We start from the raw sequence: 57,671 nt of genomic DNA, 5'->3' as shown, positions 1-57,671 counted from the left end.
TTGAACCTGGTGGAGTTAAAGTCTATCTTGGGGGAACTTCTTATATTTTAGAACAGCCCGAGTTTAATGATTTAGAAAAGGTTAAAAAGATGCTTAGACTGCTGGACCAGGAAGAAATGCTTAATAAAATTATAAACAGTATGTCTGGTTCTGATCTTGAAATTAAGATCGGCCAGGAAAATGAAGTTGAAGATATTAAAAACTGCTCACTGGTTGTTGCAACCTATTATATTTCAAATAGAGCAGTTGGGAAAATTGGCGTTATTGGTCCCACCCGTATGGAATATCCGCGTGTTATTTCATCGGTTGATGTAATTTCAGATATTTTAGGTAAATTAATTTCTAAAGCTAGTGGGTGATAATTATGGACAAAGAAAAAGAAAATATTGAAATGGAAACAGAAAAAGAGAAAACTGAAACAGCAGCCAAAAGGGCTCAGGAGAATGAAAATTCTCAGGTTGAAGAAAATGAGGAAGAGAAAGCTGAAGAAACTGAAGAGCTTAAAGGAGTTCAGATGGAGCTTTCTCGCGAAGAACTAATTGAAGAAGTAAAAGAAAAAAACGAAAAAATTGAAGAAATGGATGCTGAAATCGATGATCTTTTAAGTCGACTGCAGAGGCTGCAGGCAGACTTTGTTAATTATCGCAAAAGAAGTCAGCGAGAAAAGGCTGAAATGTCTGCCCGGGGTAAAATTAAACTCTGTGCCAGTTTGCTGCCTGTTATTGATAATTTTGAGCGGGCATTAAAATCAGAGGATAATAAAAATGAATTTTATCAGGGAGTTGAAATGATCTATAATCAGCTCTTAAAAACTTTTGCTGACCAGGGGATTGAAGAAATTCTGGCAGAAGGTGAAGAATTTAACCCGGAGTATCATGAGGCGATTATGCGAGTTGAAAGCGAAGAGTTTGAAGAAGGAACTGTGGTTGAAGTCGTTCAGAAAGGCTTCAGTCTTGATGATAGAGTAATTAGACCGGCAATGGTAAAAGTAGCTGGTTAAAATAAAGTTTTAAATTTTTAGATAAAATTTTAGCAAATTTAAATTTATATTAATCAAAAACTTAGATAACAATTTTATAAGGAGGAATATAAAATGGGTAAAGTAATTGGTATTGACTTAGGAACAACTAATTCCTGTGTGGCAGTAATGGAAGGTGGAGAACCAACCGTTATTCCAAATAAGGAAGGTGCTAGAACTACTCCTTCTGTAGTAGCATATTCTAAAAAAGGAGAAAGAATTGTTGGTGAGCATGCTAAGCGTCAGGCTGTAACTAACCCTGATCAGACAGTAGCATCCATTAAAAGACACATGGGTTCTGATTATAAAGTTAAATTGAATGATGAAGAATATAATCCTCAGCAGATTTCTGCAATGATTCTGCAGAAATTGAAAAGAGATGCTGAAGAGTATTTAGGCGAAGAAGTTGAGGAAGCTGTAATTACAGTTCCTGCATACTTCAGTGATGCTCAGCGTCAGGCAACAAAAGATGCCGGTAAAATTGCTGGTTTAAAAGTAGAAAGAATTATCAATGAGCCTACAGCTGCTTCTTTAGCTTATGGTTTAGATGATAAAGGTGAAGAAACTATCTTAGTTTATGACCTTGGTGGAGGTACCTTTGATGTTTCCATTCTTGATATTGGAGATGGAGTATTCGAAGTAATTGCTACAAATGGTAACAACCACCTTGGTGGAGATGACTTTGACCAGAGAATTATTGATTATCTGGCAGAAGAATTTGAAAATAGAACTGGAATTGATTTAAAGAAAGATAAAATGGCACTTCAGCGCTTAAAAGATGCTGCCGAAAAAGCTAAAATTGAGCTTTCCAGTGTAAAGCAGACTAATATTAATCTACCATTTATTACTCAGACTGATGAAGGACCTGAACACTTAGATATTGATCTAACAAGAGCTAAGTTTGAAAGTCTGATCAGTGATTTAATCGAGCAATCTATGGAGCCAGCTCGTAAAGCGTTAAAAGATGCTGGAATGGATAAATCTGATATAGATGAGGTTATTCTTGTTGGTGGATCTACCAGAATTCCTGCTGTTCAGGAAGCAGTTAAGGGACTAATCGGTAAAGATGCCCACAAAGGAATCAACCCTGATGAGGTTGTAGCTGTTGGTGCTGCAATTCAGGGTGGTATTTTAGCTGGGGATGTTGATGATGTAGTACTCTTAGATGTTACACCACTATCTCTCGGTATCGAAACACTTGGGGGAGTATTTACTAAATTAATTGATAGAAATACTACAATTCCTACTTCCAAGTCTAAGATATTCTCTACCGCGACTGATAATCAGTCAAGTGTAGATATCCATGTTCTGCAGGGTGAGAGAAAGATGGCTAAGGATAACAAGACCTTAGGCCGCTTCCAGTTAACTGATATTCCACCTGCACCACGTGGAGTACCTCAGATTGAAGTAGAGTTTGATATTGACAAAAATGGTATTGTGCATGTAGCTGCTAAAGATAAAGGTACAGGCAATGAGCAGAAAATCACCATTAAGTCAACAAGTGGTTTATCTGAAGAAGAGATTGATGAAATGGTAAAAGATGCCGAAGAGCATGCTGAAGAAGATAAAAAGCGAGTAGAAAAAATTGAAACTCGCAATGAAGCAGATGCTTTAGTTCATCAGACAGAAAAGACCTTAGATGAAGCTGGAGATAAGGTTGATGATTCAATCAAAGAAAAAGTAGAAGCTGCTAAGGATGAGCTTAAAGAAATTCTGCAGGATGAAGATGCTGAAATTGAAGCAATCAAAGAAAAAATGGAAGCATTAACTGATGAGCTAACTGAATTAAGTTCTGAACTATATTCACAGGCAGAAGGAGCTCAGGCTGGAGCAGGAGCTGCAGGAGCCGGTGCTCAAACAGGAGCAGGCCAGGCAGGTCCACAGCCAGAAGCTGGAGCTTCTCAAGCTGATGACAATACAGTAGATGTAGATTTTGAAGAAGTAGATGAAGACGAAGAAAAGTAAATTAGACAATTAATATATAACACAACTATAATTTGTAAGTAATGAGAAAGATGTGTCAGTTTAGGGAGAGGAGGCCTCTCCCTATAACTGTTTTCTCTTTCTTTTTAGAGAGGTGATTTTAAGATGGCAAAAAAAGATTATTACGAATTGCTCGGTGTTGACCGGGATGCCGATCAAAAAGAAATTAAGCGGGCTTATCGTAAGCTTGCCAAAAAATATCATCCTGATATGAATCAGGAAAAGGATACCTCAGAGAAGTTTAAAGAAATATCTGAGGCTTATGAGATATTAAGTGATCCGGACAAGAGAGCTCGTTATGATCAGTATGGTCATTCAGGTATTAATGATCAGGACTTCAATTTTGATGATTTTGCTCGCGGCGGTTTTGGTGGACTTGATGATCTTTTCAATATGTTTGGATTTGGCGGCGGCATGGGCGGCCGCAGACAGAATGGACCACGCCGGGGAGCAGATCTGCAGTATAGGCTGCAAATTTCTTTTGAAGAAGCTGCTTTTGGTGGTAAGAAAGAAATTAGAATTCCACGGGAAGAAGAGTGTGACCGCTGTGGTGGCAGTGGTGCTGAACCTGGAACAGATGTCAAAACCTGTCCGGAATGTAATGGTCAGGGCCAGGTGCGCAGCAGCCAGCAGACACCATTTGGACAGTTTACTCAGACAAGAGCCTGTCCAAAATGTGGTGGGGATGGTAAGATTATTGAAGAAGCCTGTCATAAGTGTAATGGTTCAGGCAAGGTTCGTAAACAGCGCAAATTAACTGTTAACATACCGGCTGGTGTAGATACTGGAACCAGACTCAGAATGTCCGGGGAAGGCCAGGCTGGAGAAAAAGGTGGACCTGCAGGTGACCTATATATTGTAATCGATGTCCAGGAGCATAAGATTTTTGACCGCAAAGGTGATGATCTCTACTGTGAGGTTCCAATAAGTTTTGTTCAGGCTACCCTTGGTGACAAGATTAAAGTTCCTACTTTAGAGGGGAAAGTTCAGTTTGACATTCCTGAAGGAACTCAGCCTGGTACAACTTTTAGACTTAAAAACAAAGGTATTCAGCATCTTAATGGATATGGTCGTGGTGATCAGTATATTAAGGTAAAAGTTATGATTCCAAAAGATTTAGATAATAAACAGAAAGAACTGCTGGCAGAATTTGCTGATATCAGCGGTGAAGAAATAAATCCAGAGCATAAAAGCTTTTTAAAAAAAATAAAAGACGCGATTAATATATAATAGCAAGGTAATTTAATTAATTGATAGAATGAAATTGCTAAACTTATAATTTGAGAGACTCTAAAATAGTGGAGTGAAAAAAATGCATAGATTTTTTATAGATCAGAGTACTGAAATTGACAGTAGAGTAATTATTTCTGGAAATGACTATAACCATCTAAAAAATTCCCTGCGCCTTAATCTAGGTGACAGGGTTATTCTTTCTGATGGTAGTGGTTTTGATATGGAAGCAGAAATAATTAACTTTAGTGATGATGGAGCAGAACTTAAAATATTGACTAAAGAAAAATCTAAAGTTGAGTCAGGAATTAAAGTCTGGCTGGCTCAGGGTTTACCCAAAAAGAGTAAAATGGATTTAATTGTAGAGAAAGCAACAGAAATTGGTTTTGCAGGTTTAATTCCTTTAGAAAGCAAGAGAACTATAGTAAAATATAATCATAAGAAAAAGGAGAAAAAACAGAGCCGCTGGCAGAGAGTTGCTGAAGCAGCAGCCAAACAGTCAGGTAGAGCTGTGATTCCAGAAATTAAAGATTTCTATAGTTCAGATAACCTTAAAAATTTAAAGGATAAATTTGACTATGTTTTAATCTTATGGGAAGATGAAAAAAGTTATTCAATTAAGAATTTTTTTAGAGATAATCCAGTTAGTCAGGAAGCAAATATTCTGGTGATTATTGGTCCGGAAGGCGGTTTTTCGGAAGCAGAAGTTGAGAAATTCAAAACTGAGCTAAAAGCAGAAGTTATTAGCCTGGGACCAAGAATTTTAAGAACAGAAACAGCAGGAATTACTGCATTGACAGCAATTTTATATGAGAAAGGTGAACTTGGTGATTAAAAATGATTAAAAAGGCAGCTTTTTATACTCTGGGTTGTAAAGTAAATCAGTATGAAACTGAAGCTGTAATTGATATATTTTTAGATAATGGCTATCAGATTGTAGATTTTTCCGAAATGGCAGATGTGTATATAGTTAACAGCTGTACTGTAACTAATGAGGCTGCTCGCAAAACGAGGCAGATTGCCCGGCGAGCTAAAAGAAGATCTCCAGATAGTCTGGTGGCAATTGTAGGCTGCTATACTCAGGCTTTTCCGGATGAAGTAAGTGAGATTGAAGAAATTGATTTTGTAATGGGCAGCAATAATAAAGCGGAAATATTGGACAAAGCAGAAGAGATGCTGGCCGGTAGAGATGTAGATGCTGAAATTAAGGAATATAAAGAACTTAGGGACTATGAGGAATTAAACTTAAAGCGGCTTTCTAACACCACCAGAGCTAACGTTAAAATTGAAGATGGCTGCAACCAGTTCTGCAGCTACTGTATTATCCCTTATGCGAGAGGACCTGTTCGCAGCCGCAAAAAAGAAGATGTGGTTGCAGAAATTAGAAAACTTTCTCAGCAGGGAGTAAAAGAAATTATTTTAACCGGAACCCATCTAGGGGCTTATGGAAGTGAAAATGGGAATTCTAAAGCCTTAACAGAATTAATGCAGAGTTTAACTGAAATTGAAAGTTTAAAAAGAGTTCGTTTGAGCTCAATCGAAGGCACCGAAATTGATCAGGGAATGATGGATTTAATTGCGGAAGAAGATATATTCTGTCCTCATTTACACCTTCCGCTGCAGAGTGGTAGTGATCAAATTCTGGATGCCATGCAGCGTCCCTATACTGCTGGAGAATTTAAAGAAACTGTGGCTGAACTCAGAAAAAGAATACCCGATCTGGCATTAACTACAGATGTAATAGTTGGTTTCCCCGGGGAAACAGAAGAAACATTTGCTCAAACTGTTGAAGCAGTAAAGGAAATTGGTTTTGCTAAAGTACATGTTTTTCCTTATTCAGCCAGGGAAGGTACACCTGCAGCAGAAATGGATCAGTTGAATGGGAATATTGTGACTGAGTACAGTAAAAAATTAAGGTTAATTAATGAAGCGTTAATGCTCGATTATCAAAAAGAATTTTTAGGAGAAAAGAGAGAGGTCCTAATAGAAGAGGTAAGAGATCATCAGACTGATTTATTAACAGGATATACTGATAACTATCTCAAGGTTTTAGTTGATGGACCTGATGAATTAAAAAATGAGCTGGTTGAAGTTAGGCTGGAAGAGTCTTTTGATTCTCATCATATCCTGGGAAAAATAATAGATTAGCAGGAATATTATTCTTTTAAGCGAATATAGTTAATAGTCACTTTTTCTAAAAAAATCTGAGATATTCTTTTAAAATTGAAATTAGAAAAAATAAAAGGAGGGATTTTTCTTGGCAGATTGTTTGTTCTGTAAGATTTCTTCAGGTGAGATGGATACTGATTTTGTTTATGAAGATGATCAGGTAGTAGTTTTTGAAGATATTAATCCTCAGGCACCTGTTCATTTATTAATTGTTCCTAAAAAACATATAGCTGATTTAAACCATTTAGAGGCAAGCGAAAATGATTTAATTGGTCATGTTTATCAGGTGGCCAAAAAAATGGCAGCAGAAAATGGAATTGATGATTCAGGTTACAGACTGGTTAGTAATTGTGGAGATGAAGGTGGTCAGACTGTTTATCATATTCACTTCCATTTATTAGGTGGTCGTGAACTGCAGTGGCCTCCAGGTTAAAAATGGGTTCTAAAAAATATAATCGTTTAATTGTAAAATAGATTGGAGATGTTAAAATGAGTGAATTAAAAGAACAGCTATTGGAAGATATGAAAAAAGCAATGAAGGCAAAGGATAAGGCCAGACTTTCGGTAATTAGAATGACCAGGTCAGAAATAAAAAATAAAGAGATTGAAACTGGCGAGGAATTAGATGATCAGGGTGTAACAGCTGTGATTGCAAAGCAGGTTAAACAAATCAAAGATTCACTTGCTGATTTTGAAAAGTCAGGGAAAGATGATGTTATGAAAAAACTGCATCAAGAAATTGAGATTCTCCAGGAATATTTACCTGAACAGATGTCAGAAGAAGAAGTTGACCAGCTTGTAGAAGAGGTTATTTCCGAAACAGGAGCAGAGAATATGTCTGATATGGGTCAGGTAATGGGTGCCATCATGCCTAAAATAAAAGGTAGAGCTGACGGCTCAATGGTTAGTGAAAAAGTTAAAGAAAAATTGAGCAGCTAAATATCAAATTAAAATAGAATTTAAAAGAAGGGGATTTCCCCTTCTTTATTCCTCTATACTGGAGGTTCAATTATGAAAAGAAAAATTTTAATTTTTTTAATATTAATGTTAACTTTTACTTTTTATAGCTCTGCTGCAGAAGCAGAAGTAATTCATATCCGACTTGATGGAGAAATTAACAGTGCAGAATATGCTTTTATAGATAAAAATCTGAGCCAGGCTGAAGCAGCAGGGGTAGATTTTGTGATCATAGAAATCAGCTCTCTTGGAGGCTATGTAGACCCTGCTTTAAAAATAAGAGATAGAATTTTAGAATCAGAAGTAGAGGTAATTACTTTTGTCAGCGGCAGAGCCTGGTCTGCTGCAGCCTTAATAGCTCTGGCGGGAGAAGAGTTATACATTTCTCCTTCAGCGAGTATTGGAGCTGCTGAGACAAGGCCTAATGAAGAGAAATATATTTCTGCTTTAAGAAAAGAATTTGCAGCTACAGCAGAGAGAAGAAACAAAAATCCTCAAATTGCAGAGGCAATGGTTGATGCTGCAGTAGAAATTGAAGGTCTGATAGCAAAAGATAAACTTTTAACTCTGACTGCAGCAGAGGCGCTGGAATATCAAATGGCAGATTTTAATGCCTCAAGTCTTGCTGATGTAGCAGCGATTAGAGAAGTTGATCTAAATGAAATTAGGACAGTAGAAAAGACTAATTTAGAAAAAATAATGGGTATTATCAGCAGTCCTTATATCAGTTCTCTGGTTTTAATTATTGCCTTTTCAGCTCTGATTTTTGAAGCGCTGACTCCCGGCTTTGCTCTGGGAGGAACTGTTGGAATTATAGCCTTACTGATATTTTTTGCCAGTCATATTTTTACCGGAGCAATTGGAACTGGGATTGTAGTTCTCTTTATCATTGGTGTGATTTTAATTCTGGCAGAAGTGTTTATAATTCCCGGATTTGGAATTGCAGGTATTAGTGGGATTGCAGCAGTTCTTGTTAGTTTGTTTTTTATTTTTCCCAATACTACAATTGCAATAAATGTGCTGCTGGCAGTAGTTTTATTTACAATGGTGATTGCAGTATTTATGTTTAAGAAGTTCGGCAGCAGCCGTTTTTGGAAGCGGATATCTTTAGAAAGTAGTTCCAAAAATTATTATTCTTCAAGCTCTAAAAAAGATTATTTAGACCAGGAAGCGAAAACTCTTTCCAAACTGCGTCCGGCAGGTACAATTGAGATTAATGGAAAAAGAATTGACGCAGTTAGTGAAGGTGCTTTTATAGAAAAAGATAAAAAAGTAAAGGTTATTTCTGTTTCAGGCTCAAGAGTTGTTGTTAGAGAAACATCAGAGGAGGAATAAATAATGGAAATATTTTCAATTTTAATTTTAGTTGCTTTAATATTATTTTTTGTTTTGTTTTTCTACTTTATCCCAATTGGTTTATGGATTTCGGCAACGGCTGCCGGAGTTAAGGTTGGCTTTTTCAATTTAATCGGAATGCGTTTAAGAAGAGTAGTACCTTCTTCAATTGTTGGACCGATGATTAAATCCCATAAGGCAGGTAAGGGTTTAAGCAGTGATCAACTAGAAGCTCATTACCTGGCAGGAGGAAATGTTGACCGAGTTGTTGATGCTTTAATTGCTGCTCAAAGAGCAGAGATTGACTTAACATTTGAGAGAGCTGCAGCAATTGATCTGGCAGGAAGAGATGTTTTAGAAGCAGTTAAAATGAGTGTTAATCCGAAAGTTATTCAGACTCCAATTGTCACTGCGGTAGCAATGGACGGTATTCAGGTGATGGCAACTGCTAGAGTAACAGTTAGAGCAAATATAGATCGTCTTGTAGGTGGAGCTGGAGAAGAAACAGTTCTGGCACGAGTTGGAGAGGGTATTGTCACAACAGTAGGTTCTGCAGAATCACATAAAAAAGTACTGGAAAATCCGGATTCGATTTCTAAAACAGTTTTAGATAAAGGACTGGATTCTGGAACTGCATTTGAAATTTTATCTATTGATATTGCTGATGTTGATGTTGGTAAAAACATTGGTGCTCAGCTGCAGACAGATCAGGCAGAAGCAGATAAAGAAATTGCTCAGGCTAAGGCTGAAGAAAGAAGAGCAATGGCAGTAGCTGAAGAGCAGGAAATGAAAGCTAGAGTCCAGGAAATGCGGGCTAAAGTTGTTGAAGCTGAGGCAGAAGTTCCACTGGCTATGTCCGAAGCTCTTAAAAAAGGTAATCTGGGCGTAATGGATTATATGAATCTTAAAAATGTGGAGTCAGATACAAAAATGAGAACCAGTATTTCCGAAGCTTCCGAAAATGAAAAAGATAAGCAGAATGAAAACTAATAGTTTAAACTGTCATCAATGCTGGAGGTGAAATATGGAAGATCTTATTTTTGTACTTCCTACATTAATAATATTCTTTTTCATTATTTTTCAGATATTAGCATTTTTCAAAAGGGGATTTGATTTTGTCAGGAAAAACTTTGATCTGACAATTGATCAGGCTGGTGAAGAAATTAAAAAGAAAGGCTCTCAAGCTGAAGAAAATTTTGATCAGAATGAGCTTGAAAATAGAATAGCTGAAGCTGAAAAGAAATCCCTGGCTGAAAGTAAGGAAAGAATTTTAAAGAGTTCGAGAACAAATTCAAAAAGAGATAATGCTAAAAATAAAAAAGATAAACTAATAAAGGGTAATCCTGATCAACAAGAACTCAGCAGTAAAAAAAGCAGCTCACTGGGGGAAATTTTTGCTCAGTACAATGAGGTGGAAAAGGCTGTTATTTATAAAGAAATCTTATCTAAACCAAAAGCTTTAAAAAAAGATTAAAATCAAATCTTCTTCAAAACTGTGGCCCCCCTCCGGCTGCAGTTTTTTCGCTAAATTTGTTTAAAGAAATAAATATGATATAATAAATAAGTAAAAGTATTAAGGAGGAGTTATAATTTGAGTCAAAAAGAGAGAAAAATTGAAATTAATGATTATCAGCTTGCCCAAAACTTTTTCGGTCATAATGATCGGAACTTAAGGCTTTTAGAAGATATACTTTCCTTAAAGCTCAGCGGCAGAGGTAATCAGATAAAAATAAAGAGTGATGGTGATCTTGAAAATCCTGTAAAGATAATAAAAAAATTATTATCATTGACAGATCAAAATGAGGAACTATCACCGCGAAAACTTAAATATGCAGCTGAGCTTTTAAAACGAAATCCGGCTGTTGATTTAAATAGAATTTATGATGAAGTTATATTAGAAAATTATAAAGGTCGGAAAATAAAAGCTAAGACGATGGGGCAAAAACTTTATTTGGAGTCAATAAAAAATAGAGATATTGTTTTTTCTATTGGTCCAGCTGGAACAGGTAAGACATATCTGGCAATGGTTATGGCGGTAAAAAGTCTTTTAAATAATGAAATCAACAGAATAGTATTGACCAGACCAGCAATTGAAGCAGGAGAAAATTTAGGCTTTTTACCTGGAGATATGCAGGAAAAGGTTGATCCTTACTTGAGACCTTTATATGATGCACTTTATGATATTTTGGGACCTGAAAAAGCTAAGTTATATCAGGAAAAAGATATTATAGAAGTTGCTCCCCTGGCTTATATGCGGGGAAGAACACTTGACGATTCTTTTGTGATTCTGGATGAAGCTCAAAATACCACTTTAGAGCAGATGAAAATGTTTTTAACCAGAATTGGATTTAATTCTAAGGCAGTAATTACAGGTGATATAACCCAAATCGATCTTCCCAGTAAAAAAAGATCCGGCCTGGCCACTGTTCAAAAAATATTAAAAGATATTAAGGGAATAGACTTTGTCTATTTAAGTAGACATGATGTGGTCAGACACGATCTGGTTAAAGAAATCATAAAAGCATATGAAAGTTATGAAAGTGGGAACTAAAAATGAAATTTATGAAAAAATTAAGAGTCAAACTCCGAAATTGGAGAAGAGAATATCTTGATTTTTCAACAAACACCTATAAAGTAATCTGGGCTGTGATCTTCTTTCTTCTGGTTGCTCTAATTTTGAATTTGGATTTAATTCCAAATCAGGTTGATTTAAGAGCAGGTCAGGTAAGTCAGAGCGATATTACAGCTCCCAGGACGATCACTTTTATTGATGAGGCTAGAACTTCTGAATTAAGACAGCGGGCAGCAGATACTGCGCCCAGGGTATATGAAGAAGACAGTACTGTGGAAGAGAATGTGCTAAAAAAAGTTGATAGTTTATTTGCAGCAGTAACTGCTGAAAGAAAGTTCTTTTATAATAATAAAATTTCTCTAACAGAAGAAAATGAAACTGAGCAGGGTCAAATCAATGAGGCAGTTAGTGAAGATTCTGCTGAGGAGGAAGAGAATAATTTAACAGACGCTGAAATTAAAAACTTTAGTCAGGCAGAAATTAATGAAATTGCTGATCTGACCAGTGCTGAAATTGATTATGAACTCAGTCAGGAAAGCCTTGGAGTCTTAATTACTCTTAACCAGGAAGAATTATCAGAAATTGAGGATCGGACACTTAATCTTTTAGAAAATAAGCTGGGCAGCAGGATTCTGCCATCAGATCTGGTATCTGCCCGTGAAGAACTGCGCCAAAGTGCAATGGAGATGGATATTTCGCGTGATCAAAGACTTGCTATCGCTGAAATTGCAGAAACAGTTATTGCAGCAAATATGTTTTTGAATCAGGAGGCTACTGCCAGCAGAAGGCAGGAAGCTATATCTGAAGTTGAAGCTGTAGAAAAAACTGTAAGACAGGGAGAAATTATCGTCCGCAAGGGTGATGTAGTTACAGAAGCTGATATTGAGATTTTAGAAAGACTGGGACTGCAGAAAGGCGGCATCAATTATTATAATATTGCCGGAAGAATTTTAATTAGCTTTATTCTGGTTCTTTTGCTTGGCTTTTATTTTTATAAATATCAGAAAGATGTCTGGAATGATAACAGCAGATTATTATTGATAGAATTATTAATTTTAACTGTGGTTTTCTTTGCAAAGATCATGACTTTTTTTCAGAATCCTTTTGTTGATTTTATGGTACCCACAGCTATGGCGTCAATACTGCTTACAGTTTTAATCAGCAGTGATACAGCTTTAATTACTACCTTATTTATCAGCTTATTAATTGCTCCAATTTATGATATGAATTTTAATATAGTTTTGACCTCTTTTCTGGCCGGCTTGATTGGTATTTTTAGTGTTACCAGGGTTAAAGAAAGAGGAGATATTATAAGAGCCGGTTTAAATGTTAGTTTTATTTTAATCTTTTTAATTGGTGGTCTTTCATTACTTCAGCAGAATCAGGATTGGACATACCTGCTCTGGTCAATCGGTGGTGGAATTGTTAACGGGCTATTAGTTGGGGTGCTTGCAAATGGTCTGCTGCCCTATCTTGAAGATTTATTTGATATGACAAGCTCGGTTAAACTGTTAGAGCTATCTAATCCCAGCCAGCCAATTTTAAAGCGGATGCTGGTTGAGGCTCCAGGAACCTATCACCACAGTGTTATAGTAGGAAATTTAGCTGAAACTGCTGCAGAAGATGTGGGGGCAGATTCTCTATTGGCCCGCGCAGCTGCCTATTATCATGATATTGGAAAATTGAAAAGACCCTACTTTTTTTCAGACAATCAATTTGGTGGAGAAAATCCTCATGATAAAACTTCCCCCAATTTGAGTGCCTTAATCATTAAATCCCATGTTAAAGATGGGGTAGAAATGGCAGAAGAAAATGGTCTGCCTTCAAAAATTATAGATATAATTAAACAGCATCATGGTACTAATCTGATTTCTTATTTTTATCAGCAGGCGCTTCAGGATAACAAACATGATGATATTGAAAAGAAAGATTTTCGTTATGATGGTCCTAAACCTCAGAGTAAGGAAGCAGCAATAATAATGCTTGCTGACATAACAGAGGCAGCAATTAGATCTAAAAACTTTAATAAAAACAATCATGATCGGATTGAAGGATTTGTTAGAGGCCTTGTTAAGGATAAATTAATAGAAAACCAGCTTGATCAGTCAAATCTAACTCTGAGTGACCTGGATACAATAGTAAAGAGCTTTGTTAAAGTTTTAACCGGTATTTATCATCAGCGTGTAGAATACCCGGATAAACTGCTGAAAGAGATGAAGGGTGGTAATAATAGTGATTAATGTAGATTTTAATAATCAACAGGATAAAGTTGAAATCAGCGAGGAAATGTTTGATCTTTTACGGGAAGTTATTATTACAGCTGCTGAACTGGAAGGTTATAGTGGTGGTGAAGTAAGTATTGCCTTTGTCAGTAATCAGCAGATCAAAGAGTTAAATCAAAAATACAGAGATAAAAATGAAGCTACAGATGTACTTTCATTTCCAATAGATGACGAGATGCTGGGAGATATAATAATTTCAGCAAATAGGGCTCTAGAGCAGTCTAAGGAATATGGACATTCTTTAAAGCGTGAACTCGCCTATTTAACTGTTCATGGAATGCTGCATCTTTTTGGCTATGATCATCACAGTGAGGAAGAAAAAAATGAAATGCGTCAGAAAGAAGAAAGAGTTTTAACCCAGCTTGGAATCAGCAGAGATTAGGTGTAAATAATGTGGATTTTAAAAACTATTGATAGTTTTAATCATGCAATTGCTGGTTTAATTCATGCTATTAGAACCCAGAGAAATATGCAGATTCACCTGACTGCTGCAATTTTAGTCCTGGCCTTCAGCCTTTTCTTTGATTTAAGCAGAATAGAGCTGGGGCTGGTTATAGTAGCTATTTCTCTTGTTATTTTTGCCGAGCTGATTAACACAGCTGTAGAAGTTATTATTGATATTTTAAGTCAGGAATATAATTTTAAAGCAAGAATTGCCAAAAACATTAGTGCGGCAGCAGTAGTTATTGCAGCCGGCAATGCAATTTTTATTGCTTATCTCGTTTTTATTACTAAAGCTCAGGAATTATCTTTAAATCTCATTTTTAATATCAGACATGAGCCACTGCATCTAATATTTATTACACTGTCTTTAATATTTATTCTGGTTATTGTTTTAAAATCTATTTTCAGCAGTGGTACTCCACTTAAGGGTGGTATTGTTAGTGGTCATGCAGCACTTGCAGCTTCCTCGGTGCTTATCATCTGGTTTTTAACCAGGAGCTTGATTGCTCTTTCTTTAGCTTCAGTACTTGCTTTTTTGACAGCACAGAGTCGGCTGGAGGCTGGTACCCATTCATTTAAGGAGATAGTACTGGGGACTTTACTAGGAAGTATAATTGCATTTATAATTTTTTATTATTTCAGTATTTAATAACTTTGATGACTGTGGAGGAATTAATAATGTATTTAGAATTATTATCTTTATTCATCTTGATATTTTTATCTGCCTTTTTTTCTGGTTCTGAGACAGCCTTTATGTCTGTTAACAGAATTAAGATTAAAGAAAAAGTTCAAAGAGGAGATGAGCATGCTGCAAAAGTAGATAAATTACTGCAGGATCAGACTAAACTATTAACAACTATTTTGATTGGTAATAATCTTGTTAATATTGCAGCTTCCTCCATAGCAACAGCGCTTTCGATAGAATTATTTGGAAGTAAAGGAGTTGGGATTGCGACCGGTGTAGTGACTTTATTAATTCTTATTTTTGGAGAAATAACTCCTAAGTCACTGGGTAATAATAGAGCAATTGATTATGCTAAAGCTGCAGCAGTTCCCCTTTATTATCTTGAAATAATTTTATCCCCTTTTATTTATCTTTTCACAAAAATAGTGAATCTTTTTGTGAAAGATAAAAGCCTGATTTCTTCCGCTTTTTTAAGTGAGGAAGAGATTAGACGTTTTGTTGATGTCAGTCAGCGAGAGGGTGTCATTAAAGAAACAGAGCAGGAAATGATTCAGAGTGTATTTGATTTTGATGATACTCTGGTAAAGGAGATTATGATCCCCAGAATTGATATGGTTTGTATCGAAAAAAATGCCAGTTTAAAAGAATTAATAAAAATGGGGGTTGAAAAAGGTCATTCCAGAATTCCAGTTTTTGAGGAATCCATTGATAATATTATTGGTTTGATTTACATTAAGGACCTCCTGGAATTACTGCTGGAGCAAAAAGATGATGTTGATATTGAAGAATTTGTTAAACCCATTTATTTTATTCCAGAAGGAAAACCAATCAATCAATTATTATCAGAAATGAAAGATAGAAAAGAACATATGGCAATTGTAGTAGATGAATATGGTGGTACTTCTGGTTTAATTACTATTGAAGATTTACTGGAGGAAATTGTTGGTGATATTCAGGATGAGTTTGACTTAGAAAAAAGTTATATTGAAGTTATTGATGACAACAAACTGCTGCTTGACGGTAGAGTTGATATCGAAGAGTTAAATAGATATTTAAAAGAGCCGCTGGCTGAAAGTGATGATTACGAAACGGTAAGTGGTCTGGTATTATATTATCTAAACCGCCTGCCGGTTCAGGGGGAAAAGCTGCAACTGGAAGATGTAACATTTGTTGTTGAAAGTATAATTGACAATAGAATTAGAAAAATAAAGCTGATAAGTGAAAAAGAATTAAAAATTGAAGATGATGAATAATTTTTGGGGTGAGAAGATGAAGTCAAAGGTATATTTTCTGCTGATTTTACTGCTCTCAGCACTGCTCATATTTACAGCCTGCAGTAGTGAAGAAGGAGAGCAGCCAAAGCAGAGTGAGGAAGAAGTCAGTCAGCAGGAAGATTTAAATCAAGAAGAGCTGGAAGAAGAAATCAAAAAGATTGAAGAAGAATATGAAGCCGAAACACCGGAGGAAGATGAGATAACAGAAAGCAATTATAATGCAGTTTCTCCATTTACCGGGCTGCCAATTAAGCAAAATTATTATAAAAGAGCAGTGGCTGTTTCAATTGAAAATTCACCTGCCGCCAGACCTCAAAGCGGTTTGAAAGAAGCTGAAATAGTCTATGAATTTATGCTGGAAGGTGGGATCACCAGATTTCTGGCAATTTTCTGGCCGGAGGTACCAGAAAAAATTGGACCAATTAGAAGTGCCAGACCTGCTCTGGTCAAAACTGCACAGTCATATGATGCAGTATTTTTACATGCTGGGGCCAGTCCTGATGGTTTTGCAATTTTAGCAGTAAATGATATTCTGCATCTGGATCAGCTTTATAAGAGCCAGTACTTCTGGCGCAGCAGTAAGAGAAGAGCTCCTCATAACCTTTATTCCGGAGAAGAACCTTTAAAAGACTATTTAGATAACCTGGAGGAAAAAGAATATCCGGAGCAGTTTAATTTTTTAACTGCTTCTGTAGTCAGCAACTTTGAAAAGGCTGAAAATATCAGTGTTGACTACTGGGGATCATATGAAGTTCTTTATGAATATAATAGACTGGAAAACAATTATTTAAGATATTTAAATAGCGGAGATAACCCGCATCTTGTAGAAAATGGAGAACAGCTTAAGGCTAAAAATATCATAGTCCAGTATGTCAAAACTTCTACTAAAGATAATCAAGATCGACAGGATATAGATATTAAATCAGGTGGAGAAATGAAATTGTTTAGAGATGGAATGGTTATTGAAGGCAGCTGGGAGAATAATGACAATCAAATAACTTATTTAAATGCTGCTGGTGAAGAAATTGAGATTAATCGGGGACAAACCTGGATTCAGGTGGTTCCAAATGGTACAGAAGTTACTTATTAATATAGAAAAGTTTTAAAAGCAATTTTGTGAGGTGTTAGTAATGAAAAAAGAAATTAAAGATAAAATGTTTAAAAAAGCTTTAGAAGTTCAAAAAAATGCCTATGTTCCTTATTCAGAATTCCCTCTGGGAGCAGCTATTTTGACTGAAGATGGTTCGATTTATACAGGGGTAAATATTGAAAATGCTGCCTATGGTTTAACTAACTGTGCAGAAAGATCTGCAATTTTTTCAGCTGTATCTGAGGGACACAGAAAAATTGAAGCAGTACTAATAGTTAGTTCTACCGAAGAACCTGTCCCTCCCTGTGGTTCCTGCCGTCAGGTAATTAATGAGTTTGCTGACGGAGAAATTGAGATTATTATGATGACAGAAAAAGGGAAAGAAATAACTATGACCAGTACAGAACTGCTTCCAGGAGCTTTTTCAGACAGTTCAATGGAGAAAAATAATGAGCTATAAATCAGGATTTGTAACAGTAATTGGCAGACCGAATGTTGGTAAATCGACCCTGATTAATAATTTAATAGGAGAAAAAATAAATATTATTTCTCCCAGACCCCAGACGACCCGTAATAGTATTAAAGCTATCTATTCAGAAGACGATGGGCAGATTATTTTTATTGATACACCGGGTATTCATGAACCTAGAAATGAACTGGATAAATACATGCAGGATGAAGCTTACAGCAGTCTTGACGGGATAGATGTGATAATTTTTATTCTTGACGGCAGTACTTACTGGGGTAAAAATGATCAATTAATTTATAATCAAATTAAAAATAGTGATCAGGAAATAATCTATGTGATGAATAAAATTGATAAAATATCAAATAAAGAATTGGTAAAAAGACAGCAGAAGTACAGTCAAAAAGTTGGTAAAGAAGTTATTCCAATTTCTGCTTTAAATAACAAAAATACAGATAATCTATTGAAAGAAATATTTTCAAAATTACCGGAAGGACCTCAGTATTACCCGGAAGATATGATAACTGATCAGATAGAAAGATTTGTTTTTGCAGAAATGATCAGGGAGAAGATTTTCTACCTAACCCGGGAAGAGGTTCCTTATGGGGTGGCTGTTTTAGTTGAAGAAGTTAAGGAAAGAAAAAATGATGATTATTATATTAGAGCCAATATTTATGTAGAAAAGAAATCACATAAGGGAATTATTATTGGCAAAAATGGTAAAATGTTAAAGAAAATTGGTCGGGCAGCCAGAAAAGAAATAGAAGATTTAATGCAGACCAAAGTTTATTTGGACCTCTGGGTTAAAGTCTTAAAGGACTGGCGCGAAAAAGATAGTCTGCTCAAAAGAATGGGTTATAAATAAATTTATTGCAGGACAATGACAAAGTTTGTAGAATATAAATATTGATAAAGCAAAAATATAAGAATTTAAGGAGTGGTTTTAAAAATGGCGATCAAACCTCGTGATATGGCTAAAATGATTGACCATACAAATTTGAATCCAACAGCAACTGTGGATGATATCAAAAAATTATGTGAGGAAGCAAAAGAGCACGAATTTGCATCAGTGTGTGTAAATCCTATATATGTTCCTTTGGCTGCAAAGTTACTTGAAGAAAGCTCAGTCAAAGTCTGTACAGTAGTCGGCTTTCCTTTGGGTGCAAACACTACAGAAGTTAAATCATATGAAACCAGAAATGCAATCAAAAACGGAGCTCAGGAAATCGATATGGTAATGAATATTGGAGCTTTTAAATCTGGTGCTTATGAGATATTTAAGGCTGATATTAAGGCGGTTGTAGATGCTACTAAAAAAGCAGGTGTGAGTTCGGATATCATTGTAAAAGTTATTCTGGAGACTTGTTTTCTGGATGAAGAAGAAATTGTTAAGGCCTGTGAAATTGCAAAAGAAGCAGGGGCTGACTTTGTCAAAACTTCAACTGGCTTTGGTGATTATGGAGCTCGAGTTGAAGATGTTAGTATTATGCGGAAAACAGTTGGTAGGGATGTTGGTGTTAAAGCCTCTGGTGGTATCAAAAACTTTGAGCAGGCTTTAGAAATGCTTGATGCAGGGGCCAATAGAATTGGTGCAAGCTCTGGGGTAACAATTGTAACAGATGATGAAGAATAAGCGGGAGTTGAATTAATTGGCAACTTTTGAGACAGAAGCAGTAGTCTTAAAACAATTTGATTTAGGTGAGTCAGATCGTCTGATTACCTTATACACTAGAGAAAGAGGTAAATTAAAGGCAGTTGCTAGAGGAGCCCGGAAGGGGAAAAAATCTCGTTCCGGACTTGTTTTACCCTTTAGCTATCATAATTTTACTTTATATCAGGGAAAATCACTGGCTAAAATAAATCATATCGAGTCGATAGCAATGAACTCTAAGTTGCGCGAAGACCTGGATTATATGGCTTATGCCAGTGTTGTTTCTGAATATGTAGAGCGGGCCGGCCTGGAAGATGAAGCTGATCAGGCTCTTTTTTCTCTTTTAGCCCTTATTTTAGAAAAGATGGCTCAGGCTCAAAAGTCAGAGCTTTTATTTTATCTGACTGTTTTTAAGGCTAAATTACTGCTTTTGCTGGGGGTTAAACCTGAAATTGAGAATTGTACTATCTGTGGAGAAAAAGTTGATCTCAAAAGTTCAACCCCACTCAGTGTTGAAGAGGGGGGCTCAATCTGTAAAAATTGTTTTAATAAAAAAGATTTTAAGTATACCCTTTTTAGCTTAAATGAAATGAGAGCTCTCTATAAAATAACTTTTGCTGAATTTTCTCAGCTTAAGTCTGCCCAATTTTCCGAAGAAATTATAGAAAAGCTCAATCAGCTGACAGAAAAATTTTTAGTCTATCATCTGGACTTAAGTCCTAAATCATTATCATTTCTGTATACAATCAGGAAAATGAATAGTTAATTCAATTTGAGCCTTGTCCTAAAGGATAAGGTTTTATTTTAGTGAAAATTATTAAAATGAGTACGAGAGGAAGTGTATTTATGAATTTCCAGGAAATTATTTTTTCGTTGGATAGATTTTGGAGTGACCAGGGATGTGTAATTGAACAACCATATGATATTGAGGTGGGGGCGGGAACAATGAGTCCTTCTACTTTTTTGCGCTCACTGGGAGGAGAAGCCTGGGATACTGCCTATGTTCAGCCCTGCCGCCGTCCTACAGATGGCCGTTATGGGGATAATCCATATCGTCTGCAGAGGTATTTTCAGTATCAGGTAATAATGAAACCTTCACCTGATGATATTCAGGAAATCTATTTAGATAGTCTGCGGGCACTGGGGATTGAACCTGAAAAACATGATATCCGTTTTGTAGAAGATAACTGGGAATCTCCAACTTTAGGCGCCTGGGGTCTGGGCTGGGAAGTCTGGCTTGATGGTATGGAAATAACTCAGTTTACTTATTTTCAGCAGGTAGGGGGATTTAAAGCTGACCCGGTGACTGTGGAAATTACTTATGGTTTAGAAAGAATAGCTATGTACTTACAGGAAGTTGAAAGTGTGTATGATTTGACCTGGGTTGAAGGAGTAAAATATCATGATATCTATCATCAAAATGAGGTAGAACAGTCTAAATATAATTTTGAGGTTGCAGATATTGATAATTTATTTGAACTTTTTGATATTTATGAAGCAGAAGCTGAGAATTCACTGGCAGCAGAGCTACCTTTAGCTGCTTATGATTATACTTTGAAATGTTCACATGCTTTTAATCTTTTAGATGCCAGAGGAGCAATCAGTGTAACTGAGAGAACTAGATTTATCAAGCGAGTTAGAAAACTGGCTCATGACTGTGCAGCCAGCTATTTAAACTCAGGAGAGCAGGAGTGATAATGATGGCAAAAAATTTAATTTTTGAAATAGGAACTGAAGAAATGCCGGCTGCTTCTATGCAGAGATTTAGAGAGGATTATTTAAAAACAGCAGCCGAAATTTTTGACAATAATAATCTGGAATATAACAAAATGGAAGTTTATTCTACTCCCAGAAGACTTGTGCTTGCAGTTGAGCAGCTGGCAGAAAAACAGGAAGATCAGCGGGAGATAGTTCGGGGTCCTGCAGTAAATATTGCCTTTGATGATAATGGTGAGCCTACTAAAGCTGGAGAAGGATTTGCTCGCGGACAGGGAGTTGCTGTAGATCAGTTGGTTAAAAAAGATGGCTATCTCTATGCTGAGAAAGTAGAAAAAGGAGAAGAAACAGCAGAAATTCTAACTGCTATCTTAAAGAAGATTGTTGATCAGGTTCCTCTGCCTAAAGCAATGCGCTGGGGCAGTGTTCAGATGGAATTTATCCGTCCTATCAAATGGCTTTTAGTCTTATTTGGTGAACAAAAACTTGATCTGGAAATTGCAGGTGTTAAAAGCTCCAATTATAGTATTGGGCACCGCTTTTTAAGTGAAGGTAAGGTAGAAGTTAATGCTGCTGAAGATTATTTTTCTGCCCTAAAATCTGCAGCTATTATTGTAAAGCAGGATAAAAGAGAAGAAATAATCAAAGAACAGATTTCAGATCTTAATTTATCTGCTGAGGCAGTGATTAAAGATTCTCTACTGGCTGAAGTAATTGATCTAATTGAATTTCCAACCGCTTTTAAAGGGACTTTTGCTGAAGAATATTTAGAACTGCCGGCTGAGGTTTTAATTACTGCTATGGAAAAACATCAGCGTTATTTTCCAGTAATGACAGAGGATAATAAACTGCAGGCAGAATTTATCGGAGTTCGAGATGGAGGTAATGAATATCTTGAAGAAGTAATTTCCGGAAATGAAATGGTCTTAAAAGGAAGACTCGATGATGCCCAATTTTTCTTTGCTGAAGACCAAAAATACGGATTTTTAAATAGAAGCGAAGATATTAAAAATATAGTTTTTCAAAAAGATATAGGCAGTGTTTATCAAAAAGTTGAAAAACTGCAGCAAATCACATCAAGACTGGCTGAACTATTAGATTATGATCAGTCTCAGCAAGAAATGGCGGTCAGAGCAGCTGAACTCTGCAAAAACGATCTGGCAACAGAGATGGTAAATGAATTTGCCAATCTTCAGGGATTAATGGGTAAAGAATATGCCCTTTTAGAAGGGGAAGAAAAAGAAACAGCAGAGGCTATTTTTGAACACTATTTACCCCGTTTTGCTGGTGATAAACTGCCAGAGACTAAGAGTGGTACTGTGCTTGCTGTGGCTGAAAAGTTATTTAATTTAAGCAGTCATTTTCTTCTGGGTAATATTCCCAGTGGTTCTCAGGATCCATTTGCTTTAAGAAGACAGGCTACAGGGCTTTTACGAATTGTTTTAGCAAATAAGCTGGCAGTTGACATCGAAGAAATTATTGAATTTTCAATGGAATTTGTTGCTATAAAGCCTGAGAATATTGAAGCTGCAGCTGCTGAGTTAAAAGAATTTATTAAACAGAGACTGGAAAATATGCTAGCAGAAGAAGAGGTCAGATATGATATTATTAATGCAGTAATTAAGATTAATGATCAAAATCTACTTGACCTTTATCAGCGGGCACATAAATTAATGGAATTTAGATCAGAGAATCCGGAATTATTTGTTGATTTAATTCGCGGTCTGGTTCGGGCTAAAAATATCAGTGAAAAAGCTGAAAATAAATTGGAGATAGATGCAGGATTATTAGTTGAAGATGAAGAAAAGGAACTATATAAAGCATTTAATCAGCGGCAAACAGAAATCAATAAGTTTTTTGCTTCTGGTGACTATCAAAAAGGTTTTTATTTGCTGGTTGAATTGAAAGAATATATTGATGCCTTCCTGGATAATGTAATGGTTATGGTTGATGACAGTGAACTTAAAAATAATCGACTGGCTTTATTAGCTCAAATTGCTGTCTTAATGTCAGAGGTAATGGATATTGAAGAAATAGCTCTAGACTAATAATTAAACCGGGGTGAAAATTATGAGTGAAACTAAGTTAATTGCATATGCAGTGTCAGATTCAACCGGTAAAACAGCTAAACACCTGATGGAATCAGCCATCGGACAATTTCCGGACTCTGAGGTACAAATAAAATCTTTTTCTTTTGTCCGTTCACTGGAGCGAATTGATGAGATTATTGAAAAGGCAAAAGCTGATAACGCAATAATTGCCTACACTTTTGTCAAAACTGAGATGAGAGAACATTTAAATGAACTTGCTGAAAAGAATAATTTAGACTATATTGATATGATGGACCAGCCTTTAAATATGGTAGAAAAGAGACTGGAAGTGGAGGCAAAAGAAGAATTTGCTCTCAAATATAAATTGGACGAAGAATACTTCAAAAGAATTGAAGCAATGGAGTTTACCCTTAGATTTGATGATTTAAATGAGTCAAAGGGGATTGCAGAAGCTGATATTGTTCTGGTTGGAGTATCCAGAACTTCAAAAACTCCTCTTTCTGTTCATCTCTCGTATCTGGGCTATAAAACTGCCAATGTACCGCTGGTTCCGGAAGTAGATGTTCATCCTTCAGTCCTGGAAAATAAAGATAATAAGGTTGTTGGGCTGACCATTGATCCTGAATTATTAAATGATATTCGGATTGAAAGATTAAAGAAAATGGGCCTAGGTGATGATGCAACCTATGCAGCTAAAGAAAGAATTAATCAGGAATTTGAATATTCTGATTCTATAATGGAAGAAATAGGCTGTCCGATAATTGATGTTACAGATAAAACTATCGAAGAAACTGCTGTAGAGGTGCTTTCTTATTTTAATGAATAGGAGCTGATATTATGTTTTCCAGAGTTGAACAGCTGGCATGGGAAAAAGAGAAACTTTCTGATTTTGCCTGTTTGAGTGCAGAAAGCAGGGGGCGGAAAAAAGCGGAAGCTGACTGTGATATTCGCACAATTTTTCAGCATGACAGAGACAGAATTATTCACTCGAAGGCTTTTAGACGGCTCAAACATAAAACTCAGGTTTTTATTGCCCCTGAGGGTGATCATTACCGCACTCGCCTGACTCACACTCTGGAAGTTTCGCAGATTGCTCGGACAATAGCCAGAGCACTTAAATTAAATGAAGATTTAGTAGAAGCTATTGCCCTGGGACATGACCTGGGGCATACTCCTTTTGGGCATGCTGGTGAGGCTGCTCTAACTGAGATTACTGGAGAGGAATTTAAACATAATCTGCAGAGTCTAAGGGTTGTTGATCTGATAGAAAAAAGGAGCAGCGGCAGCAGGGGTCTAAACTTAAGTATTGAGGTTAGAGATGGAATAGTTAATCATACAGGTGATACTAAACCTCTAACTTTAGAAGGACAGATTGTGAGAGTTGCTGACCGGGTAGCATATATTAACCATGATATTGATGATGCTTTAAGAGCGGGAATTATAGATGCTTCAGACCTGCCTCAGGACGCAATTTCTATCCTGGGCAGCACACATTCTGAAAGAATAGATGTGATGGTCAGAGATTTGATTAATTCCAGCTGGCAGCAGGCAGAAATAAAACGATCGGCTGAGATTAAAACTGCAACGGAAAAATTGAGAAGCTTTCTTTTTCAGAATGTTTATATTGGCTCTGAAGGTAAAAGTGAGGAAGGTAAGGCAAAAAGACTTTTAAAATTACTTTATGATTTTTTTATGGAGCATCTTGATTATATTCCTGATGAATATTTAGAGTTTGAAAAAAATCACAAACAGGCTGTAATTGATTATATCGCCGGGATGACTGATCGATATGCAATTAATCTTGGGCAAAAATATTTTATTCCAACACCATGGTTCGACAAAAATCGCTAATATTTGAGCTGATAATTCAAATAAATGCAGGATTAATAATCTTTTTGGAGAAATATAATTACAACGGTTAAATACTTTTCTAATTTGAAATAAAAATTAAGGTCAGGGTGGATAAATTGGCCAGATATTCTGATGAATTTATTAATGAACTAAAAGAAAATGTTGACTTAGTGGATTTAGTTTCTGATTATCTTGAATTAAAAAAATCAGGCAATAGATATAAGGGCTTATGTCCTTTTCACAGTGAAAAAACTCCGTCATTTTTTGTTAATCCTGATAATAATTTTTATCACTGCTTTGGCTGTGGAGCCGGTGGGGATTCAATAAATTTTGTGATGGAAATTGAAAATCTAACATTTGTTGAATCGGTTAAGATGCTTGCTGAAAGAAGTGGGATGGAACTCCCAGATCTCAGTAATGAGCAGAGACAGCTCTATCAGGAACGGGAACAGCTATTTTCTTTAAATAAGCTAGCAGCGCGCTTTTATAACTATCTTTTAACTGAAACTGAGATTGGAAAAGATGCCCTTAATTATTTAACAGATCGGGGTTTTAAAGAGCCAGAAATTGAAGAATTTAAACTCGGCTATGCTGCAGATGAATGGCAGCTTTTATTGAATTTTTTGCAGAAAAAAGGTTTCAGTATTGATCTGATAAAAAAAGCCGGTTTAATTAGTGAAGGAAAAAATAATTCTCACTATGATAAATTCAGAAACAGAGTTATGTTTCCAATCTTTAATAATCGCGGTGAAGTAATAGCTTTTGGGGGTAGAATTTTAGAAACTGAAACTAATTATGGCCCTAAATATCTAAATTCACCTGAAACGCCTATTTTTAGTAAGAAGAAAAATTTGTACGGACTGCATCTTGCTAAAGATTCGATTCGAGAGAAAAACAGCTGTATTATAATGGAAGGTTATACAGATGTAATTCAGGCCCATAAAAAAGGCTTTAAAAACTCGATTGCTTCTTTAGGTACTGCTTTTACTGAAGAACAGGCAAAATTGATCCACAGGTATGCTGAAAATGCCTATATTGCTTATGATGCAGATACAGCTGGAAATAAAGCGACCCTGAGAGGTCTTGACATACTCAGCAGTACTGGTATAAATGTTAAAGTAATTCAATTGGATGAAGGCAGTGATCCGGATCAACTCTTAAAAAATGAGGGTGAAGAGGTTTTTGATAAATTTATTTCTGAGGCTGTAAACTTAATAGATTTTAAAATTAATATGATTATTAAAAATAAAAATCTTGAAGATCCTGGAATCCGGAAAAAGATTTTGAGATCAATTGTAGAACTTTTAAGCGGGGTCAGTGACAATCTGGAAAGAGAAATATATATTGAGCGAGCTGCAGCTAAAACAGATTTTAAAGCTGAAGTTCTGGCCCGAGAAGTGGAAAAAGAATTTAAGAAAAATAAAAGCAGGAATTATCAAAGAAATAGAGAAAAACAAAATAAGCAAGCAGAAAAAGAATTTGACTTATACTCGCAATTATCATATTATCAAAAAGTTGAGGAAGAAATTCTGGCACATTTTATCAGTAATCCTGGTTTGAGAGAAGAAATTGCTGCCAGACTTTCTAAAGATGATTTTAATGGACGAACTGCTCAGCTGGCTGAATATTTATTTAAGGGTAGTGTGATCAGCAACTCAGTTAAAATTGATAAAATCAAAAATGACCTGGGAGACAAGCTGGTATCGTACTGGTCAGAAATTTTAGTTAAACAGGATAACTCTTTAACAAGGGAGCATATTTTAGAACTGGCTGACTATTTAAGTTCAAAAAGAATTGCCGGAAATAAAAAGAAGTTGTGCAGTTTACTCAGCAGAAAAGAATTAGGTTTAGATAAATTAAATCGAATTTTATTAACATTTTATAGTTTGAATTACAATTTTGAAAGGAGGGACTAAAGTGGCTGATAAAGATATGAGTCCTGCTAAAATAGATGAAGTTAAGGATCTTGTCAATCGTGGAAAAAAAGAAGGGGAACTAACTTATGAAGAAATTATGGATGCCCTGGAGGATATTGATTTAGATTCTGAAGATATAGAAAAAATCTATGATATATTTAGTGAAATGAATATAGAAATAGTTAATTCTAAATTAGAAGATGATGGGGACGAGGATGAAGACGATGAAAATAGTGGTCTTGATTTGAGTGTTCCTAAAGGTGTTGGCATAGATGACCCGGTTCGAATGTATTTAAAAGAGATTGGGAAAGTTGACCTTTTGACAGCAGATGAAGAGGTAGAACTTGCCAAAAGGATGGAACAGGGTGATGAATGGGCCAAACAGCAGCTGGTTGAAGCTAATCTGAGGCTGGTGGTAAGTATTGCTAAAAAATATGTTGGTCGCGGAATGCTTTTTCTTGATTTAATTCAAGAAGGTAATATGGGACTAATGAAGGCAGTAGAAAAATTTGATTACACCAAGGGTTATAAGTTTAGTACTTATGCCACCTGGTGGATCAGACAGGCAATTACCCGTTCTATAGCTGACCAGGCAAGAACAATTAGAGTGCCTGTGCATATGGTTGAAACCATTAATAAGCTGATTCGGGTATCAAGACAGCTTCTGCAGGAAAAGGGTAGAGAACCAAAGGCAGAGGAAATTGGTGAAGAAATGGATATTTCAGCTGAAAAGGTAAGAGAGATCATGAAAATTGCTCAGGAACCTGTTTCGCTTGAAACACCTATTGGAGAGGAAGAAGACAGTCACCTTGGTGATTTTATAGAAGATGAAGATTCTCCTGCTCCTGCTTCAGCAGCATCATATATACTGCTTAAAGAACAGTTAGATGGGGTTTTAGATACCCTTACTGATAGAGAAAAGCGGGTTCTGGAGCTCAGATTCGGAATTGAAGATGGTAGGCCCAGAACTTTAGAAGAAGTAGGCAAGGAGTTTGGAGTTACCAGAGAAAGAATCCGACAGATTGAGGCAAAAGCATTACGCAAATTAAGACATCCAAGCCGCAGTAAAAAACTGAAGGATTATCTGGAATAGAGAGTATAAATGGATAACTGGAAGTATTTATGAGATATTACAATATTATCATATATATTTCTGCAAAAAAATCTAAAATAACTCTTGACCTGGGCTGATTTCTATCATATAATTATTCTTGTCGTCACAAATAATAGATTTGTTTTATTAGCGGGCCCATAGCTCAGCTGGTCAGAGCAACCGGCTCATAACCGGTTGGTCCCAGGTTCGAATCCTGGTGGGCCCACCAAGAATATTCAAACCCTGTTCTTTACTTAAAGAGCGGGGTTTTTTGTTTTATAAAAATCAAATAATATTATTTTAAAGTACTTTTAATTAGAGGAGGTCAATTATGGCAAAGGTAGCAGAAGTGGTTCAGTTAATGGGAGAACTTGCTCCAGCTAGACTGGCAGAAGACTGGGATAATGTAGGTCTGCAGGTTGGTGATCTAAGTCAGGAAGTAGAAAATGTACTGCTGGCACTTGACTTTAATCAGCAAGTTTTAGCTGAGGCTGTTGAAAAAGACTGTCAGCTGATCATTACTCACCATCCTTTTATTTTTAATGGGATCAAGTCAGTGGATGCTCAGAATGAAAGTGGTAAGTTGATTTATAAACTGATTAAAAATAATATCTCGTTATTTTCAGCTCATACCAATCTGGATATTGCTGATGATGGTTTAAATGATTATCTGATTGAAAAACTGGATGTAGAAAATATATCTATTTTAAAAACAACAGACAGTCAAAATTATCATAAGCTGGTTACTTTTATTCCTGAAGATGGTTTTGAGGAGGTGCGGGATGCTCTTTATGCTAAAGGAGCTGGTGAGTATAAAAATTACAGTCACAGCGGCTTTTATCAGTCGGGGAATGGCACTTTTAAACCATTAGAAAATTCTGATCCCTATCTCGGGCGAAAGAACAGTTTTAATCAGGTAAAAGAATACAGATTTGAAACTATAGTAGCTCCAGAAAACTTAGATAAAGTAATTAATGCTCTGCTCAAAGTGCACCCTTACGAAGAACCAGCCTGGGATCTCTATCAGCTGGAAAACTTAAAAAATAAGCAGGGAATTGGAAGAATAGCTGATCTAAAAGAAGAAACTGAACTTGAGACTTTAATTGCTAAAGCTAAAGAAATTTATCAATTAGAACAGCTTAAAGTTGTGAAGTCAAAAAATAAGATTAAAAGGGTTGCTCTCTGCAGTGGCAGTGGAGCTGATTTTATAAAAGATGCTTACTATCAGGGTGCAGATCTATATTTAACCGGAGATGTTAAGTTTCATGAAGCCCAGACAGCAGAAGAGCTGGGACTTGCTCTGATTGATTTTGGTCACTACGGCAGCGAAAAATTTGTCAGAGAGTTGTTATTTGAAAAATTAAAGACTGCGGCTTCAACAAAGTTAATAAAGGATCTTAATTTTGTTAAATCAGAAGTTAATACTGATCCCTGGAATTATCAGTAATCACTATTACTGCAGTCTTTTTAACTTGAGTGAATCGCTTGACATATTATATAACTGGTGGTATACTTTATATGGTAAAAAAATAAGTTAACCAGATGATCGCATCTTTTTAAGATGAGGAAAGTCCGAGCTCCACAGGATAGGATGCCGGGTAACACCCGGTGGAGGTAACTCCCAGGCTAGTGCCACAGAAATATACCGCTTTTAATGAAAGGGTTTTCTTTGAAAACTCTTCTGAAAGAGTAAGGGTGAAAAGGTAAGGTAAGAGCTTACCGGGTTTCAGGTAACTGGAATGCCAGGTAAACCCCATCCGGAGTAAGTCCAAATAGGGAGAATATAAAAGTGATCCGCTTTTCTCCGGGTAAGGACGCTTGAGGGTTCAGGCAACTGTTCCCCTAGATAGATGATCATCTGATACAGAACTCGGCTTACAGGTTAGCTTATTTTTTTGTCTACTATATTTTTAATTTTTATAAAAATCAAAAAAGGGGTGTTTGGATGGAGAAAGCAGTAATCGATGTAATAGATTTTATTGATGCGGCAGTAAACAAAACAGAACAATTTAATGATTATTCTCCTGAAATGAGTAATAAAGTGCTGGATAATCGAATTATGACACTCGAAGGTTACATAAGATATATTGAACGGGAAACGATGCCCAGGCTGGAAAGTCTGGTAGAAAAGCTTGAGGAGGTTAATAATGGTTGATCAGATATATTATAAAATACAGTACCCTCTCAAAAAAGCTATAGATTTAATGAAGGATTTAGACAGCCATGATTTAGATGCACTTGGTGAGGGTTTAAGTGATTATGATCGAGAAAAAATTGCTGATTTTATTGAGACCTGGAATAATGGCGGTAAAGAGAAACTAACAGCATTAATCAGTGATTTAAGAGCACATCAATAAGTATTATTTTTAAACCATAGCTTAAAGGCTGTGGTTTTATTATTTAATAGACTATAACTATTAGTAAAAAAGTATTTAAACAGATAAAATACCCAAATACTTTAATAATACCTATATACTTTATAATAATACTTATAATCTCTTCAAATTATTGGCTCTTCACCCTAAGATATATATTAGAGGTGAGCCGAATGCAAAAAGAACTTATTGGTAAAAAAATTAAAGAATATCGCAAAACAAATAACCTAACCCAGGAAGGTTTGGGCGAGAAAGCCGGCCTGCATTATACATATATTGGACAGGTTGAACGCGGAGAGAAAGAACCATCATTAAAATCACTGATAAATATTGCGGAAGCTCTTGGTGTAGGTGTAGATAAATTATTGATAAATTATGATTTGAGTTCGGAAGCCAGTATTAAAATTTCTAACATAACTGATTTGCTTTTAAATAGAGATGAGAAAGAATTAGAAATGATATATATCCTGCTCAAAGATTTGACAAATATTTTAGAGGAACATGATATTGAAAAACAGCCGTAATTATGGTACAATAAACTGCAAACTGATTAAAGAAGTGTAATTTGATTTAAGGAGGGTTATTATATGGCCGGACATTCCAAGTGGGCTAATATAAAGCATAAAAAGCAAAAAGAAGATAAGAGAAGAGGTAAATTATTTTCAAAGTTAAGTCGTAAAATAGCTGTAGCTGCCAGAGAGGGTGGTGGAGATCCTGAGATGAATGCAGATCTCAGAATGGCTATTCAGAAGGCTAAAGATAATAATATGCCTAATGATAATATTGAGAGAGCAATTAAGCGTGGTACAGGAAATTTAGAGGGAATGACTTACGAGTCATTTGTGTATGAAGGATATGGGCCTGGTGGAGTTGCTTTATATCTTGATATTATGACTGACAACAGAAATAGAACCGCATCAGAAGTTCGCCACATTTTAGATAAAAATGGGGGTAATCTTGGTTCTAATGGCTGTGTTGCCTGGATGTTTCAGCGTAAAGGGGAACTGGTAATTGATCTCAATGAATTTGAAGTTGGAGAAGAAGATCTTTTATTAGAGGCTTTAGAAGCAGGAGCAGAAGATTTAGATTATGGTGAGGGAGAAGCAGTGATTTATACTGATCCATCTAATTATGAATCTGCCAGAGAGGCTTTAGAAGAGGCTGGTTATGAATTTGAATCTGCCGACCTTGCTATGATCCCTGATAATACGGTTACTCTTGATAAAAGTGATGCCAAGAAAATGATGAGATTAATGGATCAGCTTGAAGATCACGATGATATTCAGGATGTTTATTCAAATTTTGAGATTCCAGAAGAGGTTAGAGCTGAAATTGAAGCTGAGGAAGATTAATTAAATTTAATCTAATTTTAATTATTTTGTTATAAAATAGATGTAGATTTTAATAAGGGCACTGTGCAGCAGTGTCTTTATTTTTTTGTTTTAATATCTTTTCTGACTGTGATATAATAGACTCAAACATTAGTTTGAATGGGGTGTGGGATTTGCGAATTTTAGGTATTGACCCGGGTCTAGCTACTATTGGTTATGCCGTAGTAGATAAAGAAACAAATCATTTTGATGTTTTGGAATACGGAGTAATTAAAACATCAGCAGATAAAAAAGATACAAAAAGACTTGAAATTATTCATTATAATATTGAGGAACTGATAAAAGAATTTAAACCGGAGGAAATGGCCGTAGAAGAATTATTTTTTAATAAAAATGTAAAAACAGCTATTGCTGTTGGACAGGCGCGGGGGGTTATCCTGCTGGCCGGTTCACAGGCAGGCTTAAAAGTGGCTGAATATACTCCACTGCAGATTAAACAGGCTGTAGTGGGTTATGGTCGAGCAGATAAAAATCAGGTTCAGCAGATGGTTAAGTCTTTATTAAATCTGGCTGAGCTACCGCGGCCGGATGATGCGGCTGATGCTCTGGCAGTGTCTATCTGTCACGGTCATGTTTTTAGTGCTCATTCTGGATGGGAGGAAAGACTATGATTGGCTATTTAGAAGGTGAAGTAATTTATACTGAAGCTGGAAAGATTATTTTAGAAATTAATGGTGTGGGATATGAATTAGAACTTGCTGGTTTTAAAAAACAGCCTTCAGTTGGCGAAGAAATAGAAGTTTACACCTATACATATGTAAGAGAAGATGCTTTAAAATTGTTTGCTTTTCCGGAGAGGATGGGTAAAGATTTATTTGAAATTCTAATTACTGTTAATGGTATAGGTCCCAGTGCTGGTTTAAATATTATTAATACTATGCCTGCTTCCAGATTTATTTCTGCAATTATGCAGAAAAATGAAGAAGTATTAAAAGAAATTTCAGGAATAGGACCTAAGACTGCTCAGCGCCTAATTCTTGAACTTCAGGGTAAACTTGAAGATTTCGCCTATCTTCAAAATCTTAATGACAGGAAAGAAGAAGTAAATAATATTGATGAGGACAGACAGGATGTAGTTGATGCTTTAACAGCCCTGGGCTATAAAATATCGGAGATAAATAGAGCTTTAAGAGAAGTTGAATTTGAAGCTCAGCAAAATGTTTCAGAAAAAATAAGATTGGTTTTAAGTCATCTTGGTAAGGAGAGATAATAATGGAAAATGGAAGAAGGATTGTTTCTCCCAAAAAGAAAAAAAGTGATAATTCTCCAGCTGATAATCAGCCTGCTGCTTCAGCTGATAATTCAGTCGATAAAGGACTGCGTCCTCTTACTTTAAAAGAATATGTAGGGCAGAAGAAGTCAAAAGAAAAATTGAAGATATTTATTCAGGCTGCACGTGATCGAAAAGAAGCACTTGATCATGTGATGTTATATGGTCCCCCAGGGCTTGGGAAAACTACTCTGGCTAATATAATAGCAAATGAATTGAATGTAAATATTCATCAAACTTCAGGGCCGGCAATAGAAAGGCCGGGAGATCTGGCTTCGATTCTAACCAATCTGCAGCCGAGTGATGTCTTATTTATTGATGAGATTCACCGCTTAAATAAAATGGTAGAGGAAGTTTTATATCCAGCAATGGAAGATTACTGTCTGGATATAATTATTGGTAAAGGTCCAAGTGCTCGTTCTGTCAGGCTTGATCTGGCTCCTTTTACTCTGGTAGGTGCTACCACAAAAGCTGGACGCCTCAGTTCACCTTTAAGAGACAGATTTGGAGTAATTAATCGACTGGAATTTTATGACCAAAATGAGCTGCAGGAAATTGTGAGCAGATCAGCTGAAATTTTGGGTGTAGAAATTGTTGAGCATGGAGCTCTGGAGATAGCACGCCGTTCGCGCGGGACTCCTAGAATAGCTAATCGCCTCTTAAAAAGAGTAAGAGATTTTGCAGAAGTAAAAGCAGATGGTATAATAAACAGGGAAGTTGTGGATGATGCTTTAAAACTTCTGGAGATTGATGAGCTGGGACTGGACAGAATTGATCATAAATTGTTAAAGACAATTATGCTTAAATTCAGTGGTGGACCGGTGGGTCTAAATACTCTGGCGGCTGCAATCAGCGAAGAAACTGAGACAATTGAAGATGTTTATGAGCCTTATTTACTGCAGCTTGGATTTTTAGAGCGGACACCCCGCGGCAGAGTTGCAACCACAAAGGCCTATCAGCATCTAAATATTAAGCAGAAAAGTGATTAATTATTTGATCAAGTTAAATAATTTTGGAGGTTTTTTTTAATGAAAGTAGAAGAATTTGATTATCATCTTCCGGAAGAGTTGATAGCTCAAAAACCTCTTCCTGAGCGAGATGAATCTAGATTAATGGTTTTAAATCCCCAGCAGGATACTATTAAAGAAAATATCTTTAAAAATTTAAAAGAGTACCTGGAGCCCGGGGATATGATTATTATGAACAACAGCAGGGTTATACCCGCCAGGTTATATGGAGCAAAAATTCCAACAGGGACAGAGATTGAACTTTTATTATTAAATGAGCTGGCTGAAGGTCGCTGGGAAGTTCTGGTCCGCCCTGGAAGAAGAGCAAAAAAGGGTGTGAAAATCAATTTTGAAGATATTTTAGAAGCTGAAGTTGTTGAATACACTGACTTCGGCGGCAGAATAGTAGAATTCAGCTGGGATCAGCAGAATTATGATTTTGAAGAAATTTTAAATCAGCTTGGGGAAATGCCCCTGCCGCCATATATTAATGAGAAGCTGGATGATCCTGAAAGATACCAGACAGTATACAGTCAGAAGAAGGGCTCAGCAGCAGCTCCAACCGCCGGCCTGCACTTTACAGATCGCTTATTAACAGAGCTGCAGGAATATGGTGTTATACTGGACTATATTACCCTTCACGTTGGACTGGGAACATTTAGACCGGTAAAAAGTGAAGATATTGAAGATCATGAAATGCATGAAGAATATGCGGAAATTTCTGCAGAGACAGCAGCTAAAATAAAAGAGGTCAAAGCAAATGGCAATAAGGTTGTTGCAGTTGGAACAACAGTTACCAGAACTTTAGAATCTGCTGCTCAGGAAGGCGATTTAAGTGAATATAAGGGCTGGACAGATATTTTTATCTATCCCGGCTATGAATTTAAAGTAATTGACTCTTTAATTACAAATTTTCATCTCCCTAAATCTACTTTACTGATGCTTGTTTCTGCAATGGCCGGCAAAGAATTTATCTTAAAAGCCTATAGAAAAGCTGTGGAAGATGAATTTAGATTCTTTAGTCTGGGAGATGCAATGATGATTTTAAACAGGAAGGAAGATTAGTTTGTTTGATTTTAAATTATTTAAAGAGAACAAAAAATCACAGGCAAGACTGGGTGAGATAACTACTGACCATGGTAAAATTGAAACTCCTATTTTTATGCCTGTAGGAACTCAGGCAACCGTTAAAGCGATGTCATCCAGAGAATTAAAAGAGATTGGCTCTCAGATTATACTGGGAAATACCTATCATTTATATTTGAGACCGGGTGATGAGTTAATAGCTAAAGCTGGAGGACTGCATCAGTTTATGAACTGGGATCGCCCAATTTTAACTGATAGTGGTGGATTTCAGGTTTTTTCACTTGCTAATTTACGTGAGATAGAGGAAGAAGGAGTTTATTTTCAATCTCATCTGGATGGATCAAAACATTTTATTTCTCCAGAAAAATCGATGCAGATTCAGCAGAATCTAGGTTCTGATATTGTGATGGCTTTTGATGAGTGCCCACCATATCCTGCTGAAAGAAAATATGTAGAAAACTCTCTCAATCGAACTCTGCGCTGGGCTGAAAGATGTAAAGAAGAAATGAAAGGTGCAGAAGGACAGGCACTGTTTGGAATTATTCAGGGTGGGGTTTATCCTGAGTTAAGAAAACAGAGTGTTGAGGAAACAGTTAAATTTGATTTTCCTGGTTATTCTATCGGGGGCTTAAGTGTTGGTGAACCTAAAGAAGAGATGTATAAAATGCTTGACCACACTACTCCATTGATGCCCAAAGATAAACCACGTTACTTAATGGGCGTTGGAACACCTGAGGATTTGATTGAAGGGATTTATCATGGAATAGATATGTTTGACTGTGTGATGCCGACCAGAATTGCCCGTCATGGTCAGATTTTTACTCATCAGGGAAGAAAAACAATTAGAAATGCAACCTTTAAAGAAGATTTTTCTCCTCTTGATTCTGAATGCGACTGTCATGTCTGCCAGAATTACAGCCGCGGATATGTCAGACATCTGCTGAAGCGTAATGAAATATTAGGAGTCAGGTTAACAACCTACCATAATCTCTATTTTATGCTGAAGCTTTCAGAAGAAATTAGAAAAGCTATCAAAAATGATAACTTTATTAATTTCAGAGAGGAATTTTATAATAAATATGAATTAAAATAAAATATTTTAATTCTTTTTGAAATAATATTTCGCTTTTAGCAGGAATATTATAATTATTGTTGAAATAGTTATGAGAGAAAAAAATTAATTAGGAGAGGATAGTTAATGGAATATTTATATGCAATTTTACCATGGGTCTTAATTTTTGGTATTTTTTGGTTCTTTTTAATCAGACCTCAACAAAAACAGAAAAAAGAACATCAGAACATGCTGGATAATCTTAGTATTGGTGATAAGATAGTTACAATTGGCGGCATCAAAGGCAAAATCATCAAAATTAAAGACAGTAATGTTCGAGTAAGAGTTTCTTCAAATGTTGATATTGACTTTGTTAAAAATGCTGTTTCTCGAGTTGAAGAAAAGAGCAGCAGCAAAAATGATGAGGATACTGAAGAGACTAAAAAAGATAAGGAATAGTCGCTTTAGTAAAGAACTGGGGGAAATGATGTGAAAAACGCAGTTAAAGAGTTTTTGCAATCTTTAGTAATAGCAGGTATACTGGCTTTCTTTATAATTACATTTGTGGCCCAGTCATTTGTAGTAGATGGAAGGTCAATGGCTAATACTCTTCAGGATGGAGAAAGACTTTTTGTAAATAAATTTATTTACAGATTTAATTCACCTGAGAGGGGAGATATAGTTGTTTTTTCTCCCAAGGGAGCACCCGATCAAAAATATATAAAAAGAGTTGTCGGGGTACCTGGTGATACTGTATATATTAAAGATGGTGTTACTTATGTTAATGGGGAAGCACTTGAAGAAAATTATCTGCCAGAAAAAATGCTTGGAGATTTTGGTCCTTATGAGGTTCCAGAAGAAAGTGTTTTTGTTCTTGGGGATAATAGAAATCACAGTGCTGACAGCAGATTCGAAAGCATTGTAGGTTTTGTTGACTATGATGATATATCAGGCAGGGCTTTCTGGGTTTACTGGCCGCTGACTGAGATGAGGGTTATCGATCATCAGAATTATGATTTATCATTTGAAAATTAATTGCTTATTGTTAGGAGGACATTTATTTAATGAGGTATAAACAAAAAAGACGAATTAAATTAATTATTATTTTAGCTATAATGGCCTTTGCTGCATTTTTATATTTTCAGCACGGCATTAATTTAGGACTTGATCTACAGGGGGGAGCCCACATAGTTTTACAGGCTCAGCCTACAGAAGAAAGAGAAATAAATGACACTGTTATGACTGGAATTCAGAGTGTGATTGAAAGACGGGTTAACCAGCTTGGTTTAAGTGAACCTCTGATTCAGAGGCAGGGCAGTGATAGAATAATTGTTGAACTGCCGGCAGTTGACAGTCCAAATGAGGCCATAGAAACAATTGGCCGAACTGCAATGCTGACCTTTCAGAATTCAGCTGGTGAGGTTTTAATGACAGGTGAAGCTGTGCAGGATGCAAGAGCTGATCATGATCAGTATGGTAGACCCGTAATCGCTTTTACTCTAACCGATGAAGGCTCTGGTCAATTCGCTGATATAACACGCCAGTATATAGGGGAAAAAATAAGTATTAACCTTGATAATGAGCAGCTAACAAATCCAACTGTTCAGGCTGTAATCGAAGAAAGGGGACAGATTACAGGTTATGAAACAATTCAGGAAGCTGAAGAAGATGCTATTTTAATCAGAGAGGGTGCACTTCCAGTGCCGGTTGATGTTATTGAAACTAGAACTGTTGGACCTACTCTGGGAGAAATCTCTATTCAAAAAAGTATTAGGGCTGGTTTATTAGGTCTTTTATTAGTTGCTATTTATATGGTTTTTTATTACAGATTTCCTGGTGTTTTAGCTGCTGTTATACTTGCAATTTACGGCTTAATCCTGATGGGAACAATGGCAGGTCTGCAGGCAACTCTAACTTTACCTGGTATTGCTGGTTTAATCCTTTCTATTGGTATGGCTGTTGATGCAAATATTATTATTTTCGAGCGAATAAAAGATGAACTAAAGTCTGGTAAGACGCTTAGAGCAGCAATTGATGCAGGTTTTAAAAGAGCTTATACTACTATAGTTGATGCTAATGTGACAACTGTAATGACTGCTCTTATTCTGGCCTATTTTACCAGTGGTACAGTTAGAGGTTTTGCTGTGACACTTGGTATAGGTATTATTGTCAGTATGTTTACTGCTTTCTTTGTAACCAGAAATGTAATTGATATTTTTGCAGGCAGTAAATTATTACGTGAAAATAAATCTTTTGGGGTCAGAAAGGGGTAATAAAGTGGATATTTTAGGAAAACGAAAAATTTGGTATACAATTTCGCTTACTGTAATTGCAATTGGTTTATTGTTTTTGCTGATTAATGGATTAAATTTAGGTATCGACTTTAATGGTGGTACTTTAATGGAATTCAGTTTTGAAAATAGCGTTAGTTCAGAAGAAGTAAGAGGAGTTTTAGAGAGGGTTGAAATAGCTGAAGATAGTAAAATTCAGCAGTCTGAATCTGCTGGAGAACATGGAATTATTATCAGAGCTAAGACTTTAGAGTCGGAAGAGATTGTTACAATTGATAATGCAATCAGAGATGAATTTGAATCTGCTGAAATGCTGAGAACAGAGATGGTTGGTCCAACCATTGGTAGAGAATTAAGAATCAATGCTCTGCTGGCTATGATTGCAGCTTCTATTGCGATAGTTGCTTATATTAGTTTCCGCTTTGAGTTCAGATTTGCAGCTGTTTCTATTATAACTCTGATGCATGATGTTTTAATAACAATTGGTATTTTTGCTATCCTGGGTCGAGAGGTCAACACGCCTTTTGTAGCTGCACTTTTAACTATTTTTGGTTATTCTATTAATGATACAATTGTAATCTTTGATAGAATTAGAGAGAATATGAAGTTATTACACAAAGTTCCCTTTATAGAACAGGCCAACTCAGCAGTTGTAGATACACTGCCCAGATCAATTAATACTTCAGTAACCACATTAATTGCTATTTTAGCTATCTATTTCTTTGGAGGAGCTTCAATTCAGACATTTATGCTGGCTCTCTTTATTGGAATGTTTGCTGGTACTTATTCCTCAATTTTTGTGGCCAGTCCGCTTTTAGTAACCTGGCAGGAAAGAATCAGTAAATAAAAATTAGAACTAGAAAAGTTTTTAGATCATAACCCCTCCTTTCTTACTGGAGGGGTTTCTATCTTTAAAAAAGGCTGTGATAAAATGGATATGAACTTACCCAAACACTACAGGCATTTTCAGCGTTACAGTGAAATTGCACAGATTCTTGTTAAAAACGGGCTTGGTTTTATTATTTCTCAGCTAGACTTAAATAAATATCTACCATTTAGAAAAAGAATCAGTACTACAGAAAGACCTACAGGAAAAATGCTGGCTGTTAAAATCAGAGAAGTTCTGCAGGAGTTAGGTCCTGCCTATATAAAATTAGGTCAGCTTTTGAGCACCAGAGCGGATATTTTTCCACCAGTTTTTATAGCAGAAATGAGAAAGCTTCAGGATAAAGTTCCACCTGAAGATTATGAGCTGATAGAAGATTTTTTAAAAAAAGAACTGGGAGATAAATTTGAAGAGGAAATAATAAAAATCGAAAAAGAAGCTGTTGGTGCCGCTTCAATTGCCCAAACCCATAAAATTGTTTTAAAAAATGAAAAAGAAGCAATTATGAAAGTTAAAAGGCCGGGAATTGACAGAAAAATTAGTGTGGATGTAGAAATAATGGAGAACCTTGCTCGCTTAGCTGAAGAGAGAGATTTATTTAATTCTGTTATCAGACCGGTAGAGATTATTCAGGAATTTAAACGCACAATAAAAGATGAACTTAATTTTAAAGGTGAAATGGCAAACATAATCCGTTTTCGCAGTGATTTTGCTGATGATCCATATATTACAGCCCCTGAAGTTTATTCTGAACTGTCAACAGTTAATCTTTTGATTATGGAAGAAATAAAGGGAGTTAAACTAAGGGAAGTAGACCAGAGTCACCCTCATAATAAATTCATTGCTGAACTTGGGGCAAAGGCTTTAATGAGGCAGGTATTAATTAATGGCTTTTTCCATGCTGATCCACATCCAGGAAATATATTTATAACTGGTGAAAAAACTATTGCTTATGTTGATTTTGGTATGGTCGGAAGAATTACTGAAGAAGATAGAGATCTAATGGCTCTGCTCTTTTATGCATTGATTAATAAAAAAATTAATGTTTTAATGGATGTAATTTTAATTTTGGGAAATAAACCTGATAATTTTAATCGCCGCAGATTTCAGCTTGATATGGAAAAAATTCTGGACAGATATTATGGCAGTGATTTATCAAATATTGAAACAAAATCTGTTTTTGAAGATCTGCAGTATTTTATCTACGAACATCAGATTAGAATGCCTCAGGATTTCTTCTTATTATTTAGAGCTATTGCAGTGAGTGAAGGAGTTGGTCAGGACCTTGATCCTGATTTTAATGTGGTAGAAGTTGGACGGGATTTTATTTCTGATATTTTAGATGACAGAATGCAGGTTAATAAAATTGCTGCAAGGCTTGGTTCGGAAATCTGGAAATTTGGCAGAAAAAAATATGAACTAAATAATCAACTTAAATCTTTTTTAGATAAATTAGTCAAAGATGATTTTACAATTAATTTTAGACATACAAACCTGGAAAATCTTATTTCCCGGCTTGATATCATTTCTAATCGACTTTCAATGAGTTTGATTATTGCTTCTTTAATTATTGGCTCAACCTTGCTTATTCAAACAAATATGGAACCTCGTATATTTAATATCCCACTGCTTGGTTTTATCGGTTATTCATTTGCTGGGATTTTGGGCTTGCTGCTTGTAATATCAATTTTTCGCTCAGGTAAATATTAAACTAACTTTAGAATATAATGGTGATAATAGATGGATAAATTATGGAAAATAATTAGCTACAGACAGGATAAAAACCAAAATTTTATAGATCAGCTGCTTGCTGAGCGCGGCATAAAATCTCAACAGGAAAAAGAAATATATTTAAACCCTAAACTTGAATATTTAAGTGACCCATTTTTACTGCCAGATATGAAAAAAGCTGTAGAAAGAATTAAAAGAGCTGTAGTAAATAAAGAAAAAATTTTAGTTTATGGAGATTATGATGTAGATGGTATTACTTCAACTGCAGTTTTATATAGATTTTTCAAGAAAGCATTTGGAATCGAAATTGATTATTTTCTACCTGACAGGATTGAAGATGGTTATGGGTTGAATATTCAGGCTCTGGAAAAAATTGCTGCAGCAGAGGTTGATTTGATTATAACAGTTGACTGTGGGATTACAGCTTTTGAGGAAGCTGAGTATTTAAAAGCAGAGGGCATTGATTTAATTATTACTGATCATCACACTCCCTCCGAAAAAAAGCCTGCAGCAGAGGCGGTGATTAATCACCATCTTGTTCAAGAGGATGATTATTTTGCTGCAGAAATAGCAGGTGTAGGTACAGCTTTTAAATTAGCTCAGGCTTTAAATTCCAAAATAGTTAGGCAGATGGTTAAAGAACTACTGCCGATTGTGGCTCTGGGTACTGTAGCAGATATTGCCCCGCTCAAAAATGAAAACAGAATACTGGTAAAAAACGGCCTGGAATTAATCGGTCAGGACGAGGTTTTGGGATTAAAAACTTTAATAGCTGAACTAAAACTTGATAAAAACAATATTACTGCTGGACAAATTGGTTATATAATTGCACCACCTTTAAATGCTGCTGGTAGAATTCATGATGCAGAAGAGGCACTGAGCTTATTGATTTCAGAAGATGAAGCAGAGTTAAAAGAAATTGCCAAAAAATTAGTCAAAATAAATAAAAAACGGCAGCAGGAAGAAGAAAAAATTTATCAGTCTGCCGAAGAAAAGATTTTAAATCTTGATTTAGAAAGAGAAAGAGCAATTATCCTTGCTGATAAGGACTGGCATTCTGGAATAATTGGTATTGTTGCTTCCAGGCTGCTTGAAAAGTATAATCTCCCGGTTATTTTGTTTGCTGTTGATCAAGAAAATAATACTGCCAAAGGGTCCGCCCGCAGTATTTCAGCCCTTAATATTTATCAGGCACTTAAATACTGCAGCTCTGAAATATTAAATTTTGGGGGCCATACAGCAGCCGCCGGTTTGAGCATTGATATAAATAGAATTTCTAAATTTAAAAAGCTATTTAGTCAGTATCTAAATCAGAACCTCAGCCAGGAGGACTTTCTTAAACAGGAAAAAATAGATATTGACCTTGAAGTTTCAGAACTTAACAAAGATCTTATTAATCAACTGGATAAATTTCGCCCATATGGAATTGCTAATCCAGCTCCAAAATTTTTATTTCAAAATTTAAAAAGTCGCGGCTGTTATCAGATGGGTAAAGAAGATAAGCATCTAAAAATTTATTTAGAAAACAATATTCAGGCAGTTGCATTTAATTTTGGAGATCAGGCAGAAAAAATAGCAGCTTCTAATTTTGATTTGATTGGACAGGCGGAGATTAATCGCTGGCGGGGAAAAGAAAATTTGCAGCTTAAAGTAAATGATTACAGGTCTGTAAATGATATTTCTACTGCTTTAGTTTTTGAAAAAGCTAATTATTCTTTTTACGATTATCGAAATACTGCAGACAAGAAAAATAATCTAAAAAAACTACTGTTTAATAAGGTGATTAAAAAAGCAGCAGTTTATGTCAGCAGCAAAAAAGAAAAAGAGGTTCTAAAAGAAAAATACCCCGAACATTATTTTTTCAGCAGTGAACTGAATACTAAATCAAATTTTTCTCATCTGATTTTTTATTCACTACCATTTTCTTTAGCTCAGTTTCATGATCTTCTGGCTGAATTCAAAAAAAATATTCCAGAACAGACTAGCAGACTAATATTACTTTTTTCAGAAGCAGATATTAAATTTAATCAGAAAATAATTAGCTATCTAAACAAAAAAGAATTGGCAGCTAATAATGAAAATCAATTGGACTTTAAAGGCTCAGTACGATATAATAAATTATCCAGGCGAATGGAAAATTTTATGACATTTAAAAACTTAGTTTTTAAAGAAAATCTATTTGACCTGATAGCAAATGTATCTAATTTTAAGGAGGATAAAAATGAATCTTAGTGACAAAATAAGAAACATTCCTGATTTCCCAAAAGAAGGGATTTTATTTAAAGATATTACTCCATTATTACGGGATAGGGAAGCACTTAAAGAAGCCATAGTTAAAATGGCAGATATGTTTAGAGATTATGATATTGATTATGTGGTAGGAATTGAAGCCAGAGGATTTCTTGTAGGAACACCTTTAGCGATTGAACTTGATCGGGGTTTTGTTCCAATTCGAAAACCCGGTAAGCTTCCGCATGATGTACTCAAAAAATCTTATGAGTTAGAATATGGCAAAAATGAAATTGAAATACATAGAGATGCAGTAACTGAAGGGGATAAGGTTTTAATTGTGGATGATCTGCTGGCCACAGGTGGAACTACTCTTGCTGCTACCGAAATGATAGAAGAATTAGGTGGAGAGGTAGTTGGTTGTGCATTCTTATTAGAGCTTGAAGCTCTGACAGGTAGAGAAGTTCTGAAAGACTATGAAGTTAAATCATTACTAATTGAGTAATTAATTATTTGATTTTTGGGTAATTGAAGGAGTATAAATATAGATGGAACTAGATATCTTATTAGATAAAATAAAATCTTATATGGATGAACCAGATCTGGAGATGGTAAAGAAAGCCTATCAGTATGCCGAAAGAGCACATCAGGAGCAGTTTAGAGTTTCTGGTGAACCTTTTGTTGAGCACCCACTTGGTGTGGCTATTATTCTTGCTGATCTAGAGCTTGACATTGTTTCAATTGTAGCTTCTTTACTGCATGATGTTGTTGAGGATACCGGGATCAGCAGTGAAGAAATTGAAAGAGAATTTGGATCTGAGGTAGCACATATTGTGGATGGAGTCACAAAGCTGACCAGAATGCAGTTTAAAACTAAAGAAGATCAGCAGGCAGAGAGTCTGCGTAAAATGTTTGTAGCTATGGCAGAGGATATTCGGGTCGTGTTGATAAAACTTGCTGACAGATTGCACAATATGAGAACTTTAAATTATCTAAAAAAAGAAAAAAGAAAAGAAAAATCCAGAGAAACTTTAGAAATTTATGCTCCTCTTGCCCACCGTCTGGGAATGTCTAAGATTAAGTGGGAGTTAGAAGACTTATCTTTTAGATACTTAAAACCTGATATGTATTATGAGGTTTCACATAAAGTTCAGGCAAATCGCAAACAGAGAGAAAAGGATATAAAAGAGGCCATTGAAAAGTTAAAATCAACATTAAAAGAACATGATATTGAAGCAGAAATTTATGGTCGCCCCAAGCATTTATACAGTATTTATAACAAAATGAAGCGCAAAGAAGTAGAGTTTGATGAAATTTATGATTTAACTGCCGTCAGAGTCCTGGTAGGTAGTGTTAAAGAATGTTATGAAGTGATGGGGATTATTCATGAAATCTGGAAACCAATGCCGGGACGATTCAAAGATTACATTGCTATGCCTAAGTCAAATATGTATCAATCACTGCATACAACTGTAATTGCCCCTAATGGGGATCCACTCGAAGTTCAGATTAGAACTTATGAAATGCATAAAACTGCTGAATATGGTATTGCCGCTCACTGGCGATATAAAGAAGGTAAGGTGGGCGATGAAAAATTTGAAGAAAAATTATCCTGGTTGAGGCGACTGCTTGAATGGCAGAAAGATCTGCAGGAACCACAGGAATTTATGGAAACTTTAAAAATTGATCTATTTGAGGATGAAGTTTTTGTCTTTACCCCGGAAGGTGATGTTGTTTCACTGCCTAAAGGAGGAACACCTGTTGATTTTGCCTACCATATTCATACCGAAGTTGGCCACCGCTGTGTGGGAGCTAAGGTGAATGGTAAAATAGTTCCTTTAGAATACAAGTTAAAAAACAGTGATATTGTTGAGATACTAACTTCTAAAAAGAGTAATGGGCCATCTCGAGACTGGTTAAAATTTGTTAAGACTTCTAAAGCTAGAAGTAAAATTAAACACTGGTTTAAAAAGCAGCGTCGAGATGAAATCATTGAAAAAGGTAATCGAATTCTGGATGAGCATCTGGAAAAATATAATATCGAACTCAGCGAAAAAGATAAAGAAAAAGAGCTAAAAGAGATTACAAAAGAGCTGGGGCGAAAAGATGTTGATGATTTATTAGAAGAGTTGGGATACAGTAATATTAGTCCCAAACAGGTGGTCAGTAAATTTAACGATTATGAAGAAGAGAAAGATTTCGAGAAAAAACACAGCCCTCAAAGGAAAACGGAATCAGTAGATAAAGGTGTTTCGGTAAAGGGAATGGAAGATATGCTGGTTAGGATGGCAAAATGCTGTAATCCTGTTCCTGGTGATGATATAGTCGGTTATATTACCAGAGGTCGAGGAGTTTCGGTTCACAGAGAAGACTGTAAAAATTTAAAAAATCTTGAAGAAAGTGAACCAGAAAGAATAATTGAGGTCAGCTGGGAACAGGGTCGGACAGAATCCTACCAGGTTGATCTCAGGATTGATGCTGTAAATAAGAGTGCTCTGCTTAATGATATAACCCATATCATTAAAGAAGAAAAGATTAATCTGCTGTCTGTTATGGCCAGAACCAGTGAGCATAATCGGGCAGTTATAAATCTGTCACTGGAATTAAGCTCTACAGAGCATATGTACGATATAATGAAAAAGATTGAATCTATTTCAGGTGTGCTTAATGTAAGTCGAGCCAAACCTGCTTAATGGGGAGTGAATTAGATGCGAGCTGTTGTTCAGCGTGTTAAAAGAGCTAAAGTAGAAGTGGATTCTGAAATAACCGGAGAAATCGACTCCGGTTTATTAGTGTTTTTAGGAATTGGAAAAGAAGATGGGCGTCAGGATGCTGACTATCTGCTGGAAAAAATAATTAATTTAAGGATTTTTGAGGATGAAGAAGAGAAATTAAATTTATCTGCTGCTGATCTAAATAAAGATATAATGCTGGTCTCACAGTTTACTCTTTTTGGTGACTGCAGACAGGGGAGAAGACCAAGTTTTTTTGAAGCAGCCCCACCTGCAGAAGCTGAAAAATTATATAATTATTTTGTTAAAGAAGCAGAAAAGTCCAGCCTGAAAATTGAAACAGGCGAGTTTCAGGCGATGATGGATGTCAGTTTAATTAATGATGGTCCGGTTACAATTCTGGTGGACAGTAAAAAGAAGTTTTGATAGTTAAAATGGGGGAAAATATGAATTTAAAAGAATTTACTGTTGGTGAGCTTATGGTAAAATCATATATTATTTCTCAGGCTGGCAAAGCCGTGATAATTGATCCAGGTGCTGAAGGTAAAAGATTATATAATTATCTGAAAGAAAATGAGCTGGAGCTTAAATATATAATCAACACCCACGGTCATTTTGATCATATTGCAGCAAACGAATTTTTAAAAGAAAAGACAGGGGCTGAGATACTGGCTCAGGCCAGAGCTGATTTAAAATTTTCTGACCCGCAGTTAAATCTTTCCAGTCTCTTTACAAGGCAGGCAATCACTGCACCTTTATTGGACAGAGCAGTTGCTGATGGTGAGGAGATTGATTTTGAATCACTGACTTTGAAATTTATCACTACTCCCGGTCACAGTGAAGATGGAATTTCTATTTATATTCCGGAAGAAAATATTCTTTTTTCTGGTGACTGTATTTTTGCAAATGGAATTGGTAGAACTGATCTACAGGACAGTGATTATAGTGAACTTGAGAAATCAATCAAAGATAAAATTTTTCAGCTGCCGGAAAATTGCACTTTTTATCCCGGTCATGGTCCGAGCAGTAATTTAACCAATTTTAAAAAAAGTGTCTGGCCAGCAATCAGCTGAGGTTTGACATCTAAATTTTAATAGGTTAAAATTAAAAAGGATTAAAATAATTTTATAGATAATTTTTATTTTATAAAAAATATATATTTAAGAGAGGGGAGTGTAAGGTTTTGTTTGATACTTTACGCGATAATAGTAGAATTATTGTTTATATAGTTGTAATTGCTTTTGTTATTTCTGGTGGATTTATGGGCTATGGTGCCTATTTAAATAATCAGGGTGGAGGCGGACAGGCTCCCAATCAAAACCCATCTGTAATTGCAGAAGTTAACGGGATGGAAATTTCTCAACAGGAATATTTCTCGCTGTTACAGCAGCAGGCGCCACAATCTAATTTGAGCAGCAGCCAGATTATACCATTTAGGTATAATGTTCTGAATGCTTTAATTGAAAGAAAGCTGCTGATGGCTCAAGCAGAAGTTTTAGATATTGATGTTGAAGCTTCTGAAGCTGAGATAGATGAAAATTATAATAATATTTTAGAACAGAACGAAATGACTGAAAACGAATTGTCAGAAGCTCTGGCTGAACAGGGTTATACAATTGGTGATTTACGAGAAGATATAAAAGCAAGTATTGAGGACAGCAAAACGATAACTCAAACAATTGATCAGGGTATTGGCGAAATTGAGGTAAGCGAAGAAGAAATTGAAGAACTTTACCAGCAGCGATATCCTGAACCAGAAGCAGCTGAAGAAGATGCTGCTGAAGAGGCAGAGTCAGAAGAGGAAAATACTGAAGCTGAAAACACTGAAACTGAAAGACCAGCAATGGCAGAAGTTAAAGATGATCTTGAACAGGAAATAAGATCACAAAAAAGAAATGAAGCTATTAACAGCTGGCTGGCAGAATTAAAAGAAGGTGCTGAAATTACTGTTAATGATCCTGTTTTAAGTGCCTATCATGCGTTAGAAAATGAAAATTATGAACAGGCAGCAGAAGAATTCTCTGCTTTTGTTGAAGAGGAAGAAACAGATCCGATTTTCTACAGCTATTTAGCTCAGGCATATGAGGGCCAGAATAATCTTGAAAGAGCAAAAGAAGTTTATAATAGTGCAGTAGAGTCTTATCCTGAAAATACTGACTTGAGATTTAATTATGCTCAGTTCCTTGCTGATCAGGAAAATAATGAAGAGGCCATAGCACAGCTTGATGAAATTTCAGCTGCTGCAGAAGATGATTTTATGACCTATTATCAGCTCTTTATGATGTACAGTCGTTTAGGTGCTGAGGAAAAGGCACAGTCAGCGATGGAAGAAGTTCAGCGAATTAGTGAGAATATGCAAACTCAATCTGCTCCGGCTGCCGACCAGGAAGCTGTAGAAGATATTCAGGAAGAAGCTGAGGATATGGAAGAAGAAATTGAAGTTGAGTCACCAGTTGAAACTGAAGCTAACAATTAATAATTTATTTAAATAAAATTAAAGATTAAATCTCTTAAAGTAAACTATTAAATCTATCAGCTCTGATTATTAGTAATCCTGGCTGATAGATTTTCTAAAACTAAATGAATAAACAGTAGGTGAAATAAAAATGAAGTTTAATGCTCCAAGAGGAACTAATGATATTCTGCCGCCAGATACTTTAAAGTGGCAGTATATTGAGAAGAAAACACATGAAATTTTTTCGAATTATAATTATCAGGAAATTAGAACTCCTATTTTTGAATATACAGAACTTTTTCAGCGCGGTATTGGTGAAGTAACTGATATTGTTGAAAAGGAAATGTATACTTTTGAGGATAAAGGAGGTAGAAGTATCACTCTCAGACCTGAGGGTACTGCTTCTGTAATCAGATCATTTTTAGAAAATAAAATTTACGGACAGGCTCAACCGACTAAATATTACTATATTGGGCCGATGTTTAGATATGAAAGACCCCAGTCAGGTAGATTTAGACAGTTTCATCAGCTGGGAGTTGAGGCAATAGCTTCCAATGATCCTGCTCTTGATGCAGAAATAATTTCTTTAGGAATGCGTCTGCTTCAGGATTTTGGTCTTAATGACCTGGAACTTCATTTAAATAGTGTTGGTTGTGGAGAATGCCGTCCGACTTATGTAGATAAATTAAAAAAATATTTAAATGAAAATAAAGAACAATTATGTGATAACTGTAAGAGCAGAATTGATAGGAATCCACTGCGGGTTCTGGACTGCAAAAATGATAGCTGTCAGTCTGTAATTAAAGATGCACCAAAGATTACTGATAATCTCTGTGAAAGCTGCGCTGATCATTTTAATGATGTTCAGGAATACCTTGATATTTTGAACTTGGATTATATTATTAATCCACTTTTAGTCAGGGGCCTTGATTACTATACAAATACTGCATTTGAAATAAAAGACAATGCGCTGGGAGCACAGGATACTGTCTTTGGTGGAGGCCGCTACAATGGTCTGGCTGAAGAAATTGGCAGTAGAGATCTGCCTGGTATTGGTTTTGCCCTTGGAATTGAGAGACTGCTGCTTTCTTTAGAGGCAAAAGATATCGAGCTGCCTGTAGAATCAGGTGTTGATCTTTACATAACAGTAATTGGAGAGCAGGCTAAAAAAGAATCATTTAAACTTCTTGATCAGCTGAGAAATAAAGGTTTTATAACTGAAATCGATTATTTGGGACGAAGTGTCGGCTCTCAAATGAAGTCAGCTGACCGAATGAATGCTGAGTATACAATAATTATTGGCGAAAATGAACTTAATAATAACTCTGCTACAATTAGAAATATGAAAAGTGGAGATGAAAAAGAAATTCAATTAAGCAACTTATTAGAGGAAATGAAGCAGCTAGTAGATAAGGAGGATATTTAAGATGGGTGAAACAATTAAAGATTTAAAGAGAACCCACCTCTGTGGAGAAGTTAGTAAAAAAGACAATCAAGACAGAGTAACAATCATGGGGTGGGTACAAAAGCGAAGAGATCACGGTGGTGTTATTTTTACTGATATTAGAGACCGCTCGGGAATTGTTCAGGTGGTTTTTAATCCTGATTCTGGTAAAGAACTATTTGAAAAAGCTGATACTCTTCGTTCGGAATATGTAGTTGCAATTACTGGAGAAGTTGAACCGAGACCGGAGGGGAATATTAATCCGGATCTTCCAACTGGTGAAATTGAAATCAAGGCGGAGGAATTAAGAGTTTTAGATAAAGCAGAGACTCCTCCAATTCAAATTGAGGACAATATTGATACTGGTGAAGATGTAAGGTTAAAATATAGATATTTAGATTTAAGAAGGCCTAAAATGACAAAACTGATGGGACTGAGACATAAAATAACTAAAAGCACCAGAGATTTTCTGGATCAAAATGGTTTCTGGGAAATTGAAACTCCAATCTTAACCAAGAGTTCTCCAGAGGGAGCCAGAGACTATCTGGTTCCAAGTAGAGTTAATCCCGGTCAGTTTTTTGCTCTACCACAGTCTCCTCAGATATTTAAACAGTTATTGATGGTTTCTGGAATGGAAAGATATTTTCAGATAGCTCGCTGTTTTAGAGATGAAGATTTAAGAGCAAACCGCCAGCCAGAATTTACTCAGATTGATATGGAGATGTCTTTTGTTAATCAGGAAGAAGTTATGGAGATTACTGAGGGATTAATGAAAGAATTGTTTGCTGTTGGTGATATTGAAGTTCCTGAAAAAATTAAAAGAATGTCCTACCAGGAAGCAATGGACCGTTTTGGTTCTGATAAGCCCGATCTTCGTTTTGGTATGGAGCTTAAGGATTTATCTGAGGTAGTTAAAGATAGTGATTTTAATATTTTCAGTGGAACTGTTAGTAAAGGTGGCCAGGTAAAGGGTATAAACTTTAAAGGAGGAGCTGATTCTCCTCGAAGTACCATTGATGCTTTTGAAGACTATGTAAAAATGTTTAAAGCAAAGGGTCTGGCCTGGATGGCTTTAAGAGAGGATGAACTAAAATCTCCAATTGCTAAATTCCTTTCCGAATCAGAAATTGAAGGAATTAAAAAAGCTATGGAAGCAGAACAGGGAGACTTATTATTAATTGTTGCCGATAAACCAGCGGTAGTAGCTGCAGCTTTAGGTAATCTCCGCCTTAAGATTGCTAAAGACAATAATTTAATTCCTGATGAAGTTTACGAATTTGTCTGGATTGTGGACTTTCCTTTATTTGAATATGATGAAGAGGAAGACCGCCTAACTGCAATTCATCATCCATTTACAGCACCACTGGAAGAGGATATAGAAAAGTTAGATACTGATCCCGCATCTGTAAAATCAAAAGCCTATGACCTTGTTTTAAATGGTGAAGAACTGGGTGGAGGAAGTATTAGAATTAATAATCACAAACTGCAGGAAAAGGTATTTTCTGCTCTGTCCATCAGCAAAGAGGAGCAGCAGGAAAAGTTTGGTTATATGCTTGATGCTTTTGATTATGGTACACCTCCTCATGGTGGAATTGCCTTTGGACTTGATCGTCTAATGATGATTGTGGGGCGTACTGATTCAATTAGAGATGTAATTGCTTTCCCTAAAACTCAGAGAGCAACATCTCCTCTGACAAATGCACCTTCAAAAGTCGACAAAAAACAGCTGCAGGAACTTGGAATTTCCATCCGTTCTTAGTGACATTACAGGGATTTTTTGCTTGCAGATTTTGATGAGATATGTTAATATTATTTATAGAAAAGTAAATACCATCTGCCGTGTTCGATAATGATTAAACATTTTGACCAACACTTAGACATAGGGAGCCTGAGCTCTACCTGCGGCGTAGAAGCCTTAAATGGACCTATAAACCAGGTAGGAGGGCACCCACTTGGCAGACAGGGATCAAAATTCCAAATCAACCGGCACGGCGGATGGACTTTTAGCTAACCTTTAAAGGTTAGCTTTTTTCGTATCTAAAGTATTTTAATCTGCTGTTAAAAGCTGGACTGAATTCAATTTTTGAACCAGGTTAATACTTTGCAGAAATATTAAATTTCTGCTATTATAGGACTAGAATTTAATAATAAAATTGGGGTGAATTTTATGCAGAAAAAAGAAGAGCTAAGAAAAAAATACTTAAAAGAGAGATCAGAAATTCCACAAAACAAAATCAGCAGTTGGAGTCAAAAAATAAACAAACAGTTTTTAAAACTTCCACAATTAGAAACTGCAAAAAAAGTAATGGCTTATGCTTCAATGCGAAAAGAGATAGAAACATTCGATTTAATGGAAGAATTATTAGATCAGGGATATCTCTTATATCTTCCTTATACTAGAAAAGATAAAATTGATCTGGGAACTGCTCAGATTAATGATCTTGATTCAGAATTAAAAGAAGGTGTTTATGGAGTTCAGGAACCAGTAGCTCGAATTCGCGGTGAAGAGGTTCCAGAAGATCTTGATGTAATAGTTGTTCCCGGTGCCTGTTTTACCCCAGAAGGTTACAGGATAGGTTATGGTGGAGGCTATTACGATAGTTTCTTAAGTAAACATGCAAATGGTGCTCTTAAAGTTGGCTTTTGCTATGACAGGTTTATTGTTGATTCAATTCCAGTTGAAGAACATGATGTTCCAGTTGATTTAATAGTTACAGAAAAGGAAGTTATCCGTATAAAACAGTAGAGGTGAGAGTGTGAACCTTTTTGATAATCAAAATAACCAGGAAAACAATAATGACCGTCCACTGGCCTACAGGATGCGCCCCCGCAGTCTGGAAGAATTTTATGGTCAGGAAGAAATTGTCGGAGAAAATAAACTTTTAAGCAGAGCTATTAAAGCCGATCGGCTGCAGTCTCTAATTTTTTATGGACCGCCCGGTACTGGCAAAACTAGTCTGGCTCAAGTGATAGCAAACCAGACCGAAGCTGAATTTGTTAAATTAAATGCAGTTACATCTGGAGTCAAAGATATTCGCGAAGTAATTAAAAAGGCAAAATCTAACCGTAATTTATATAATAAAAAGACCATTCTTTTTATTGATGAAATTCATCGTTTTAATAAATCTCAACAGGATGCTTTACTGCCTTCAGTAGAAAATGGTACAGTTATTATGATTGGTGCTACAACAGAAAATCCATATTTTGAAGTTAATTCACCACTTTTATCCAGGTCCAGAATTTTTAGATTAGAAAAATTAAATAGTGATCAGGTATATTCGATATTAAAAAAAGCTCTTGCAGATCAGGATAGAGGATTGGGTAAACTTAAGGTTGAGATTTCAGATAAAGATCTTAATTTTATTGCTGAACTTGCTGATGGTGATGCCAGAGTGGCTTTAAACACTCTGGAACTTGCTGTTTTGACTACCCCTGCTGATAAAGACGGACTAATTAAACTTGATCAGGAAATAATTGAGGAGTCAATGCAGAAAAAAATACTTAACTATGATCGCTCAGGTGATAACCACTATGATATAATCTCTGCTTTTATTAAAAGTATGCGCGGCTCAGATCCTGATGCGGCCATTTACTGGCTTGCTCGAATGATTGTCAGTGGAGAAGATCCTAAGTTTATTGCCCGCAGAGTTGTAATCCATGCCGCAGAAGATGTGGGAATGGCAGATCCAACTGCACTCATTATAGCAGAGTCTGCAGCCAGAGCTGTTGAACAGATTGGCTTTCCAGAAGCAAAAATCCCCCTGGCAGAAGCTGTAATTTACATTGCTACTGCACCAAAGAGCAATTCAGTAGTTAAAGCAATCAATAGTGCGGTGGATTTTGTGGAAAATAATAAAGCAGGAGATGTACCACCTCATCTTAAAGACAGCCATTATGCTGGTGCTTCAGAACTAGGCCATGGACTTGATTATAAATATCCACACAGCTACCCGAAAAATTATGTTGACCAAAACTATCTGCCCGAAGATATGCAGGGGCTTTCATTTTATAAGCCGGGGAAAATGGGGAGAGAAAAAAAGACTGCAAAATTTTTAGATTACCTAAAAAATAATAGTAGTTCAGGGGATGAACAGTAATGTCTAAACTAAAAAAAAGACCAGCAAGCAATATGGAGGTTAGAAACCAGGTCAAGGACAGTAAATTTTATGGCAGTATATTTTCAGTTAAGAATCGCAGTGAGGCTGAAAAAAGAATTACAGAAATTAAGGATAAGTACTCAGATGCCACTCATAATGTTTCTGCTTTTCGAGTGGAAAATCCTGAACTGGAGCAGGAAGCGATTGAATATTTTGATGATGATGGTGAACCATCTGGTTCATCAGGCCCTCCTGTATTAGAAGCTATTAAGGGAGAGAATTTGCTCAATACAGTAATAATCGTTACCAGATATTTTGGAGGAACTAAACTTGGAATCGGCGGCTTGATTAGAGCTTATGGTGATACAGCAAGGCTGGCTATAAAAGAAGCAGGGATAGAAACTTTAAGTGAGTTCTATTTATTAGAGGTTAAAAGCTCTTTTGATAAAATCGGAATTGTGCTGGGGCAGTTAGAATCTCTAAAAGCTGATATTCAAAATACTGAGTATACAAATAAGGGAGCAGCTGTTAGAGCAATTATCCCTACTGATATAAAAGAGAAGCTTCAAAAAATTTTAAAAGAAAAAACTGCTGCGGAAGCTGAAGTTAAAATAATTAAAAGTGTTTTTAAATAATTTGATATATCTGGAAGAACAGTATTGACAGTGTTTTAGTCATATGTTAAAATTAATTAAAAGTTGATAATTGATGTCAAGTTTATATGAGGTGAAAATATGAGAGTGTCAACCAAAGGAAGATATGGATTAAGAGCAATGGTGGATCTGGCAGAACATGAAGAAGGAAAAGCAATTCCGATCCGCGAAATTTCTGAGAGACAGAATATTTCTGAACAGTATTTAGAACAATTATTTGCTACATTAAGAAAGGCAAAATTAGTTAAAAGTGTTAGAGGAGCTCATGGCGGCTATATGCTTAACCATGAACCAGAAGACATAAGTGTTGCTGATATCCTAACAACTTTAGAAGGTCCAATTGCGCCAGTTGATTGTGTAATAGAAGATGATTTCTGTAATTATATTGATAAATGTGTAATTCATGGTTTATGGGAAGAATTAGCAGATGTAATTAATGAGGTAATTGAAAATATGTCTCTTGCTGATTTAAGGGATAAGGCAGTGGCTGAAAAGCAGAGAGAGAAGATGGCAGATAAAGAAAAAATAGAGGCTGGATAAAATGGAAGAAATTTATTTTGACCATGCTGCAACTACTCCCATGCTGGAGGAAGTTATTAAGGCAATGAAGCCCTTTTATAATCAGGTTTTTGCTAATCCAGCCAGTTCTCATCTTCAGGGGCAGAAAGCTGCTTCAGCTTTGGAAGATGCCAGAGAATCAGTAGCAGATTTTATTGGTGCAAAGAAAGCTGAGGAGATTGTTTTTACCTCAGGTGGTACTGAAGCTGATAATCTAGCCTTAAAGGGAGCAGCTATGGCTTCCTCTAAAAAAGGTAAACATATAATAACTTCTCAAATAGAGCACCATGCTGTTTTAAAAAGCTGCGAATACTTAGAGAAACATCTGGGTTTTGAAATAACTTACCTTGATGTAAATCAGAATGGTTTTGTTGATCCAGCAGAATTGAAGGAAGCAGTCCGTGAGGATACTGTTTTGATTTCAATTATGCTGGCAAATAACGAGATAGGAACTATTCAACCGATTAAAGAGCTGGCTTCTGTTGCTAGAGAGAATAATATTTTATTTCATACAGATGCAGTTCAGGCAGCAGGACAATTAAAAATTGATGTTAATGATTTAGGGGTTGATCTGCTTTCGATTTCAGCACATAAATTTAATGGGCCAAAGGGTATAGGGGCTCTTTTTGTACGTAAGGGAGTAGAATTAATTCCTCAGGTTTCTGGAGGCAGTCAGGAAAGAAAAAGAAGGGCTGGTACAGCTAATCCAGCTGCTGCAGTTGGGATGGCCAGAGCAGCAGAAATAGCATTAAAAAATTTAAAAAAGAAAAGTAATGACTTAATTAAATTGCAAGATTATTTTATTTCTCAGCTTTTTTCCACTTTTGATAATATAAAACTTAATGGACCTGATTCAGAAAAACGTTTACCTGCAAATGTTAATATTGCTTTTAAAGATCTGGATGCTGAATCTATTCTATTCAACTTAACTTTAAATGATATTGCTGCAGCAACTGGTTCAGCCTGTGCTTCTGGCTCTTTAAGTGTATCTCATGTTCTAAAAGCGATAAATTTAGAAAAAGAATATTTAAAAGGAGCAATTCGCTTTTCGCTTGGTCGTGGGAATACTAAAGAAGAAATAGATTATGTGGTAGAGAAATTAAAAGAAATTATTGATAGATTGAATTCATTAAAGTAAGAATAAACTAATTTATAAGGGTGTAAGTAATGAAAAAAGTTATGATTGCAATGAGTGGTGGTGTAGACAGTTCAGTAGCTGCTGCTCTTTTAAAAGAAGAAGGATATGAAGTAATCGGAGGAACAATGCATATTTTTCCTGATTATGAAGAAGCAACAGACAGGGAAGATCACTGCTGTTCTTATTCAGCTGTACGGGATGCAAAAAGAGTTGCTCAAAAATTAGATATACCTCATTTTGTATTTAACCTGCAGGATGAATTTCAGGATAAGGTTATCGATTATTTTGTGGATGAATACAGCAGAGGAAGAACTCCCAACCCCTGTGTAATGTGCAATAAGGAAATAAAATTTGAGGCCTTACACAGAAAAGCAATAGAAATTGGCTGTGATTATATTGCCAGCGGCCATTATGCAAAAATTGAAAAAGAAAATGGACGTTATATTTTAAAAAAGGGTCTGGATGAAAACAAAGATCAGAGTTATATGCTTTATGTACTAAATCAGGAGCAGTTAAGTCAAACTCTCTTTCCTTTAAGTGAATATACAAAAGATGAAATTCGTGCAAAAGCTAAAGAGTTAGGCTTTGAAATTCATGATAAGGCAGAAAGTCAGGAGATTTGTTTTGTACCTGATGATGATTATGTCAGATTCCTAGATACCAATTACCCTGAGATCTCTAAAGATGGACCTATTTTAGATAGTGAAGGCAATCAGGTTGGAACTCATCATGGTTTGTCTCATTATACAATTGGTCAGCGTAGAGGCTTGGGAATCTCTATGGGTTATCCAATTTATGTAACAGAACTTGACTATGAAAACAATGCTGTGATAGTTGGTAAGGATGATGCTGTATTTAGTGATGGTCTAATTGCAGAAGATATTAATTTTATTCCTTTTGCAGATATTGATGGTCGAATGGAAGTTGAGGCTCAAATTAGATATAACAGCTATCCTGTTAAAGCTTATATTGAAAAATCATCCGAAAATGAATTAAAGGTTGAATTTGAAGAAGCTCAGAGGGCTGTTACACCAGGTCAATCAGTTGTTTTTTATCTGGATGATCTAGTTCTGGGTGGAGGAATTATCAAAAAAAGTTTTAAAATCTCTTGACAAAGCCAAAAAGCCCTGATATGATAATAAGCGTCGCACAGAAAGTAGAACAAAAACTTTTGAGAGTCATTAGGGCTTTTAAACTTTTTATTTGAAATTATTTAAAGTTTTTCTAAAAAGTTCTTGACAAAGTGAGGCAGAGTTGATAAGATATTAAATGTCGCTGATAAAAAACGCGGCAGAAAATATAGAAGAAAATATTGACCGCAACGGTCAATGAAGCGAGAGGCGTCGACCTCGATGGTCGAGCAAGGCACCATCCTTTCGTTCTAAAAAAGAAGGTGCGTTGAACCTTGAAAATTAAACAGCAAGCCAACGTTAATATACTTTGAGTGTTAAAACTTAAAAGTAATTATTAGTTTAAAGCTTATATTAAATAATA

General features: G+C 35.9%; 56 protein-coding genes, 1 tRNA gene and 2 other RNA genes (1 of these 59 running past the window's edge). All 59 read left to right on the top strand.

The window, feature by feature from the left end:
- Positions 1 to 359, top strand: partial view of a heat-inducible transcriptional repressor HrcA gene (gene hrcA / locus C8C76_RS03335; protein WP_258222411.1) — the end only. It extends 691 nt beyond the left edge of the window; the window shows 359 of its 1,050 coding nt (coding positions 692-1,050); its start codon lies beyond the left edge, outside the window; its stop codon occupies positions 357 to 359.
- A 5-nt stretch (positions 360 to 364) separates the two neighbouring features.
- Positions 365 to 1,000, top strand: coding sequence for a nucleotide exchange factor GrpE (gene grpE / locus C8C76_RS03330; RefSeq protein WP_108138637.1), 636 nt, complete (start codon positions 365 to 367; stop codon positions 998 to 1,000).
- 93 nt (positions 1,001 to 1,093) lie between these two features.
- Positions 1,094 to 2,983 (top strand): molecular chaperone DnaK, encoded by a 1,890-nt coding sequence (dnaK, locus tag C8C76_RS03325; RefSeq protein WP_108138635.1) that lies wholly within the window; start codon positions 1,094 to 1,096, stop codon positions 2,981 to 2,983.
- 123 nt (positions 2,984 to 3,106) lie between these two features.
- The gene (gene dnaJ / locus C8C76_RS03320; RefSeq protein WP_108138633.1) at positions 3,107 to 4,231 is read left to right on the top strand and encodes a molecular chaperone DnaJ; all 1,125 of its coding nucleotides are present in this window, start codon (positions 3,107 to 3,109) and stop codon (positions 4,229 to 4,231) included.
- A gap of 82 nt (positions 4,232 to 4,313) precedes the next feature.
- The gene (locus tag C8C76_RS03315) at positions 4,314 to 5,066 is read left to right on the top strand and encodes a 16S rRNA (uracil(1498)-N(3))-methyltransferase (protein WP_108138631.1); all 753 of its coding nucleotides are present in this window, start codon (positions 4,314 to 4,316) and stop codon (positions 5,064 to 5,066) included.
- Positions 5,067 to 5,068: 2 nt separating this feature from the next.
- Entirely contained in the window at positions 5,069 to 6,379 is a 1,311-nt protein-coding gene (mtaB, locus tag C8C76_RS03310; RefSeq protein WP_108138629.1) for a tRNA (N(6)-L-threonylcarbamoyladenosine(37)-C(2))-methylthiotransferase MtaB, read from the top strand.
- Between the two features lie 109 nt (positions 6,380 to 6,488).
- A complete protein-coding gene (locus C8C76_RS03305; RefSeq protein WP_108138627.1) occupies positions 6,489 to 6,833 on the top strand; it encodes a histidine triad nucleotide-binding protein in 345 nt (114 codons plus the stop codon).
- Positions 6,834 to 6,889: 56 nt separating this feature from the next.
- The gene (locus C8C76_RS03300) at positions 6,890 to 7,339 is read left to right on the top strand and encodes a GatB/YqeY domain-containing protein (RefSeq protein WP_108138625.1); all 450 of its coding nucleotides are present in this window, start codon (positions 6,890 to 6,892) and stop codon (positions 7,337 to 7,339) included.
- Positions 7,340 to 7,411: 72 nt separating this feature from the next.
- Positions 7,412 to 8,692, top strand: a complete 1,281-nt coding sequence (locus C8C76_RS03295; RefSeq protein WP_108138623.1) for an NfeD family protein — start codon at positions 7,412 to 7,414, stop codon at positions 8,690 to 8,692.
- A 3-nt stretch (positions 8,693 to 8,695) separates the two neighbouring features.
- Positions 8,696 to 9,682, top strand: coding sequence for a flotillin-like protein FloA (floA, locus tag C8C76_RS03290; protein WP_108138621.1), 987 nt, complete (start codon positions 8,696 to 8,698; stop codon positions 9,680 to 9,682).
- Positions 9,683 to 9,716: 34 nt separating this feature from the next.
- Positions 9,717 to 10,166 carry a hypothetical protein gene (locus C8C76_RS03285; protein WP_108138619.1) on the top strand — a complete coding sequence of 150 codons (450 nt, stop codon included), beginning with the start codon at positions 9,717 to 9,719 and terminating at the stop codon, positions 10,164 to 10,166.
- A 117-nt stretch (positions 10,167 to 10,283) separates the two neighbouring features.
- Complete coding sequence (locus tag C8C76_RS03280; RefSeq protein WP_108138617.1) at positions 10,284 to 11,243, top strand: PhoH family protein; 960 nt, start codon at positions 10,284 to 10,286, stop codon at positions 11,241 to 11,243.
- A gap of 2 nt (positions 11,244 to 11,245) precedes the next feature.
- On the top strand, positions 11,246 to 13,504 hold the full coding sequence (locus C8C76_RS03275) for an HD family phosphohydrolase (protein WP_108138615.1): 2,259 nt from the start codon (positions 11,246 to 11,248) through the stop codon (positions 13,502 to 13,504).
- The gene (ybeY, locus tag C8C76_RS03270) at positions 13,497 to 13,928 is read left to right on the top strand and encodes an rRNA maturation RNase YbeY (protein WP_108138613.1); all 432 of its coding nucleotides are present in this window, start codon (positions 13,497 to 13,499) and stop codon (positions 13,926 to 13,928) included. The genes C8C76_RS03275 and ybeY overlap by 8 nt, the downstream gene beginning before the upstream one ends.
- 9 nt (positions 13,929 to 13,937) lie before the next feature.
- Entirely contained in the window at positions 13,938 to 14,639 is a 702-nt protein-coding gene (locus C8C76_RS03265; protein ID WP_108138611.1) for a diacylglycerol kinase, read from the top strand.
- 29 nt (positions 14,640 to 14,668) lie between these two features.
- Entirely contained in the window at positions 14,669 to 15,928 is a 1,260-nt protein-coding gene (locus C8C76_RS03260) for a hemolysin family protein (protein ID WP_108138609.1), read from the top strand.
- 16 nt (positions 15,929 to 15,944) lie between these two features.
- Complete coding sequence (locus C8C76_RS03255) at positions 15,945 to 17,039, top strand: DUF3048 domain-containing protein (protein ID WP_108138607.1); 1,095 nt, start codon at positions 15,945 to 15,947, stop codon at positions 17,037 to 17,039.
- Between the two features lie 40 nt (positions 17,040 to 17,079).
- On the top strand, positions 17,080 to 17,499 hold the full coding sequence (locus C8C76_RS03250; RefSeq protein ID WP_108138605.1) for a cytidine deaminase: 420 nt from the start codon (positions 17,080 to 17,082) through the stop codon (positions 17,497 to 17,499).
- The gene (gene era / locus C8C76_RS03245; RefSeq protein ID WP_108138603.1) at positions 17,489 to 18,370 is read left to right on the top strand and encodes a GTPase Era; all 882 of its coding nucleotides are present in this window, start codon (positions 17,489 to 17,491) and stop codon (positions 18,368 to 18,370) included. The genes C8C76_RS03250 and era overlap by 11 nt, the downstream gene beginning before the upstream one ends.
- A gap of 84 nt (positions 18,371 to 18,454) precedes the next feature.
- Positions 18,455 to 19,138: a deoxyribose-phosphate aldolase gene (gene deoC / locus C8C76_RS03240; protein WP_108138601.1), complete on the top strand. Its 684-nt coding sequence runs from the start codon at positions 18,455 to 18,457 to the stop codon at positions 19,136 to 19,138.
- 16 nt (positions 19,139 to 19,154) lie between these two features.
- Complete coding sequence (gene recO, locus C8C76_RS03235; RefSeq protein WP_108138599.1) at positions 19,155 to 19,922, top strand: DNA repair protein RecO; 768 nt, start codon at positions 19,155 to 19,157, stop codon at positions 19,920 to 19,922.
- Positions 19,923 to 20,002: 80 nt separating this feature from the next.
- Positions 20,003 to 20,851 carry a glycine--tRNA ligase subunit alpha gene (locus tag C8C76_RS03230; protein WP_108138598.1) on the top strand — a complete coding sequence of 283 codons (849 nt, stop codon included), beginning with the start codon at positions 20,003 to 20,005 and terminating at the stop codon, positions 20,849 to 20,851.
- A 5-nt stretch (positions 20,852 to 20,856) separates the two neighbouring features.
- Positions 20,857 to 22,920, top strand: a complete 2,064-nt coding sequence (gene glyS / locus C8C76_RS03225; protein ID WP_108138746.1) for a glycine--tRNA ligase subunit beta — start codon at positions 20,857 to 20,859, stop codon at positions 22,918 to 22,920.
- Positions 22,921 to 22,942: 22 nt separating this feature from the next.
- A complete protein-coding gene (locus C8C76_RS03220) occupies positions 22,943 to 23,749 on the top strand; it encodes a pyruvate, water dikinase regulatory protein (protein ID WP_108138596.1) in 807 nt (268 codons plus the stop codon).
- Between the two features lie 11 nt (positions 23,750 to 23,760).
- Positions 23,761 to 24,774 (top strand): deoxyguanosinetriphosphate triphosphohydrolase, encoded by a 1,014-nt coding sequence (locus C8C76_RS03215; protein WP_108138594.1) that lies wholly within the window; start codon positions 23,761 to 23,763, stop codon positions 24,772 to 24,774.
- 107 nt (positions 24,775 to 24,881) lie between these two features.
- Positions 24,882 to 26,690, top strand: a complete 1,809-nt coding sequence (gene dnaG / locus C8C76_RS03210) for a DNA primase (RefSeq protein ID WP_375135238.1) — start codon at positions 24,882 to 24,884, stop codon at positions 26,688 to 26,690.
- A 16-nt stretch (positions 26,691 to 26,706) separates the two neighbouring features.
- Positions 26,707 to 27,783: an RNA polymerase sigma factor RpoD gene (gene rpoD, locus C8C76_RS03205; RefSeq protein ID WP_166637136.1), complete on the top strand. Its 1,077-nt coding sequence runs from the start codon at positions 26,707 to 26,709 to the stop codon at positions 27,781 to 27,783.
- Between the two features lie 152 nt (positions 27,784 to 27,935).
- Positions 27,936 to 28,012, top strand: a tRNA-Ile gene (locus tag C8C76_RS03200).
- 102 nt (positions 28,013 to 28,114) lie between these two features.
- Positions 28,115 to 29,230 carry a Nif3-like dinuclear metal center hexameric protein gene (locus tag C8C76_RS03195; RefSeq protein WP_108138589.1) on the top strand — a complete coding sequence of 372 codons (1,116 nt, stop codon included), beginning with the start codon at positions 28,115 to 28,117 and terminating at the stop codon, positions 29,228 to 29,230.
- 83 nt (positions 29,231 to 29,313) lie between these two features.
- Positions 29,314 to 29,677, top strand: an RNA gene (rnpB, locus tag C8C76_RS03190) — RNase P RNA component class A.
- Positions 29,678 to 29,728: 51 nt separating this feature from the next.
- A complete protein-coding gene (locus C8C76_RS03185) occupies positions 29,729 to 29,938 on the top strand; it encodes a hypothetical protein (protein ID WP_108138740.1) in 210 nt (69 codons plus the stop codon).
- Positions 29,931 to 30,140, top strand: coding sequence for a hypothetical protein (locus tag C8C76_RS03180; RefSeq protein WP_108138587.1), 210 nt, complete (start codon positions 29,931 to 29,933; stop codon positions 30,138 to 30,140). Before C8C76_RS03185 ends, C8C76_RS03180 begins: the two co-directional genes overlap by 8 nt.
- A 191-nt stretch (positions 30,141 to 30,331) precedes the next feature.
- The gene (locus C8C76_RS03175) at positions 30,332 to 30,682 is read left to right on the top strand and encodes a helix-turn-helix domain-containing protein (protein WP_108138585.1); all 351 of its coding nucleotides are present in this window, start codon (positions 30,332 to 30,334) and stop codon (positions 30,680 to 30,682) included.
- 63 nt (positions 30,683 to 30,745) lie between these two features.
- On the top strand, positions 30,746 to 31,510 hold the full coding sequence (locus C8C76_RS03170; protein WP_108138583.1) for a YebC/PmpR family DNA-binding transcriptional regulator: 765 nt from the start codon (positions 30,746 to 30,748) through the stop codon (positions 31,508 to 31,510).
- A gap of 152 nt (positions 31,511 to 31,662) precedes the next feature.
- Positions 31,663 to 32,160, top strand: coding sequence for a crossover junction endodeoxyribonuclease RuvC (gene ruvC, locus C8C76_RS03165; protein ID WP_108138581.1), 498 nt, complete (start codon positions 31,663 to 31,665; stop codon positions 32,158 to 32,160).
- Positions 32,157 to 32,759, top strand: a complete 603-nt coding sequence (gene ruvA, locus C8C76_RS03160; protein WP_108138579.1) for a Holliday junction branch migration protein RuvA — start codon at positions 32,157 to 32,159, stop codon at positions 32,757 to 32,759. The genes ruvC and ruvA overlap by 4 nt, the downstream gene beginning before the upstream one ends.
- Before the next feature lie 2 nt (positions 32,760 to 32,761).
- A complete protein-coding gene (gene ruvB / locus C8C76_RS03155) occupies positions 32,762 to 33,808 on the top strand; it encodes a Holliday junction branch migration DNA helicase RuvB (protein ID WP_108138577.1) in 1,047 nt (348 codons plus the stop codon).
- A gap of 39 nt (positions 33,809 to 33,847) precedes the next feature.
- The gene (gene queA / locus C8C76_RS03150) at positions 33,848 to 34,891 is read left to right on the top strand and encodes a tRNA preQ1(34) S-adenosylmethionine ribosyltransferase-isomerase QueA (protein ID WP_108138575.1); all 1,044 of its coding nucleotides are present in this window, start codon (positions 33,848 to 33,850) and stop codon (positions 34,889 to 34,891) included.
- A gap of 1 nt (position 34,892) precedes the next feature.
- The gene (tgt, locus tag C8C76_RS03145; RefSeq protein WP_108138573.1) at positions 34,893 to 36,005 is read left to right on the top strand and encodes a tRNA guanosine(34) transglycosylase Tgt; all 1,113 of its coding nucleotides are present in this window, start codon (positions 34,893 to 34,895) and stop codon (positions 36,003 to 36,005) included.
- A 105-nt stretch (positions 36,006 to 36,110) separates the two neighbouring features.
- Positions 36,111 to 36,422 carry a preprotein translocase subunit YajC gene (gene yajC, locus C8C76_RS03140; protein WP_108138571.1) on the top strand — a complete coding sequence of 104 codons (312 nt, stop codon included), beginning with the start codon at positions 36,111 to 36,113 and terminating at the stop codon, positions 36,420 to 36,422.
- 30 nt (positions 36,423 to 36,452) lie between these two features.
- Positions 36,453 to 36,998 (top strand): signal peptidase I, encoded by a 546-nt coding sequence (gene lepB / locus C8C76_RS03135; protein WP_108138569.1) that lies wholly within the window; start codon positions 36,453 to 36,455, stop codon positions 36,996 to 36,998.
- Between the two features lie 29 nt (positions 36,999 to 37,027).
- Entirely contained in the window at positions 37,028 to 38,236 is a 1,209-nt protein-coding gene (gene secD, locus C8C76_RS03130; RefSeq protein ID WP_108138567.1) for a protein translocase subunit SecD, read from the top strand.
- Positions 38,237 to 38,240: 4 nt separating this feature from the next.
- Positions 38,241 to 39,101, top strand: coding sequence for a protein translocase subunit SecF (gene secF, locus C8C76_RS03125; RefSeq protein WP_108138565.1), 861 nt, complete (start codon positions 38,241 to 38,243; stop codon positions 39,099 to 39,101).
- An 84-nt stretch (positions 39,102 to 39,185) separates the two neighbouring features.
- On the top strand, positions 39,186 to 40,850 hold the full coding sequence (locus C8C76_RS03120; RefSeq protein ID WP_108138563.1) for an ABC1 kinase family protein: 1,665 nt from the start codon (positions 39,186 to 39,188) through the stop codon (positions 40,848 to 40,850).
- 30 nt (positions 40,851 to 40,880) lie between these two features.
- Positions 40,881 to 43,103 (top strand): single-stranded-DNA-specific exonuclease RecJ, encoded by a 2,223-nt coding sequence (gene recJ / locus C8C76_RS03115; protein WP_108138561.1) that lies wholly within the window; start codon positions 40,881 to 40,883, stop codon positions 43,101 to 43,103.
- A complete protein-coding gene (locus tag C8C76_RS03110) occupies positions 43,093 to 43,605 on the top strand; it encodes an adenine phosphoribosyltransferase (protein WP_108138559.1) in 513 nt (170 codons plus the stop codon). The genes recJ and C8C76_RS03110 overlap by 11 nt, the downstream gene beginning before the upstream one ends.
- Before the next feature lie 43 nt (positions 43,606 to 43,648).
- Positions 43,649 to 45,793: a RelA/SpoT family protein gene (locus tag C8C76_RS03105; protein ID WP_108138558.1), complete on the top strand. Its 2,145-nt coding sequence runs from the start codon at positions 43,649 to 43,651 to the stop codon at positions 45,791 to 45,793.
- A 15-nt stretch (positions 45,794 to 45,808) separates the two neighbouring features.
- Positions 45,809 to 46,258: a D-aminoacyl-tRNA deacylase gene (gene dtd, locus C8C76_RS03100; RefSeq protein WP_108138556.1), complete on the top strand. Its 450-nt coding sequence runs from the start codon at positions 45,809 to 45,811 to the stop codon at positions 46,256 to 46,258.
- Positions 46,259 to 46,278: 20 nt separating this feature from the next.
- A complete protein-coding gene (locus C8C76_RS03095; protein WP_108138554.1) occupies positions 46,279 to 46,905 on the top strand; it encodes an MBL fold metallo-hydrolase in 627 nt (208 codons plus the stop codon).
- 110 nt (positions 46,906 to 47,015) lie between these two features.
- Complete coding sequence (locus C8C76_RS03090; RefSeq protein WP_108138552.1) at positions 47,016 to 48,308, top strand: SurA N-terminal domain-containing protein; 1,293 nt, start codon at positions 47,016 to 47,018, stop codon at positions 48,306 to 48,308.
- 130 nt (positions 48,309 to 48,438) lie between these two features.
- Entirely contained in the window at positions 48,439 to 49,713 is a 1,275-nt protein-coding gene (gene hisS / locus C8C76_RS03085; protein WP_108138550.1) for a histidine--tRNA ligase, read from the top strand.
- Between the two features lies 1 nt (position 49,714).
- Positions 49,715 to 51,490: an aspartate--tRNA ligase gene (aspS, locus tag C8C76_RS03080; RefSeq protein WP_108138548.1), complete on the top strand. Its 1,776-nt coding sequence runs from the start codon at positions 49,715 to 49,717 to the stop codon at positions 51,488 to 51,490.
- A 69-nt stretch (positions 51,491 to 51,559) separates the two neighbouring features.
- Positions 51,560 to 51,733: non-coding RNA, 6S RNA (gene ssrS, locus C8C76_RS03075), on the top strand.
- A gap of 165 nt (positions 51,734 to 51,898) precedes the next feature.
- Positions 51,899 to 52,477 carry a 5-formyltetrahydrofolate cyclo-ligase gene (locus tag C8C76_RS03070; RefSeq protein ID WP_108138546.1) on the top strand — a complete coding sequence of 193 codons (579 nt, stop codon included), beginning with the start codon at positions 51,899 to 51,901 and terminating at the stop codon, positions 52,475 to 52,477.
- 10 nt (positions 52,478 to 52,487) lie between these two features.
- Positions 52,488 to 53,828, top strand: coding sequence for a replication-associated recombination protein A (locus tag C8C76_RS03065; RefSeq protein WP_108138544.1), 1,341 nt, complete (start codon positions 52,488 to 52,490; stop codon positions 53,826 to 53,828).
- Positions 53,828 to 54,463, top strand: a complete 636-nt coding sequence (locus C8C76_RS03060) for an IMPACT family protein (RefSeq protein WP_108138542.1) — start codon at positions 53,828 to 53,830, stop codon at positions 54,461 to 54,463. The genes C8C76_RS03065 and C8C76_RS03060 overlap by 1 nt, the downstream gene beginning before the upstream one ends.
- A 99-nt stretch (positions 54,464 to 54,562) precedes the next feature.
- Positions 54,563 to 55,021 carry an RrF2 family transcriptional regulator gene (locus C8C76_RS03055; RefSeq protein WP_108138540.1) on the top strand — a complete coding sequence of 153 codons (459 nt, stop codon included), beginning with the start codon at positions 54,563 to 54,565 and terminating at the stop codon, positions 55,019 to 55,021.
- 1 nt (position 55,022) lies between these two features.
- A complete protein-coding gene (locus tag C8C76_RS03050) occupies positions 55,023 to 56,177 on the top strand; it encodes a cysteine desulfurase family protein (protein WP_108138538.1) in 1,155 nt (384 codons plus the stop codon).
- Between the two features lie 29 nt (positions 56,178 to 56,206).
- Positions 56,207 to 57,289 carry a tRNA 2-thiouridine(34) synthase MnmA gene (mnmA, locus tag C8C76_RS03045; RefSeq protein WP_108138536.1) on the top strand — a complete coding sequence of 361 codons (1,083 nt, stop codon included), beginning with the start codon at positions 56,207 to 56,209 and terminating at the stop codon, positions 57,287 to 57,289.
- The last annotated feature ends 382 nt before the right edge of the window (positions 57,290 to 57,671 follow it).

Origin of the sequence: Halanaerobium saccharolyticum (assembly GCF_003053565.1) — a bacterium.
Classification (GTDB): Bacteria; Bacillota; Halanaerobiia; order Halanaerobiales; family Halanaerobiaceae; genus Halanaerobium; species Halanaerobium saccharolyticum_B.
Note: the sequence above shows the minus strand (reverse complement) of the source record. Positions and strands in the feature narration are given on the sequence as shown.

Excerpts from the sequence above, each read along its gene's own strand:
- grpE (WP_108138637.1), top strand. The coding sequence starts at position 365 with ATGGACAAAGAAAAAGAAAATATTGAAATGGAAACAGAAAAAGAGAAA.
- dnaK (WP_108138635.1), top strand. The coding sequence starts at position 1,094 with ATGGGTAAAGTAATTGGTATTGACTTAGGAACAACTAATTCCTGTGTG.
- dnaJ (WP_108138633.1), top strand. The coding sequence starts at position 3,107 with ATGGCAAAAAAAGATTATTACGAATTGCTCGGTGTTGACCGGGATGCC.
- C8C76_RS03315 (WP_108138631.1), top strand. The coding sequence starts at position 4,314 with ATGCATAGATTTTTTATAGATCAGAGTACTGAAATTGACAGTAGAGTA.
- mtaB (WP_108138629.1), top strand. The coding sequence starts at position 5,069 with ATGATTAAAAAGGCAGCTTTTTATACTCTGGGTTGTAAAGTAAATCAG.
- C8C76_RS03300 (WP_108138625.1), top strand. The coding sequence starts at position 6,890 with ATGAGTGAATTAAAAGAACAGCTATTGGAAGATATGAAAAAAGCAATG.
- C8C76_RS03295 (WP_108138623.1), top strand. The coding sequence starts at position 7,412 with ATGAAAAGAAAAATTTTAATTTTTTTAATATTAATGTTAACTTTTACT.
- floA (WP_108138621.1), top strand. The coding sequence starts at position 8,696 with ATGGAAATATTTTCAATTTTAATTTTAGTTGCTTTAATATTATTTTTT.
- C8C76_RS03285 (WP_108138619.1), top strand. The coding sequence starts at position 9,717 with ATGGAAGATCTTATTTTTGTACTTCCTACATTAATAATATTCTTTTTC.
- C8C76_RS03275 (WP_108138615.1), top strand. The coding sequence starts at position 11,246 with ATGAAATTTATGAAAAAATTAAGAGTCAAACTCCGAAATTGGAGAAGA.
- C8C76_RS03265 (WP_108138611.1), top strand. The coding sequence starts at position 13,938 with ATGTGGATTTTAAAAACTATTGATAGTTTTAATCATGCAATTGCTGGT.
- C8C76_RS03260 (WP_108138609.1), top strand. The coding sequence starts at position 14,669 with ATGTATTTAGAATTATTATCTTTATTCATCTTGATATTTTTATCTGCC.
- C8C76_RS03255 (WP_108138607.1), top strand. The coding sequence starts at position 15,945 with ATGAAGTCAAAGGTATATTTTCTGCTGATTTTACTGCTCTCAGCACTG.
- C8C76_RS03250 (WP_108138605.1), top strand. The coding sequence starts at position 17,080 with ATGAAAAAAGAAATTAAAGATAAAATGTTTAAAAAAGCTTTAGAAGTT.
- era (WP_108138603.1), top strand. The coding sequence starts at position 17,489 with ATGAGCTATAAATCAGGATTTGTAACAGTAATTGGCAGACCGAATGTT.
- deoC (WP_108138601.1), top strand. The coding sequence starts at position 18,455 with ATGGCGATCAAACCTCGTGATATGGCTAAAATGATTGACCATACAAAT.
- C8C76_RS03230 (WP_108138598.1), top strand. The coding sequence starts at position 20,003 with ATGAATTTCCAGGAAATTATTTTTTCGTTGGATAGATTTTGGAGTGAC.
- glyS (WP_108138746.1), top strand. The coding sequence starts at position 20,857 with ATGGCAAAAAATTTAATTTTTGAAATAGGAACTGAAGAAATGCCGGCT.
- C8C76_RS03220 (WP_108138596.1), top strand. The coding sequence starts at position 22,943 with ATGAGTGAAACTAAGTTAATTGCATATGCAGTGTCAGATTCAACCGGT.
- C8C76_RS03215 (WP_108138594.1), top strand. The coding sequence starts at position 23,761 with ATGTTTTCCAGAGTTGAACAGCTGGCATGGGAAAAAGAGAAACTTTCT.
- rpoD (WP_166637136.1), top strand. The coding sequence starts at position 26,707 with ATGAGTCCTGCTAAAATAGATGAAGTTAAGGATCTTGTCAATCGTGGA.
- C8C76_RS03195 (WP_108138589.1), top strand. The coding sequence starts at position 28,115 with ATGGCAAAGGTAGCAGAAGTGGTTCAGTTAATGGGAGAACTTGCTCCA.
- C8C76_RS03185 (WP_108138740.1), top strand. The coding sequence starts at position 29,729 with ATGGAGAAAGCAGTAATCGATGTAATAGATTTTATTGATGCGGCAGTA.
- C8C76_RS03180 (WP_108138587.1), top strand. The coding sequence starts at position 29,931 with ATGGTTGATCAGATATATTATAAAATACAGTACCCTCTCAAAAAAGCT.
- C8C76_RS03175 (WP_108138585.1), top strand. The coding sequence starts at position 30,332 with ATGCAAAAAGAACTTATTGGTAAAAAAATTAAAGAATATCGCAAAACA.
- C8C76_RS03170 (WP_108138583.1), top strand. The coding sequence starts at position 30,746 with ATGGCCGGACATTCCAAGTGGGCTAATATAAAGCATAAAAAGCAAAAA.
- ruvA (WP_108138579.1), top strand. The coding sequence starts at position 32,157 with ATGATTGGCTATTTAGAAGGTGAAGTAATTTATACTGAAGCTGGAAAG.
- ruvB (WP_108138577.1), top strand. The coding sequence starts at position 32,762 with ATGGAAAATGGAAGAAGGATTGTTTCTCCCAAAAAGAAAAAAAGTGAT.
- queA (WP_108138575.1), top strand. The coding sequence starts at position 33,848 with ATGAAAGTAGAAGAATTTGATTATCATCTTCCGGAAGAGTTGATAGCT.
- yajC (WP_108138571.1), top strand. The coding sequence starts at position 36,111 with ATGGAATATTTATATGCAATTTTACCATGGGTCTTAATTTTTGGTATT.
- secD (WP_108138567.1), top strand. The coding sequence starts at position 37,028 with ATGAGGTATAAACAAAAAAGACGAATTAAATTAATTATTATTTTAGCT.
- C8C76_RS03120 (WP_108138563.1), top strand. The coding sequence starts at position 39,186 with ATGGATATGAACTTACCCAAACACTACAGGCATTTTCAGCGTTACAGT.
- recJ (WP_108138561.1), top strand. The coding sequence starts at position 40,881 with ATGGATAAATTATGGAAAATAATTAGCTACAGACAGGATAAAAACCAA.
- C8C76_RS03110 (WP_108138559.1), top strand. The coding sequence starts at position 43,093 with ATGAATCTTAGTGACAAAATAAGAAACATTCCTGATTTCCCAAAAGAA.
- C8C76_RS03105 (WP_108138558.1), top strand. The coding sequence starts at position 43,649 with ATGGAACTAGATATCTTATTAGATAAAATAAAATCTTATATGGATGAA.
- dtd (WP_108138556.1), top strand. The coding sequence starts at position 45,809 with ATGCGAGCTGTTGTTCAGCGTGTTAAAAGAGCTAAAGTAGAAGTGGAT.
- C8C76_RS03095 (WP_108138554.1), top strand. The coding sequence starts at position 46,279 with ATGAATTTAAAAGAATTTACTGTTGGTGAGCTTATGGTAAAATCATAT.
- hisS (WP_108138550.1), top strand. The coding sequence starts at position 48,439 with ATGAAGTTTAATGCTCCAAGAGGAACTAATGATATTCTGCCGCCAGAT.
- aspS (WP_108138548.1), top strand. The coding sequence starts at position 49,715 with ATGGGTGAAACAATTAAAGATTTAAAGAGAACCCACCTCTGTGGAGAA.
- C8C76_RS03070 (WP_108138546.1), top strand. The coding sequence starts at position 51,899 with ATGCAGAAAAAAGAAGAGCTAAGAAAAAAATACTTAAAAGAGAGATCA.
- C8C76_RS03060 (WP_108138542.1), top strand. The coding sequence starts at position 53,828 with ATGTCTAAACTAAAAAAAAGACCAGCAAGCAATATGGAGGTTAGAAAC.
- C8C76_RS03055 (WP_108138540.1), top strand. The coding sequence starts at position 54,563 with ATGAGAGTGTCAACCAAAGGAAGATATGGATTAAGAGCAATGGTGGAT.
- C8C76_RS03050 (WP_108138538.1), top strand. The coding sequence starts at position 55,023 with ATGGAAGAAATTTATTTTGACCATGCTGCAACTACTCCCATGCTGGAG.
- mnmA (WP_108138536.1), top strand. The coding sequence starts at position 56,207 with ATGAAAAAAGTTATGATTGCAATGAGTGGTGGTGTAGACAGTTCAGTA.